Source organism: Microcoleus sp. Pol12B4 (assembly GCF_036701385.1).
In the GTDB taxonomy this organism is placed as follows: Bacteria; Cyanobacteriota; Cyanobacteriia; order Cyanobacteriales; family Microcoleaceae; genus Microcoleus.
In genome coordinates, this window is record NZ_JAUBQR010000027.1 from 1 (window position 1) to 43240 (window position 43240).

24 protein-coding genes, 1 tRNA gene and 2 pseudogenes are annotated in these 43240 nt (G+C 45.0%); 11 read left to right on the top strand and 16 right to left on the bottom strand.

The window, feature by feature from the left end:
- From QUA38_RS06090 to QUA38_RS06110, 5 genes and pseudogenes are all read right to left on the bottom strand, one after another.
- Positions 1-545: pseudogene (locus QUA38_RS06090) on the bottom strand (alpha/beta hydrolase); the annotation flags it as partial.
- 623 nt (positions 546-1168) lie between these two features.
- Positions 1169-2785, bottom strand: coding sequence for a serine hydrolase (locus QUA38_RS06095; RefSeq protein ID WP_333160107.1), 1617 nt, complete (start codon positions 2783-2785; stop codon positions 1169-1171).
- A 3-nt stretch (positions 2786-2788) separates the two neighbouring features.
- Positions 2789-2971: a hypothetical protein gene (locus QUA38_RS06100; protein WP_333160109.1), complete on the bottom strand. Its 183-nt coding sequence runs from the start codon at positions 2969-2971 to the stop codon at positions 2789-2791.
- A gap of 71 nt (positions 2972-3042) precedes the next feature.
- Positions 3043-3777, bottom strand: a complete 735-nt coding sequence (locus tag QUA38_RS06105) for a calcium-binding protein (RefSeq protein ID WP_333160110.1) — start codon at positions 3775-3777, stop codon at positions 3043-3045.
- Positions 3778-4124: 347 nt separating this feature from the next.
- On the bottom strand, positions 4125-7937 hold the full coding sequence (locus QUA38_RS06110) for a Calx-beta domain-containing protein (RefSeq protein WP_333160112.1): 3813 nt from the start codon (positions 7935-7937) through the stop codon (positions 4125-4127).
- A gap of 288 nt (positions 7938-8225) precedes the next feature.
- On the opposite strand from QUA38_RS06110, the gene QUA38_RS06115 reads away from it, so the two are divergent.
- Entirely contained in the window at positions 8226-9578 is a 1353-nt protein-coding gene (locus tag QUA38_RS06115) for an AAA-like domain-containing protein (RefSeq protein ID WP_333160114.1), read from the top strand.
- On the opposite strand, the gene QUA38_RS06120 is transcribed toward QUA38_RS06115, so the two are convergent.
- A complete protein-coding gene (locus tag QUA38_RS06120; RefSeq protein ID WP_333160116.1) occupies positions 9575-10432 on the bottom strand; it encodes a calcium-binding protein in 858 nt (285 codons plus the stop codon). The genes QUA38_RS06115 and QUA38_RS06120 overlap by 4 nt on opposite strands.
- 79 nt (positions 10433-10511) lie before the next feature.
- On the bottom strand, positions 10512-11399 hold the full coding sequence (locus tag QUA38_RS06125) for a calcium-binding protein (RefSeq protein WP_333160118.1): 888 nt from the start codon (positions 11397-11399) through the stop codon (positions 10512-10514).
- A gap of 298 nt (positions 11400-11697) precedes the next feature.
- Here QUA38_RS06125 and QUA38_RS06130 point away from each other — a divergent pair, with 298 nt between their 5' ends.
- Complete coding sequence (locus QUA38_RS06130; protein WP_333160119.1) at positions 11698-15450, top strand: WD40 domain-containing protein; 3753 nt, start codon at positions 11698-11700, stop codon at positions 15448-15450.
- A 329-nt stretch (positions 15451-15779) separates the two neighbouring features.
- Here the strand turns inward: QUA38_RS06130 and QUA38_RS06135 are convergent, their stop codons facing one another.
- Positions 15780-16391 (bottom strand): 2OG-Fe(II) oxygenase, encoded by a 612-nt coding sequence (locus QUA38_RS06135; protein ID WP_333160121.1) that lies wholly within the window; start codon positions 16389-16391, stop codon positions 15780-15782.
- Between the two features lie 636 nt (positions 16392-17027).
- Between QUA38_RS06135 and QUA38_RS06140 the strand changes: the two genes are divergently transcribed.
- The 4 genes from QUA38_RS06140 (at position 17028) to QUA38_RS06155 (ending at position 26795) form a co-directional block, all read left to right on the top strand.
- On the top strand, positions 17028-17387 hold the full coding sequence (locus QUA38_RS06140; protein ID WP_333160123.1) for a group 1 truncated hemoglobin: 360 nt from the start codon (positions 17028-17030) through the stop codon (positions 17385-17387).
- Positions 17388-17828: 441 nt separating this feature from the next.
- Positions 17829-20165, top strand: a complete 2337-nt coding sequence (locus QUA38_RS06145) for a glycoside hydrolase family 31 protein (protein ID WP_333160125.1) — start codon at positions 17829-17831, stop codon at positions 20163-20165.
- 468 nt (positions 20166-20633) lie between these two features.
- The gene (locus tag QUA38_RS06150; RefSeq protein ID WP_333160127.1) at positions 20634-24854 is read left to right on the top strand and encodes a WD40 domain-containing protein; all 4221 of its coding nucleotides are present in this window, start codon (positions 20634-20636) and stop codon (positions 24852-24854) included.
- A gap of 75 nt (positions 24855-24929) precedes the next feature.
- Positions 24930-26795 (top strand): ABC transporter ATP-binding protein, encoded by a 1866-nt coding sequence (locus QUA38_RS06155; RefSeq protein ID WP_333160129.1) that lies wholly within the window; start codon positions 24930-24932, stop codon positions 26793-26795.
- 32 nt (positions 26796-26827) lie between these two features.
- On the opposite strand, the gene QUA38_RS06160 is transcribed toward QUA38_RS06155, so the two are convergent.
- Positions 26828-27247 (bottom strand): hypothetical protein, encoded by a 420-nt coding sequence (locus QUA38_RS06160; protein WP_172187549.1) that lies wholly within the window; start codon positions 27245-27247, stop codon positions 26828-26830.
- Positions 27248-27537: 290 nt separating this feature from the next.
- Here QUA38_RS06160 and gnd point away from each other — a divergent pair, with 290 nt between their 5' ends.
- Complete coding sequence (gene gnd, locus QUA38_RS06165) at positions 27538-28992, top strand: decarboxylating NADP(+)-dependent phosphogluconate dehydrogenase (protein ID WP_333160132.1); 1455 nt, start codon at positions 27538-27540, stop codon at positions 28990-28992.
- A 60-nt stretch (positions 28993-29052) separates the two neighbouring features.
- On the opposite strand, the gene QUA38_RS06170 is transcribed toward gnd, so the two are convergent.
- Entirely contained in the window at positions 29053-30537 is a 1485-nt protein-coding gene (locus tag QUA38_RS06170; protein WP_333160134.1) for an alpha-amylase, read from the bottom strand.
- Between the two features lie 1114 nt (positions 30538-31651).
- On the opposite strand from QUA38_RS06170, the gene arfB reads away from it, so the two are divergent.
- Positions 31652-32065 (top strand): alternative ribosome rescue aminoacyl-tRNA hydrolase ArfB, encoded by a 414-nt coding sequence (gene arfB, locus QUA38_RS06175; RefSeq protein ID WP_333038823.1) that lies wholly within the window; start codon positions 31652-31654, stop codon positions 32063-32065.
- Between the two features lie 316 nt (positions 32066-32381).
- Positions 32382-33047, top strand: a pseudogene (locus QUA38_RS06180) (sulfotransferase family protein).
- Between the two features lie 140 nt (positions 33048-33187).
- Here the strand turns inward: QUA38_RS06180 and QUA38_RS06185 are convergent.
- Entirely contained in the window at positions 33188-33454 is a 267-nt protein-coding gene (locus tag QUA38_RS06185; protein ID WP_333160137.1) for a helix-turn-helix transcriptional regulator, read from the bottom strand.
- Positions 33455-33822: 368 nt separating this feature from the next.
- Here QUA38_RS06185 and QUA38_RS06190 point away from each other — a divergent pair, with 368 nt between their 5' ends.
- Both QUA38_RS06190 and QUA38_RS06195 read left to right on the top strand, forming a co-directional pair.
- A complete protein-coding gene (locus tag QUA38_RS06190; protein ID WP_333160139.1) occupies positions 33823-34821 on the top strand; it encodes a hypothetical protein in 999 nt (332 codons plus the stop codon).
- Between the two features lie 31 nt (positions 34822-34852).
- Positions 34853-34990, top strand: coding sequence for a hypothetical protein (locus QUA38_RS06195; RefSeq protein ID WP_333160141.1), 138 nt, complete (start codon positions 34853-34855; stop codon positions 34988-34990).
- 696 nt (positions 34991-35686) lie between these two features.
- Here QUA38_RS06195 and QUA38_RS06200 read toward each other — a convergent pair.
- The 5 genes from QUA38_RS06200 to QUA38_RS06220 form a co-directional block, all read right to left on the bottom strand.
- Positions 35687-37678 (bottom strand): ATP-binding protein, encoded by a 1992-nt coding sequence (locus QUA38_RS06200; protein ID WP_333160143.1) that lies wholly within the window; start codon positions 37676-37678, stop codon positions 35687-35689.
- Between the two features lie 620 nt (positions 37679-38298).
- A complete protein-coding gene (locus QUA38_RS06205) occupies positions 38299-41847 on the bottom strand; it encodes a PAS domain S-box protein (protein ID WP_333160145.1) in 3549 nt (1182 codons plus the stop codon).
- A 532-nt stretch (positions 41848-42379) separates the two neighbouring features.
- Positions 42380-42679 (bottom strand): Uma2 family endonuclease, encoded by a 300-nt coding sequence (locus tag QUA38_RS06210; protein ID WP_333160148.1) that lies wholly within the window; start codon positions 42677-42679, stop codon positions 42380-42382.
- 15 nt (positions 42680-42694) lie between these two features.
- On the bottom strand, positions 42695-42958 hold the full coding sequence (locus QUA38_RS06215) for a hypothetical protein (protein ID WP_333099595.1): 264 nt from the start codon (positions 42956-42958) through the stop codon (positions 42695-42697).
- 206 nt (positions 42959-43164) lie between these two features.
- Positions 43165-43238 (bottom strand) — tRNA-Val (locus QUA38_RS06220).
- Between the last annotated feature and the right edge of the window lie 2 nt (positions 43239-43240).

Consider the following 43240-nt stretch of genomic DNA (forward strand, 5'->3'; position numbering starts at 1 on the left):
GGATATTTGCCAATTTGCATCGGCCGATAAAGGTTTAGTTGCAGTGAAACTCCGTCAGGGTTGGCAAATCCAATAGCACGATCGATCCTAACCTTTCTGAGGGGAATTCCTCGGAACGCATCTGTGAGGATAAACGGTTGAGGGCGTAGCTGCGCGCGTAAAGCTTGAGGAACCGCTGCTAAATAGTTTTCCCCTAAAACTGCTTGCATTTGGGTAGCTACCGCTGCATTGGCTGCTGGGAACTGCATCAGGGGTAGCAGGCCCAGGATGAGGGCGAACAGGTTACAAATTGACAAAATAATGTAGACTTTGCCTTGATGCCGTCTGAGCAGGTTCAGCAGAAGGGCGATCGTATTGATACCGACCAACCAAGGACTGATTTCTGGTGCTCCCACCGCCAAAGGGTACAGGAACATCGTGGGTGCTGGTACGATGACCCAGAGACTGAGAAATAGGGCGATCGCACTCAGAAACCAAGAAATAAATGGCCAGACTAAGAACGTTGCCAATAAAGGTAACTTTTTGCGGTTCTTCTTGTGGATCATCGGATTTTCGCAGCCTAATTTTTAATAAGTTTAAACTAATATCATTGTCCTAAAATAGGCTAGAATGATAGCGAGAATTTAACCAATATTGCCTCAAAGTAGATTACCAAAAAGCATTAATTTAAAACCTAAGCCGTTTAAATTCATTTAATCGCCTTGCGGCACAAACAGGATAAATCTTTCGGAAACGAGTTCTTACATCACTATGGCATAAATTTTGAGAATTGGAAGTACATTTTAGATTCAAGCATTAGCTATAGCCATTCTAAATCATTTATGAATTTTTTACTCCCTCCCCTTGGCAAGGGGAGGGTTGGGGTGGGGCAAAAATTTACGACTCCTGCAAGGATTGCTACATGACTGATGGCTATCGGGTTTGAACCTTTTCTTGAATTGCATTTTTTTGAAACTGGTAAGCTAAGGCACATCTAAATTTTATAGTCAAGTGTGATGAAATTATTGTGCGTATCTTGCCCCCCCTAAAAAACAAGTTAGATGCCCGACAGCTTATCAACAGCGCTAATTCAGTTGAATTAGGTGGAGCAACTTATAATCTGCGTCAAGAGCTTTTTTAGCGGGTAAAATGAATAGTATACATTGCCTAAACTACACCGCTATAACTTTTATTTTTTAACCGCACGAGGTGCAACGAGATTCCAATTTACCTGAGAAACACCGTACAAAATAAAATTATTCAACATTCCGTAAGCATCCCCGCAATTATAGCTTTTAGCCTCAACACATTTGCGATCGGCATTCTGATTGACAGCCACAAAAATATCAACTCCATCCGGCAACACACCCGCATACATCTTCAAATTAGCAAAATCATCAAGGATGCGACCGTTATCATCCACCGGCGGCAATTTCCACTCTTTCGGATTATTATTGCCCCCTAACTGGATTGCCCAAGCATGAGTACCGTCTAGCGCTCCGTTGTGGGCAGTATATCGATTCCAAACCTTATTTCGCTTTTCTCCGATGCGCGGGTTATTCTCATAACCGCCCACCCAATATTCTGACATGAATTTGAGAAAAATTTCAGCTTCCGCAGCAAGCGAACCAGTACCGGGACTCAAATCAGTGTTTCTGCTGCTAAACGGAACTTGGCTTAAATTCCAAGACCAATTTATTCTCCCCGGCTTCGGATTTAGCCAAGTCGAAAAATCGCAGAAACTACCCTTCCAGATGCAGTGCGGTCGCTTCAAATCCCATCCTTGACCATAGTAAGTTTTCCCGTTCCAATGGCGTTTTTTCGGCTCGCGATCGCCAATATTTTCTACTTCTTGGCTCATGAAAATTCCCCGGTCAGCCGCAGTAGGAATTCCTAACTCGGTTTTGAAGAAAACCTCCAAAGCCGAACCTTGATGAGTTGCTGGTTTACCCATTTTAGCAGCATAGCTGCCGGAAGCCACCAACTGCTGCAAAATAATCGTAGGAAATGCGGGACTGGTATTAGAATAGTGATATTGACCGAGAGGATACTGAAGGCATCGCCCTGCCAAAACCTGCATAGTTTCTGTTAAAGTAGGACTCGGCAAAAAATAGCCTGCGCTAGGAGAAATGCCGAGTTGATTTTTTGCTGAACTGACAGATTTGCTGCCCCATTCGTTGAGAAGTAGCTGTTCTTGTGCTTGGAAATCGGCTGCTGTTTTCAGATTGCGAAGCACTGACAAATTTGCAGTTATATCTTGACCGTATCGGGGCGCGCTCCGCTGAAGTCCAGATCTGTGCGACAAAAAATGTCCGAGGGTAACGTTTTGCCACTGTTTGTCGGCTAATTCCGAGTTAAGATTGGCGCAATTACTGTCTTTAACTGCAACGGGAAATTTTACTTTCCCCGAAAATACGGCGTGCAAGTTTTCAGGGATAATCGCTACTGGATATTGCTTGTTCAGACCGGGAATTAGCGGCGGATAATGCTGGGGGTCGAACAATTTCATCCCTTCAATTTTGTCGTCACTCAGTTCTAAACCGGCTCGATCGCGCGCTGCCTTTTTCAGCGCCCAGCGCACCATTGCAAAGGTAACAGGCTTGCTGATACTGCCCATACGCATGGGGGTATCTGCGGCGACTGGGGGAGCCAGAGGAGCCTGCATATCGTCGCCGCAAGCCGGATTCCAGTTATTAGTAGGTCTGCCTTTCATGCGGCCGAGACCCCACACACCGACGGGTTTACCTTTAACAGAAACACCGAGTACGGCCGCACCGACGCAGCGGTGGCGCATGAATTCTGTCAACGATTACAAAATCGGCTGGAGTTGCGCGTCACCGCTACCGCTAACGGGGATATTTTCTTGCGCTAAAGCTGTGTTGTTGTTGGCCTCTGAAAGCTTTCCCAAGCCTGCTATGAGGATAGCTGAAATCAAGGTCAAAGTTGTGCAGACAAGTTTGTTGAATTTTCGGCAATGATTCGCAATTTTCATGATAAAAAGCTCCCGATTGAAAAAAGTAGGGCGGTGCTCTGCTGCCCGCCCTTTGACAGCGATAATTAAGGCTATTGAGGGATAGGAGGCGCGGATAAGAATACTTGATTTGGGTTGACATTAGTTAAGTTTGTGCTTTGTACAACGCCAATCAAGTTATCCTTGTAGAAGATACCAGTATCTTGAACATTGTTGCCGTTCCAATCGCCGGTTTTGAGGGAATATCCGTCCGCTAAATTACCTTTAATTTGGATTTTATCTTGACCTAAACTAAAATCCGTAATTGTCGCATGGCCAGTTCCGAGGTAGTAAACGTTATTAACGTTGCCGAGTACAAAGGTGTCTGTTCCCGCCCCGCCGGCGAGAGAATCGGATTCGCTACCTGCGCCGATACCCTTACCAGCGCCCGAAAAATTAGCACCGTCAAGGTAATCGCTGCCGTCGCCGCCGATGAGATAATCTTTGCCGCTTCCTCCGAATAGATAATCGTTGTGCAACCCTCCCGATAGGGTATCTTTACCGCTGCCTCCGTATAGGAAATCTTCGCCAGCTTCGCCGTATAATTTATCGTTGCCGGCGTCGCCATTTAAGTTGTCGCTGCCGAAGCCGCCGTAGAGGAGGTCATCTCCGCCGCGGCCGAACAATTTATCGTTGCCTTGATAGCCGTAGATTGTATCATTTGCAATCTGAATTTGACCTTGATCGTCGATCTTCCAATCGTCTCCAACTAAGGATTTGTGGAATTGACCGTTGCCGTTGACAGTGTTGTTGTCGTCGAATTGAGTACCGTTGATAACTGATGACATTTTTGTTGCTCCTTTTTGTTGTGGACTTGGTGCAATAGCAATTGCGACCCAAGCAATTTGTTCTATGTAAACCAGTTTCTTCTCAAATCGAGTTAGCGACAATGGGAATAAAATCAGGTAATTTAAAAGCCTAAAAAAGGGTGTTTGGCAACGATATATCCGAAAAAATCAGGTACTCAAAATATTAAAGTTGGAAAAAGTCAGGTTGGCGATCGTAATTTTTAGGTCAGGACTTACGCACTCTGACCAAAGAAACCTGGTTTTTTACCGAATCTGCGGGTCACAACCTGCGTATTTTGGTAAAAAAACCTGGTTTCTGAACCCCCAAGCGCAACTACAAACAAATTTTAATATCCTAGTTGTGTAAGTCCTGATACGTTATTGAGAGTAGCTAAAATTTGACCGGTTGCTGTCAAGCGGATTAAGGTGTCGCTGTTGGCTTGAGTAATTGACAGTTGAGAGGAAGTCAAACCTCTACTAAGGGCGATCGCATCTTTTCCGGGTTCAAAATCTAGAATGGTATCCGTCCCTGAATCTGCCCAAAGCAGAAGACGATCGTTTCCACTTCCTCCAATTAAAAAATCATCTCCCAAATCGCCACTTAAAAAGTCGTCTCCCGCTCCCCCAAATATGGTATCATTGTCTTTTCCTCCCCAAATCGTATCATTTGCTTTACAGCCATCAAGTAGGTCGTTATTTTCATCACCCTGCAAGTAATCGTTGCCACCGCCACCACAGGCAGTATCGTCACCTACATTTCCCAACAGATTATCGTTGCCTTCACTGCCTAAAATTAAATCTCTATCCTTACCTCCCCATAAGAAATCGTTTCCTTTGCCCCCATCTAAAAAATCCGAGTCTTCGTTGCCGTGAATGAAGTCGCTATCTTCTCCGCCATTGAGTGAATCTTCTCCTCGATTTCCAAATAATCTATCTCTTCCTTCATTACCAAGAATAATGTCTTGATTGTTGCCACCAAAAAGCAAGTCGTCTTCGGTTCCACCAGAGATAAAGTCGTTGCCTTCGTTACCGTTTAAAAAGTCATTTCCTTCGCCGCCAAACAGGTTATCGTTACCTTCTTTTGCCTGGAAATAATCCTCGCTGCTGCTGTCGTCGAATGTCTCATTGCTAGCAGTACCTGTGAGGGGTAGATCGATCGTACTATTCACAACTACCTTTTCTACAGGATTGGGTTGGTTGAGATTTGGGAGGGATAGAGAGTTACAAAGGCAATCTTCTGTCGGAATTTCTGTCGGTGTCGGAGTTGGTGTTTCTGTCGGAATCGGTGTCGGAGTTGGCGTTGGTGTTTCTGTCGGAATCGGAATCGGTGTCGGAGTTGGCGTTGGCGTTTCTGTCGGAATCAGAATCGGTGTCGGAGTTGGTGTTTCTGTCGGAATCGGTGTCGGAGTTGGCGTTGGCGTTTCTGTCGGAATTGGTGTCGGAGTTGGCGTTGGTGTTTCTGTCGGAATCGGTGTCGGAGTTAGTGTTGGCGTTGGCGTTGGTGTTTCTGTCGGAAGTGGTGTGGGAGTTGGTGTTGGCGTTCCTGTCGGAATCGGTGTGGGAGTTGGCGTTGGTGTTGGCGTTTCTGTCGGAGTTGGTGTGGGAGTTGGCGTTGGTGTTGGAGTGGGATTAGAGTCATCACTATCATCATTGAGAATGATGCCCCTACTTTGGTTGGGGGCGGGATCGATGGTGGCGTTGGTGGCGTTGTTGAGGGTAACGCTGAAAGTTTCATTCGCCTCGAATTTGTTGTCGCCGTTAACAATTACAGCGATCGTTTTTGTTAGCGCTTCTGGCGAATTAAAGATGAGATTACCGTCATTATCTTCGTAGTCGAGATCGCCCGTAGTAGCAATACCGTCATCTGTCTTGTAGTTAACAGTAATGGGCAAACCAGAAGCATTGGAGAGGCTAACGGTGTAGTTGTAGGCAGTTGTGCCTGTATTGCCTTCAGCTTGGTTAATTGTGGCGGGGGCGATGCTGACAGTTGGAGGGTTATCGTTATCTGCAATTGTCAAAACTGCATTGTTGTATAGATCGCCAACTGTAGCATTTCCCGTGGGATTAGTTAGAGATAAATTAACCGTTTCGTCAGCTTCGTCGATCGCGTCATCGGCGATCGGAATAGTAACAATTTTTGGTGTCGTATCGCCCGCGGCAAAGTTAATCGCGATCGGCGTATTGGTGTAGTCAGCAGCAACAGCAGTGCCATCCGTCAGCGTCAGCGTTGCCCCAACTGCACCTTTGTTACCACCGATGCGATTGACGGTAATTGCAGTACCTACAACTGTACCGTTTTCATTCACCGTGTAAGCGGGGTTGCTAAATTGCAGTAAGCCGGGGGAAGGTTGAGAAAATTCCGAAGTATCGTTAGTTGCTAAGTTAGTAGCAGTAGTGACGATCGCCCCTGTTGCAGTTAAAGGCGGCGATGTAAAATTAGCATTGCCCGCAGCATCAGTCGTGACATTAACAAAGTTGAGATAAGTTTGTCCTTCGCCGTTACCGCCGGGATCTAAGGCAGTATTGTCAAAAAATTCGACGCGGAAAGTCGTACTGGGAATGCTGTTGAGAGTGCCACTAATAGTAATCTTGTCGCCGCTAGCAGTTGCCGAGGTTAACACCGGGAAATTTTGCAAGCCGTTTCCGCCTGTATCACCGTCTCCCAAGTCGTTTGGGGTAACGCCGTCGCTATTTGAGGGATCGGCATCGTTATCGAGATCGATGCCTAAACCATTATTAGAAAAGATAGAATTGCCTAAAATTGCCAAACCGTTGCCACCAGTCACTTGAATGCTGCTCCTACCGTTAAAGCCGCTGCTACCGCTAAATGCGATCGTGTTGCCTTCCCCTGCTGCGGTACCGCCGATGCGGTTATTCACACCTGTACGTATAGCTAGGACGTTGTCCAAGGTATTAGGTAAAGGAGTGCTGCCGTCAGCTTGCGTGCCGATATAATTGCCGATAACGCGGTTGCCAGTTGTCTCGTTGCCAGTGACATAGAAGCCGGATCGATTGCCGGAAATGACATTGCCTTCTTGCGGTGTCGTGCCGCCGATGATGTTGCTTTCGCCATTAGCGATAGTGATGCCGATCGTATTTCCCAAAGCGGCAGTACCGCTGATATTTGTGCCGATATAGTTGCCGAGAACGCGGTTTGTCGCAGCTACAGCGCTTAAACTAGGCCCTGTGCGAAAAATAATACCCGCACTCAGACTGCCAGAAATGATATTGCGTTCTTGAGGCGTCGTTCCGCCGATAATATTGTTAGAAGCGCTGCCAATAAAGATGCCATAGGCACTTCTTCCTAGCGCTACATTACCCGTGATATCAGTGCCGATGAGGTTGCCGACAACTCGATTTTGACTGGCAGTTAGGCCGCTAATCTCAATTTCGCTACCAAGGCCCGCATGGCCAGAAATCAGGTTGTCCTGAATCAGGTTTTCAGGCGCATTCGAGATGATGATGCCATTGGTGTTGAGCGCATAGGTGATCGCAACAGTACCAGTAACATCAGTGCCAATGCGGTTGTCGATTACTTGGTTGTTGCGCGCAGCGATGCCGGAAATCTCGATGCCAAGCGCGCTATCTAAATAGTTCTTGCCAGAGATTAAGTTGTTCTCGATTCGATTATCTGGAACGCCATCAATCCAGATCCCCCTGTGATTGCCCCGATTGACCGTACCCGCAAGATCCGTGCCGATGTGGTTGCTGAGGAGCTCGTTGCCGCCATTGGTTTGCAAGCGGATGCCTGTAAAGATAAATCTGTTGATCGCTAAACCTCGCACGGTACTGTTCCCAGCAGTGATATCAAGTCCCACCATCTCAACTCCGGGGAGGTTGCCGCTGAGTTCCACCAGTGGCAAACCGTTATAGCCCGCGCCGCCTTGACTCCAACCATCGATGATCACTGGATCGGAGATCGGCGGCAGTGCGGATAGAGGCTGAATTAATTGCTGAGAACCGATCGCCCCGATATTAAACGCGATCGTATCGCGATCGGCCGCAGTACCGACAGTACCGTTAATCTGTGCTTGTTCTGCCACTGTCAAAGCAGGAACATTCAGAGTGCCATTCGCAATCAGAATTGCCTCTCTAAGGGTGAGGACGGCATTCCTGATATCCGAGTCATCTGTGCTATTAACGGTAATGGTAGCAGCCATAATTTTTCTCCTTATACCCTGGTGTTGGCGAGGTTCGGCTATTGTTGGTGAGGCGATCGATAATTGCGATCGGGCTCGGCAATCAACTTGCTTCTAAACCAGTTTATTTTCTAAGAACAAAAGCGACCAGGGGAGTAAAATCAGGCGTTTCTACAAGGACTGACAGTAAAAACTCAGGTTAAATCAGTTAAAATAGGGAAAAGTCAGGGTAACTTTCCAGTGCAGGAACAACTGCTCTCTTGCAAGCATCTGCATACTTACGTATATGGGTACTTACCCGTCAATCCCATGAACTCAGAATTAGAATTCTCTTGGAGCAAAACCAAAGAATCTGCCGATCGTATTTTTGCTCAAAACACCGGCAAACATCTCAGCGACATCGAAATGAAAGTCCTTCAAGGTTCCTGGGAAGGAAAAAGTTACGATGAAATCGCCAAAACTTACGGCTACAGTGCTGAATACCTCAACAAAGATGTCGGCAATAAATTGTGGCACAAGCTTTCAGAAGCCTTAGCAGAAAAAATTACGAAGAAAAATTTTAAAGAAGCTCTGAGGAGATTTGCATCGCAAGAGTCCACTCAATATATTAACACCAACCTGCTCTTACAACCACTGACTGTGGCAAATTTGCAGTTTCCCGAAGGCTCGGTATCATTAGATTCTCCTTTTTATGTGGAGCGTTGCAACATTGAATCTTTGTGCTGCGAGACAGTTGTGAAACCCGGTTCGCTGATTCGGATTAAAGCACCGGAGATGATGGGCAAAACTTCACTGATGAACCGAATTTTAGCGGGCGCTGTTCGGGAAAACTATCACGCAGTTTATCTTGATTTGAGCGCTGCCGACCGAGGAATATTAACAAATCTTGATAAGTTTCTGCGCTGGTTGTGCTTGATGGTAAGCCGACAGTTAAAGTTAGAAAACAAGTTAAACGAGTATTGGGATACCGATATTTTGGGCAGCAACGATAACTGTACGGTTTACTTTGAAGAGTATTTGCTGGCAGAAACAGAAACGCCTCTGGTTTTGGGCTTGGATGAAGTCGATCGCATATTTCCCTACACCGAAGTAGTTGAAGATTTTCTGGGGATGCTGCGAAGCTGGCACGAAAAAGCCAAGATTTCGGATATCTGGAAAAAACTGCGGTTGGTAATGGCGCATTCTACCGAAGTTTATATTCCTTTAGATATGAATCAATCTCCGTTTAATGCGGGGGTTCCCGTTGAGTTGCTGGAGTTTGACAGCCAGCAAATTCACGATTTAGCTCGGCTGCACGGCTTGGATTGGGATGAGGGGCAGTTGCGAGAGTTAATAAGTGCGATCGGCGGACATCCTTATTTAGTAAGATTGGCAATGTATGAGATTAGTTGTGGCAAAATCTCATTAGCTCAGTTATTAGAAAATGCGGCATCAGAATCTGGAATTTACAGCAGTCATTTGCGAAAGCATCTGGAAATACTGCAACACAATCCAGAATTAGCTTTAGCTTTGAAAAAAGTTGTCAATTCTGCCGAACCAGTTGAATTAGATTCCATGCAAATTTACAAATTGCACAGCATGGGAATTGTGCGGCGGCAAAACAATTATGTCATGCCGCGTTGCAATTTGTACCGCGAATATTTCTGCCGCGTTTTAGGTTAAAAAGCGGAGATGAACACCTGATTGGGGTTGACATTGGTAATATTTTGGTCTTGCACAACACCAATTAAATCACCCTTGTAGAAGACTCCAGTGTCTTGGACATTGCTACCTTCCCAGTTGCCAAGTCCAAGCGAATAACCGTCTGTTAGAATGCCTTGAATTTGGATTTTATCGCTTTGAGTTAAGCTAAAGTCCCTAATTGTGGCGTAGCCATTTCCGAGGTAGTAAACGCTATTTGCGTCACCCAACGCGAACCTGTCGTTTCCAATGCCACCTGTGAGGATGTCGAATTCATTTTCCCCAAAGCCGAAACCAGTAAGTTGATCGTTACCACTTCCGCCCAAGAGACTGTCATTGCCGATACCGCCAAGCAGAGCATCGTCTAAATTACCACCAATCAGCCGATCGTTACCAGGGCCGCCAACTAGATAGTCGTAGCCAACGCCGCCATATAAAATGTCATTACCAGCGCCACCATCGAGAACGTCGTTGTTAGATCCACCATCTAGATAGTCATTTCCACCAAGACCCAACAATATATCGCTTCCTGCATCACCATAGATTGTGTCAGATCCCAGCGTTAATACAGGGCCATTGGGGCCTTGCATCCATTCAGGATCTTTACCAACTAACTTGGGTCGGAATTGACCGTTATTGAAGGTATCGTCGTCATTGAAAGGGGTTCCATTAATAATTGCCATTTCAGTTGCTCCTTGTTCTTCAAAATTAGGGCGTAGAGATTGAGCGAAACCCACGTAGATGAATTTTTTTTGTGTAGGCAAGGGTGCAAGTTCGATGACGGGCGTCGCCACATTCGACTTGCACCCAGACGAGCGGTTTCCAACCGCAGGCAAGCGGGGTTTTTTCCCTTAAGTTGACACGCCCAGAATGGGCGGAGCGAAGTGGAGTGTGTGCAGCGCCCTACAGATAGAATTACACAAAAGAGAGGGTTAAATCCGCAGTCATTGTGTCCGAAACTACGGCAATCATGTCACCTTGATAAAATATTTTTGTGTCTTTCAGAGAGTCATTGCCGTAATTGTAGTATCCCGATACAAATTCGTAGTCTTGCTTTTTACCGACCATCAAAATTGCATCTCCATCTGCTTTCTTAAAGTCCCGAATAATTGCATAAGCGTGCTCGCCTAAGCCATCTAAGTAAGGAACTTCAAACTCTGGGGCGTCGATAACTAGCGAGAATGTATCGGCTCCCGAACCGCCAATTAAGGTATCGACTTCATAATAATCGTATCCATCGCCATTGGCGTGACCCACAAGAAAATCGTTGCCGCTATTGCCTTCTAGCCAATCGGAATCGCCACCGCCATAGACTTTATCATTGCCAGTACCGCCAAATAGGAAGTCGTCACCGTCAAGGCCTTTGAGTGTATCTGCACCGCCACCGCCAAAGATGTCATCGTCCGTGTAATGCTTTCCTACTAAGTAGTCATTTCCTGGCGTTCCCTGTATGTTGTCATTGGGTAAGCCACTGATTTTATCAATGCGGCCGAATAAGCTGTTAGTAGAGTTGCTATCTGTGGCGATGACTTCACGTATTTCTACCATTGGATTACCATCGTCTTCTGTCCGGGGAACATCGGTGAAGTCTTCAATAAAAGGGGATTTATTGGGATTCGGATCGCCATCGGTGTCTGTCCGGGGAACATCGGTAAAGTCTTCAATCAAACCGAATTTATTAGGCTTAGGATTCGGATTATCTGAATCAGGGTCTTCCTTCCGGGGAACGTCGGTCAAGTCTTCAATTAAACCGAATCTCAGGGTAGAAATGTTAGCGTCGGCGATCGTTCTAAGTTCTGTCATGGTAGTAATCCTATTTATGAGTGTATTCTGAGTTTGTCAAAGCGCTAAGTGTTTGTATTTGTTTGCTGCACCTTTCGCTTTCTGTTATCAGTGTCTTCGTAAAAATCTTGAACTGCAATGGTGATAAAATCAGGTATTATAGGAACTGATAAAGAGCTTCGCACTCGGAATTTATCGGAAAAAATCAGGTGCAGCCTGACAAAGCATCATCAAAATCAGCAAAAATCAGGTTTTTTAATAAATCTCTACATAGTCAGGTTTGCGATCGTACAATCAAATCTAGATTTTGGTGCAGGCAATGATGAAAGAATCTCTAGTTAGTTATGAATATCAGATTGGCGGGAGTCTCCCCGCAGATGCGTCGAGTTACGTGACGCGACAAGCAGACTGGGACTTTTACGAAAGTTTGAAAGCCGGTGAGTTTTGTTACGTTTTGAATTCGCGGCAAATGGGCAAATCTAGTTTGAGGGTGCGGGCGATGCAAAAATTGCAAGCTGAAGGTACTGTTTGTGCTTTTATCGATTTAACTGGGATTGGTAAGGAAGATGTAACTCCCGAAAAGTGGTATGCAGGCATTGTCAATTCTTTGGTCAGTAGCTGTCAGCTAGGTAATAAAATTAATTGGCGGAATTGGTGGCGCGATCGCCGGGATTTGTTATCGCCCCTCCAACGGTTTAGTTTGTTTATTGAAGAAGTTGTTCTAGTTGAAATTGAAGCAAGTATTGTTATTTTTATTGACGAGATAGATCGAGTATTGAGCATGAATTTTTCGGCTGATGAGTTTTTTGCTCTGATTCGCTGGTTTTACAATCAAAGAGTTGACAATCCTCTGTACCGGCGTTTGACTTTTGCGCTGTTGGGGGTGGCGACGCCTTCGGATTTGATTGCTGATAAAACTCAAACTCCTTTTAATATTGGTAAGGCGATAAATTTACGCGGTTTTCAGATTGATGAAGTGCAGCCTTTAATTGATGGTTGGAAGGGCAAAGTTGCAAATCCTGAAAGTGCGATCGCAGATATTTTGGATTGGACGGGGGGACAACCTTTTTTGACCCAAAAGCTGTGCAAGTTGGTGCTGGCTCAGGTGTTTGAGAGGATTAACCGCAGAGGCACAGAAGGCGCTGAGAAAGACAGGCAGGATGCCGGTTCCACCACCACAGAGGAAGAGGAGGAGGGAGTTGAGGGGTTGGTGAAGTTGCGGATTGTGGAGAATTGGGAGTCTCAGGATGAGCCTGAACATTTGAAAACTATTCGCGATCGCCTGTTGAGAAATCAGCAAAAAGCGGGGCAGTTATTGGGGCTGTACCAGCAGGTTTTGCAATCCGCGAACCCCCCCCAGCCCCCCCTTGCTAAGGGGGGGCTAAATGCTGCTATTTCACCCCTGGGAAAGCAAGAAATAGCCACTCTTGCTCCCCCCCTTAGCAAGGGGGGGCTGGGGGGGGTTCTTGCTGATGGCAGTCCCGAACAAACGGAATTGCGACTGTCAGGTTTAGTGGTGCAACAGCACGGAAAATTAAAAGTTTATAACCGAATTTATGCCGAAATTTTCAATCTTGAATGGGTGGAAAAACAGTTAGGAAAGCTGCGGCCTTATTCAGAAAATTTTAATGCTTGGAATGCTGCCAATTTTGAGGATAATTCGCGGCTGTTGCGGGGTCAGGCACTGCAAGAAGCTTTGGAATGGGCAAAATATCAAAGTTTAAGCCATCTGGATTACCGCTTTTTAGCGGCGGCTCAAGATTTGGAAAAGCGAGAAGTTGAATTGGCTTTTGCACTGCAAGCTGAGGAAAGTCAAATATTGGCACAAGCTAATGAAACTTTAAGTTTGGCTCAGCATCAAGCTAAAACAGAGTTAACTTTAGCAAAAAAACAAGCTAGAAAGATAATTGCGATCGGCTCGACAATTTTAGGGATATCTTTAGCAGCAGCTATCGGCGTACAATTGCAAGTAATTAAAGCAGATCGAGAACTCGCAGAAACTAAAATAGTGCTCGAAAGTTTGTCTTCAAAGACAACTTTAGCCTCAAACCCTTTTCCAGCACTGATCGAAGCACTGCAAGCAGCACATAAACTTAAAAAATTAGAGGCATTCAGTCCGGCAAAATCCGAAACTAAGATGCAAGTATCGATCGCCCTCCAACAAGCAATTTACAGCATCCGAGAGCGCGATCGGCTCCTCGGCCACCAAGCTGTCGTCAGAAACGTCGTTTTCTCGCCCGATGGCAAAATCCTCGCATCCGCTAGCGAAGACGATACTGTCAAACTCTGGAACCGAGACGGCATCTTACTCAGAACCCTCACCGGACACCGCGACAACATTTGGACTGTAAGTTTCTCACCTGACGGCAATACGATCGCATCTGCTAGTGACGATGCTACTATCAAACTCTGGAACGTCGAAAACGGCACAGAAATTAGAACCCTTACAGGGCATAGGGGCTGGGTGAGAGGAGTCAGTTTTTCTCCCGACGGATTGGCGATCGCATCTTCGGGTTCCGACGGCACTGTCAAACTCTGGAATCCAGCAGACGGCACATTACTTCAAACCTTTACGGGGCATAGGGGGTGGGCAACCAGCGTCACTTTTTCGCCCGACGGGTTGGCGATCGCATCTTCGGGTAGCGATCGCACTGTCAAACTCTGGAATCCAGCAGACGGAACGGAAATCGCCACGCTGAGGGGCCATACCAATGCTGTCAGAAGTGTCAGTTTCTCCGACGACGGCAAAACCCTGGCATCCGCTGGTGAAGACGGTTTAGTCAAGCTGTGGGATGTCCAAAAACTGACTCTCCTCAAAACCCTGCAAGCCGACAGCCAACAAGTCTGGAACGTCAAATTCAGTCCCAGAGGCAGCCGCAACCCAACTCTGGCTACCGCTAGCGAAGACGGCACCGTCAAATTGTGGAATTTATCGCAGTTAGGAGACATTGAGCCTCAAATGCTCAAAGGACACAGCGGCAGGGTTGCCAGCCTCAGTTTCAGTCCCGACGGCCGCACTTTGGCAACGGCAGGGACTGATCGCACGGTACGACTCTGGAACCTCACCGGCATCGAACCGAAAGTTCTCGAAAGCCACCGCCGTCAGGTTTTCAGTGGGAGTTTTTCGCCCGACGGCAAAACTGTTGCCTCCGGTAGCAACGATCGCACTGTTAAATTGTGGAATGCACAAAACGGCAGAGAAATTAAAACTTTTTTAGGACATCGAGGTGCTGTCACCAGCGTCAGTTTCGCCCCTGACGGCAAAATTTTAGCATCCGCAGGAAGCGATCGAACTATTAAATTGTGGAACCTAGAAACCGGAACCGAAATCAAAACTCTTTCAGGACATCAAAGGGGAATTGACAGCGTTGTTTTCAGTCCCGACGGTAAAATTTTAGCATCAGCAGGAGTCGATAAAACTGTTAAATTGTGGCATCTAGAAAGCGGTGCCCAAATCAAAACTTTTACAGGACACCTCGAAAGAGTTAGAAGTGTCACATTCAGTCCCGATGGCAAAACTTTAGCATCCGCAGGGAACGATCGCGCCATCTATTTCTGGGATTTAAATAATTTAGAATCTACCCCACGAAGGATTTTGAGAGCGCATAACAGCCGAATTACCAGCCTGCGTTTCAGTCGCGACGGCAAAATCTTAGCATCCGCCTGCGATGACAGTACAATTAAATTGTGGAATCGAGAAACTCGCACCGAAATCAAAACAATCCAAGGACACGGAACTTGGGTAAAAAGCATTAGTTTTAGTCCCGACGGCAAAACGATCGCATCTGCAAGTTTCGATCGCACAATTAAACTGTGGAATGTAGCAGACGGCCCCACCGGATCGGCGGCGCTGCCCCTACAAACTTTTGAGGGACACAGCGATCGAGTTAATGACGTTAACATCAGTCCCGACGGGAAAACTCTTGTTTCTGCCAGCGATGATTCTACTTTAAGAATCTGGAATTTGGAACTTGATGTAGATAATTTAATGAAACTAAGTTGCCAATGGCTGAGCAATTATATTGCTAATCATCCCGAAGAAAAAGCGATCGCAGAAATCTGCAATCCTTAAAAAACAGGACTTACACAACTGGCAGATTAAACAAAGGTATGTTGTTGCACTTCAGCGCTATTTGATATCCTAAGAGCGAGTCGAGCGCCATAACATACCTAAAAGTCTTGTGACTGTTGCGTAAGTCCTGAGATTAAAGAATTGGCAACGACTAACGAAGTAAGGGTTGGGTTCACGGCCCTACAGTTGGATTCTTTTGTTACTGGTATAAACAAGCGCCCAAGATAGAGCTGGCTATTTAAGTTTGTTTGGTAGGTAGCTTGACAAAAATTTATTCTTTGAGAGATATTTAAATTGTCAAAAATGCTATTTTTTTGACATAATAAACATTACTTGCTTTTGGCTTTCACGGCCCTAGACTCCACTGTGAATCCGGGAATATCTTGCAGTTCAGTTTCGCTCAAACTGTACTGTTCGCAAACCAAACTCAAACGAGTTCCGGTACTTTTAACGGCGTTGACAGAGTGAGTCAAATCTCCTTGAAAATAAATCAGCGAGTTGGCTTGCGGCTTAATCTGCCCGACTTGCTGTTTGTTGCGCCGCAGTATCAACTCTCCCCCTTGCAAGTTCGGCGGCACTTGTACGTACAAAACGCTGACGGCTGCGGGAGGTTCAACAGTTTTGCAGTACGATCGCAAAGATCGATCGATATGCGGATCGACGCGGGAACCTTCACCCAGCAACAAAGGGTTGAGGTAAAAAGCATTGCATTCAGGCTGTAATGCTTGGTCTAGATAGGGTTTGAACAAAGGGAACCGCCGTTCAACTTCGGCGATTTCCGAACGTTGAAACACCACGGAAAACCCTTTTGTGCCAATGAAATCGCGATTGAGGTTGTTGATTGCTAGATAAGGGGAGGCTAGAATTGCTCCTCGTAAGTCGTTGAGGTAGTCGAGCGAGAAAGCGTTAGGATGTTGGCTATAGTATTTCAAGGCACTCAAAAATCATCAAAGTTTAAGGAAACAGCAGATAGAAATGCAGCAATCACTCTGACTTGGGATTGCTTCGTTCCTCGCGGAGGACATAATAATCTTAATTTCAGTCCGCGTACTTAAGTCAAAGGTTTTTCTTAACTGCGGGCGATCGCCCGGAAGTGTCGCAACCGACTAGCAACGGTAGAATATCAGTATACAGGCGATCGTTGTGGTGATTCGATTATATTTCCAATTCAATTATACATAATGCCGCTTAGCAGCCGCTCGCCCATTTATTTTAACTTGTCCAATTGCAGGGGCGAGCCTAATTTCCGCGATCGCATCCAGCCTCTGTTTTATCACCGATTTCTTGAGTTTGCTAGCTTTAAAACCGATGGGTGTTGGCGCTTTGTAGGAAACATCTTGCTAAAAAAAGCAATCCGTGCATTAGGTCAAAATGCTGGGAGGGCGATCGGCAAAATTTAAGTGGCGATAGAACGTTAATAAAGTTTACAAATAGAGGGTGGTCTAAAAAATACGAGCAGTCGCAACAGTTACTAAGTAATTATTTTAGATTAAATTAATATTTAACCGAGTGGAAAAAAGCAAAGCTGCCAGCTATAATTAAAGAGTAAGTGAAAAAAAATAACTCGCTGAAACGATATGGCAACAACATTGTACGAAAAAATGGGTGGAGAGCCAGCGATTAAAGAGATGGTGGATGATTTTTACCGCGATGTTTTGGCTGACGAGATAGTGAGCCATTTCTTCGATCATACAGACATGGAAAAGCAGCGCCGCCATCAAACTGCTTTTATCTCTTATGCCCTCGGTGGACCCAAGCAATACTCAGGCCGTTCTATGGAGAAAGCCCACGCAGGTTTGAATTTACAGCCTGAACACTTTGATGCAATTGTGAAGCATTTGACAGATGCAATAGTTGCCCACGGCGCGTCCCAAGAGGATCTCGATGAAGCGCTAGGTAAGATCGCGACTTTGAAAGAGGCTGTTTTGTACAAGTAAGATCCAGTGAAGAAAAGAGGGTTTTTGCAGCCACTAGAACACTGATAAAAGTGGAGATTTCGTAATTGTGCAGCGAAAGCTCCACTTCGTTTTTGGCCGCATATAATGAACCGCGAAGATGCGAAGGAAGAGAAGAGTTCACAATTGAGGCGAAGATGGCTAGAGTTATTTAACTGATATCCCGTATGAGTTATGGGAATCAATCGTGAGCGATATTATAGCCCGTTTAAGTTATTTTCGGCTGGGTTTATGGATACCTGTTTCATTTTTTATAGTAGCTTATTCGGCTAGCCACGGTATGGCTAAAGTATATTTTACGGGATTTGTTCATTTACTTGAAATGCTGACAAGTTGTATTCCTCCTTTAGCTAGATGACGGCAGTTAAGTGCGGATTGCACGATCGGTTTACTAATTGCCAATTACCAATTACCAAATCGTATATGCCGCAATACTTCGGAAAACTTCAAAAAACCGAACAGCCTTGGTCAACAATCGGTTCGGTAGAATCCATAAATAAAACCGATCGCACCTTTCACTTTAATTGCGGCGAAACTTCCCTAAACCTCAGCATCCTCGCGCCGAATTTAATCAGAGTGCGAATGTCCCCGACAGGTGAATTCAAAAGCCGAGCGCACTCAATAACTGTCCCTGACGAAGAGTGGGAAATCACACCATTTGAAGTGCGAGAAACACACGAAAAAATAGAAATTGAAACAGCACAAATAACGATTTCTGTAAAGCGATCTGGCTCTGCAATCGAATGCTTTGACAAATCGGGAAAACCCTTTGCTAGCGACTGCGATCCTAGTATGGGATGGCGCACCGGCGCAACCGCAGGCTGGAAGCGCATCGAAGCAGACGAACACTTCTACGGTTTCGGGGAACGCACCGGCTTTCTCGACAAACTCTCCGAAGTCAAGACAAACTGGACAATAGACGCGCTTGACTACAATTCCCTCAGCGATGAAATGTACCAGGCGATCCCATTTTATATCGCCCTGAATCCCGATCGCGCTTACGGCATCTTTTTCAACACGACATTTTGGAGTCAATTCGACATCGGCGCCCAACAACCGGGAGTTTTGCGGATGGAAACCAGAGGCCCGGAACTCGACTACTACATCATTTACGGCCCGGAACCCGCCCAAATTCTCGCCACCTACACCCAGTTAACCGGCCGGATGTCGCTTCCGCCAAAATGGGCGCTGGGATACCACCAATGCCGCTGGAGCTACGACTCCGAGGACGTTGTGCGGGAGTTGGCGAAGCAATTTCGCGATCGGGCCATTCCCTGCGATGTCATCCACCTGGATATCGACTATATGAACGGCTACCGCATTTTTACCTGGAGCCCGAAGCGTTTCCCCGATCCCGCGAAACTGATCGCAGACTTAAAAGCAGCCGGTTTTAAGGTTGTCACCATTGTCGATCCCGGTGTCAAGTACGAACCGGAAGGGGATTATGAAGTATTCGATCGGGGTGTGGAAAATGACTATTTCGTCCGCACCGCAGAGGGAAGGCTATTCCACGGTTACGTTTGGCCCGAAAAAGCGGTGTTTCCCGACTTCTTGCGGCCAGAGGTGCGCGAGTGGTGGGGCGAATTGCACAAAAACCTTACAGATATGGGCGTTGCGGGGATTTGGAACGACATGAACGAACCTTCGATCGCCGAACGGCCTTTTGGCGATGGCCACGAACACATCTGGTTTCCGCTGGATGCACCGCAAGGCCCGGAATCCGAGGGCGCAACCCACGCGGAAACGCACAATTTGTATGGGTTGATGATGGCGAAAGCTTGTTCGGAAGGGTTGCAAAAAGTGCGATCGAACGAGCGATCTTTTGTGCTGACGCGATCGGGTTTTGCGGGCATTCAGCGTTACTCCTCGGTATGGATGGGCGACAATCAATCGCAGTGGGAATACTTAGAAATGTCGATGCCGATGCTTTGCAATATGGGGCTTTCCGGCGTGGCGTTTGTCGGTTGCGACATCGGCGGTTTTGCGGAGAATGCAACCGCCGAAATGTTCGCGCGGTGGATGCAGGTGGGAATGCTGTATCCCTTGATGCGCGCTCATTCGGCGATTAGTACGGCGCAGCACGAACCGTGGGTTTTTGGCGATCGCACTGAGAAGATTTGCCGCGAATACATGAATTTGCGCTATCAGTTGTTGCCTTACATTTACACGTTGTTTTGGGAAGCAGCGACGGCGGGAACGCCGATTTTGCGACCGTTACTGTATCATTTTCCGCGCGATCGGGCAACTTATCACCTTTACGATCAAGTATTACTCGGCCCGTCGCTGATGGCTGCACCTGTTTACCGCCCGGGAGTTGAGCATCGCGCCGTGTATTTCCCGGAGGGGACTTGGTACGATTGGTGGACGGGTGAATGCTATCAGGGCCCGATGCACATTTTAGCCTATGCACCTTTGGAGAGAATGCCACTTTACGTGCGGGGTGGGGGCATAATTGCGATCGCACCTGTGAGGCAATTTGTCAGCGAAGAACCGCTTGAGTCATTGAAAATGCGAATTTGGCCCGGAAGCGGTGAATGGACGCTTTATGAGGACGACGGACACAGTTTTGAACATGAAAAAGGTGTCTCGGCAACGACTAATTACAAGGTGTATTTGGAAGGGGAAAAAATCATCGTTGAAATTGCCGCGCGCGAGGGTCAATTTTCGATATCAGAACGGGAAGTTATTGTGGAAGTTGTTGGCGTTGGCGAACAGCGATTTACAGATGATGGTACTGTGCGGCGTTTGACATTTGGATAACTTTGGCATAAAGCGGTTTATGCTATGGTGGGATTGATTCAGGGCGATCGCTCGATCTGGTAGAGTTTGAGATGGAAAGGGCGATCGTATCATGGAAAATAGGTGAGTCTGTGATTCCGGTGTGGTGCGATCTAATTCATCAGCAATGGGCGGGTAGGTTGAATGGGTAGGTGCGAGCTCCAAGAGTGTGCTTCCTGCAGGGTGCACCTAGATACAGAGATTAATATCATCAGCTTTTTCAGCTTGATGGTGAAAAATGTTCGTTATGTTACAAATTTGGCGGTGGTGGGTTACGGCAGGGCAAATTAATTATTTGTTTTGACGCTATCCGTTATTGCCCGTGCCTAACCACCCCAGTTAGATGAGATTTTATGAGCACCACATTTACGGGAGAACCCTATCACCTAGCTAATTTGTTGCTTGTCGCTGCCAAAAAATCAGAAAGTGAATGATTGGGAGAGAAATAGAATGTCTACAACAATTGAACAAGTTAAGAAGCAGTTATCTAGTCCAAGTGAGCAAGAAAGACTTGCTGCTTTATCAGAGACTCTCAATTATGGTCAACAAGGTTTAGAACTATTGATTGAACAGTCTATCAAAGATCCATCAGACCGAGTTAAACAATTTGCCTACAGAGTTTTTCGTGGTGATAATTCTTGGTTGATGGAAAATACACCAGAAAACTTAATTAATTGCCCAACAGATATTATTACTTGTCTAGCAATAAGTCCAGATAATACTATTTTAGTAGGAGGGAGTTGGAAAAAGATTTGGGTATGGGATTTGCAAACGGGGGGAATAATTCGTAGTATTGAAGGACATTTGCACTGGGTTTTGTCTGTGGCTATTAGTCCTGATGGAAATACATTAGTTAGCGGAAGTGCAGATAAAAATATTAAGGTATGGAATTTAAAAACAGGGCAAGTTATTCGCACGCTCAACGATCATTCTAGTTGGATTACTGCTGTTGCTATCCCTGCTGACGGAAAAAAAATTGTTAGCGGTAGCACAGATAAAACCATCAAAATATGGGAGCTAAATACAGGTAAGCTAAGTAAAACCATAAAAAATGAAAAGGAACTATCTTCTGTTTTGAGCTTATGTATTAGCCAGGATGGAAAAGTTATCGCTTGTGGAAGCACTAATAATAAAATTACATTATGGAATTTAGATAGCGGTCAACTCATAGGCAGTATTGAAGGGCATTCGCCTTGGATCCAATCTTTAAGTATTACTTCAAGCAACACAACCTTAATTAGTGGAAGTCGTGATGGGGTTATCAAATTTTGGCAATCCAAAACTGAAGAAGTGTCTTCAAATCAATCAGCTTCTGTTTTGGGGAAAGGTTTAGTAGATGTAGCAGCTACTGTAGCGGGATTTTCATTAGGAGGGCCTATAGCTGTCGGGGCTTGGGTTTTAGGTAGAGTTATTGTTGGCGCATTAGATAATAAAGATTTGTCTACGTTACCTCTTCAAAATTTAGAATGCACCAAGACTTACCCAAATAATCAATCAATTAATTCTTTAGATTGTAGTGTCGCTCAAAATATACTTGTAGTAGGTTTTTCCAAAGAGATTAAAATCTTTGATTTAAAAGATTATAGAATAATTTACACTCTACCAGAACAACCGGGTTTTATTAGCTCTGTAGTTGTTAGTCCTAATGGAAAAATTCTTGTCATTGCGGGTAAAGATTGGGTAACATTGTTAGAAGCAAAAACCGGAAAGGCACTCCATGCTATTAAGGGTTGTTCTTACCCAAAATTAAGCAAGATTGTTATTATTGTAGAACCTCCCCTACAACTTCTCTATGGTCAATCTAAACGTTTTACAGTTAAAGGTTATGACCAGAATAATATAGAGATGAACCTTAACAATAAAGATGTTAAATGGAAAAGTGCCGGTGGTGAAATAGAACAGGGTTTATTTACCGCAGGTCAAAGAGAAGGAAGATTTGAAGTTAAAGCAAAGATAGGCATTTTTGAGGCTTCTGTCCCAATTACTATTATTTCTCCTCCTACAATTACAGAGATTTGTGTTACTCCTTCTAGCATTACTTTAGCATTTAATAATCGTCAACAATTTACAGCACAAGTTTTAGATCAACGACGAAATCAGATGCAGGAAACTGTATTATGGGAAGTAAGCGGAGGGGGGAAAATTGACCAAAATGGCAATTTTATAGCTGGAAGCAAGCCAGGTAAATTTGAAATCATAGCTTCAGTCAGTTCAATTCGTCGAGTTATTTCAATTACGATTATTGAACCTCCGAAGCTAAAAGAACTAATTATTACATCCTCAATAGATCAATTAGAGTTTGGGCAGAATTTTCAGTTTGAAGTGAAAGGCTTAGATCAGTATGGTAACAACATACAAACTGGAAAAGTTACTTGGTCAGCAATTCGTGGAAACATTGACAATCGGGGCAAATTTTATGCTGGAGAACGAGAAGACACTGTTATGATTGAAGCACGTGTAGGGACAATTAACACTTGCACCGAAATTAAAGTTTACGAACCTTCTCGGTTAACATTCCTAGAGATTTTCCCTTCATCTGCTATTTTAGAGCCAGGAGAAAGCCAAAAATTTAATGTGGTTGCTTTAAATCAACGACGAGAAGACATATCTGTCAGCGATATAGAATGGAATGCAACAGGTGGCTTAATTGATCACACTGGAAATTTTTGTAGTGGAGAACAGCAAAAAGGTAATTGTCAAGTAACCGTCAAAGTAGGACATTTAAGCGCTAACGCAGAAGTTACTGTTATTCCTGTTCTGAGAGGGCTAAAAATATCTCCTGAACAGGTAGAAATTAAACCCGAAGAAAAATTTACTTTTACTGTAACTGGATTAGATCAGGTAGGCGATTCTTTAGAAATAACGAATGTTAGATGGACAACTACGGCGGGTGGATCAATTACCGATAAAGGAGCTTTTAAAGGTGATTATAAAAAACGCGAAGTTACTGTTACCGCAAAATTAGGAAAACTTAGCGATACAGCTAAAGTTATCCTCCTGCCTGTTTTAAGAGGTTTAGAAGTTCAACCTGGTTTTGTTTATCTTAAATCAAGCGAACATCAAACATTTGTTGTTAAAGGATTCGATCAATTCGGCTCTCCTATCGCACCAGGTGAGGTGTATTGGGAAACAACAGGAGGTAAAATTGCTCAAGATGGTACATTAACTTTTACTCAGAATGAGCAGGGTTATTTTCAAGTAACTGCAACCTCTCAATTAGCTCCCAAGTATACACAAGAGATAAGAAAACTCTTTTTATATACTGGAATTTCTAGCAGAATAATATCTTACTTGATTTCTTATCAACCGCTGCTCCAAGAGATGTTTGCTTTAGATTCAGGTTCAACCGAGCCCGAAGAACATTTAGATGATTCAAGATTAGATTCAGTTTCAACAGATACCGATGAACACTTGGATGATTCAATAGTGGATGAGACACAATTAGAGATAAGTACACAGGCAACCCAAGAGACGGATACTATACTAGAAGCTGACGAACAACTAGATATAGAGGTTGCTATACCAACAGATATTGATACAATTGTAGATACAAATGTATTAGATTTTGATACCGCTTTAAAAGGGTGGTTTTTGAAAAAGCTGCGAAAGCTAGTAGCTAGGATATTCTTCTCTATCAGTCGTTTCTGTTTAAGTGAAGCGAGTGCAAACTTACGTGCTTCTGCTGATGTCTTTGTTTTGGCTGTTGAATATAATCCCTATCAATATTTTAAATGTCTTAATATCCTCAATGGTCATTCGGGATTTGTTCGTTCTTTGGCCATTACACCAGATGGACAAAAACTCATTAGTGGTAGTTGGTACCATCCTATAAAAATCTGGGATTTACAGACAGGATACCTACTTAATACGCTAGAACCCCATACAAGCGATGTTGAATGTTTTGCTATTACTCCAAACGGGCAAACGCTTGTTAGTGCAGATTGGGATAACACCATTAAAATTTTGGATTTAAAGACCAACGAGTTACGACACTCTCTACCTTGTTCAAATCAAGTTTATTTCGTGGCAATTACACCCGATGGGCGAAAGTTAATTAGTGTAGAAGAATCCAACATTATTCAAATATGGGATTTAAACAACCAAGATTTTTTAAAAAATCTGGGAACTAATTCATTACACTCTCGGCACCTTTATGGGTGGAATCGTAACTCTATTGTTATTTCTCCCGACCAACAAAGAATAATTGTGGGAAGGGAAATTATCAAATCCTATGATTTAATAACCGGAAAATTGGTAACTATCATAGGAAGGAAGTTAGGATATATTTATGCTTTGGCTATTACACCAGATGGTAAAACACTCATTAGCAGCCATGACAAAAAAATAAAAATTTGGGATTTAACGGCGAAGAAATATCCAGATGTTCGGCTGACTTTAAAGAGTTCTGCTGAAGGAGTCTATGCTCTTACACTTACACCAGATGCTCAAAGAATTGTATCGGCGGGTCGTAGAAAAATAAATGACGATTATGAGTCGTTTATTGAGATATGGGACTTAAATACTGGAGAAAAACTTCACTCTATAAAAGAGTATTCTACAACCGAGAGTTACGTTTGTTGCCTTGCAATTACGCCAGATGGAAAACAAATTATCAGTGGTCATCGTGATGGAACTATTCGTATATGGGGAATACCAGAGTTGAGTCTGTAAAAATAGATCCTGAAAAGCACCTTTGTTATAATATACCGTCCGGGGATGACTAGACCCGACACCTACCCACAAACTATGCAACCCATCCAAATTACCACCTTCCAAGCTTTGTGGCGCAGCTTTGGCCTGATAATCAAAGCCGCACCAATAGAACTCCGCCATTTAATCATACTCAACATCATCGCCGGTGCTGCCCCATCTGCCGTGCTATTTTTAGATAAATTAATCATTGATGAAGTATCTCGGTTGCTGTCGCAAACCCAAACAGCACAGCCCCTTGCTTTGATGCTTTCCCGACCAATATTGCTGTGGAGTATTGCCGGAGTCTTAAGTCTTAGGTTAGTCGGCGATGCCCTAGACACAATGAGCTCTTTTGCAGCGACATCTTTGCGCGATCGCGTTCAAGGCTTTGTCGAAGGAAAAGTCCTGGAAAAAGTCGCTAATTTCGACGATATTGCCCTGTTTGAAAACCCGGAACTATTAAATATAGTAGAACTAGCAAAAACCGGAGTATTCAAAATACAGCAACTAGCATTTACCATCAGCATGACCATCACGGGAATTTTTATATTTATTCCATCGATAGGCCTTGCTGCAGCGATAGCTTGGTGGGTGCCAGTGGTGATGTTGATTTCATCCTGTCCCTCAATTTACATCCAAAGAAAATATAGCAAAATCATCTGGAGAGTTCAAAGAAAGCAAGCTAAAATCAGCCGCGAGATGAACTTATCCGCTAGAGTCTTGACGGGCGAAGAATATGCTAAAGAATTGCGTTTGTTTGGGTTGCAAGAACTTTGGCTCAAACGCTGGCAGGATCAGTTTTTGCAATTTTTTAGCGAGATGCAGCAAATCCGAAAAAAAGGAGCAATTGTTTTACTTTTGTGGTCAGTGTTTAGTAGAATCGGAGTAGCTTTGCCCTTTGTTTATGTGGTAATGGGAGCTTTGGGTGGTCGCTATACTTTGGGAGATTTGGCGCTGTATTCTGGTTTGATTGTTCAGGTGGAGCAAAGTTTGCAATTACTTATAGGCAATTATGCTAATTTGTACGATATTTCCCTCGGCGTTAGTCCGATTTTTCAACTTTTGGAACTCAAACCAGAATTGCAGTCTCCGCTTGGGGATGTAGCATCTCGCCTGCCTAGTTTACCAGAAGACGGGCTAGATTCCCGCCCCACAAAAGATAAAATTGGCATCGAGATTAAGCATCTATCTTTCTGCTATCCCGGTAGCACTAAAAGCACGGTTGAAGATATCAACTTAACGATTAATCCGGGTGAAATGCTAGTGCTTGTTGGTGAAAATGGCGCGGGTAAAACAACTCTTGGCAAACTCCTCGGTCGCCTGTACGATCCGACAAGTGGTACGATCGCCTGGAACGGCAAAGATTTGCGATCGTACTCTCTAGCATACGTGCGATCGCGCATCGCCGTCGTCATGCAAGATTACGCCCGTTTCCCCTCCACAGTTCGCGAAAACGTCGGTTTCGGCGACTTGCTTTCACTGTCGGATGACAGCGCAATTAACGAAGCTATTTCCGAAGCAGGCATTAGCGCAAAAGTCAATAGTTTAGAGCAAGGTTTAGAAACACCGTTGGGGAAACAATTAGAAGACGGCATAGACTTATCGGGGGGACAGTGGCAAAGAATTGCGATCGCCCGCGCCTTAATGCGGCTTGACACAGCCGAAGTGCTAATTTTTGACGAACCAACCGCCGCCCTCGACCCCAAGACAGAACACGAAATTTACAGCATCTTCCGCCAAATAGCCGCCGGGAAAACAACCATAGTCATCAGTCACAGATTGGGATTAGCAAAAATAGCCGATCGCATCGCCGTCATGGAAAACGGTAAAATAGCAGAAATAGGAACTCACGACGAATTGATAGAATTAGGCGAAATTTACTATTCAATGTTTACCCGTCAAGCTAGCAGCTATCTTTAGTCAACAGTCAACAGTCAACAGTCAACTGTTGACTATCTCCCCGTCAGCGTATCCGCATAAGGATCGGGCAAAGCTTGCTGCACTTCAAGCGACAAAGAATCTCCAGTCAACGGTTGGCTAATCAAATTTTTTTTTACCCCATCCCCCCGGCGATCGCGCTCTTGCAACTTCAGCAATTCCTCTTGATAAAGAGCAACAATTCGCCCTAAACTCACCACCAGATCATCCCAATTATCATCTCCTACCAACTTCTCAGAAATTCCTTCAAATAACTCTCCCGCTTGCCTTTTTTGAACATAAGCTTTCAACAGCTTTCCCGACTTTTGCAAAACTGCCTGATAAATCTCCCCATCAGACCACCACAGCCCCTGTTGACTCAGCAGCCAAGTCAAAATATACTCGCGAGCGTGTTGCTCCTTCACCCAGGCCGCGAGATACTGCAAATCTTCCATAGTTACAGTCTCCTAAATCTTGCTCAAAATGTCCGCTTGTTTGTATCTACCGTTACTGCGATCGACATAATACCTGCCTTATCATCACCTGCCCGCGTCATTAATATCCCTTAAATCTTAAAAAAACCCTACTGATTTACCAAACAGCAATTCTGGGAATATAAAAATAAACTTAAACCTCCTAGGTCTATTGTCCAATACTTTTAGTCCACCGGAAAGCGCTACACCCCGCCTCGCTTTCCTCTCTCGCAAACCTATCATCAAGCGGGAACAACCAGCGGGTTATTAGCATGACAAAGCAAAATTTTGGTTTAATCGGTCTAGCCGTGATGGGCGAGAACCTAGCACTCAACGTCGAAAGCAGAGGCTTCTCCGTGGCTGTGTACAACCGCACAGCAGCCAAAACCGACGACTTCATGGCCCTGCGCGCCCCCGGCAAGAACATTGTAGGCACCAAGACTCTGACAGAATTCGTCGATGCCCTAGAAACCCCGCGCCGAATCTTAGTCATGGTGCAAGCTGGGAAACCCGTAGATGCGGTCATCGACCAGCTCAAACCCATGCTGTCACCGGGCGACATGATTATTGACGGCGGCAACTCGCTATACGACGACACCGAACGCCGCACCAAAGATTTAGAATCGATGGGACTGGGATTTGTCGGCATGGGCATCAGCGGCGGCGAAGAAGGCGCGCTGAACGGTGCTAGTTTGATGCCCGGTGGCACCCGCACTGCTTACGGCCTACTAGAGCCAATTCTCACCAAAATTGCGGCTCAAGTAGATGACGGCCCCTGCGTCACATTCATCGGCCCTGGTGGCGCTGGCCACTACGTGAAAATGGTTCACAACGGCATTGAGTACGGGGATATGCAGCTCATTGCTGAAGCCTACGATTTGCTAAAAAATGTTGGTGGATTGAACGGCCAGCAGTTGCAGGAAGTTTTTGCCGAATGGAATACCACAGACGAACTCAACTCGTTTTTGATTGAAATTACGGCTAATATTTTCAAGTACAACGACCCGGAAACTAAGCAACCCTTAGTTGAGGTAATTATGGACGCAGCCGGTCAAAAAGGCACCGGCCGCTGGACTGTTATGAGTGCTTTGGAATTGGGCGTGAGCATTCCCACAATTATTGCTGCTGTAAATGCAAGAATCATGTCTTCTTACAAAGACGAGCGCGTTAAAGCTTCCCAAGAACTGACCGGGCCTAGTGGCAAGTACCAAGGCGATACTAAAGAGTTTGTGAACAAAGTCCGGGATGCGCTTTACTGCTCGAAGATTTGCTCCTACGCGCAAGGCATGGCACTTTTGAGCGCGGCATCGAAGTCGTACAACTATGACTTAAGTTTGAGCGAAATTTCCCGAATTTGGAAGGGTGGCTGTATAATTCGGGCTGGATTTTTGGACAAGATTAAAACAGCTTTCAAGGACGATCCCACGTTGCCGAATTTGCTGTTAGCGCCGGAGTTCAAACAGAGCATTCTCGATCGCCAATCGGCTTGGCGGGACGTGTTAGCGACTGCTTGCCAACTGGGGATTGCAGTGCCAGCATTTAGCGCCTCGTTGGACTATTTCGATAGCTACCGGCGCGAAAGATTGCCGCAAAACCTCACGCAAGCTCAGCGGGATTATTTTGGGGCTCACACCTACGAACGTACTGATAAACCGCGTGGCGAATTCTTCCACTCTGAGTGGACGCAGACTGCTAAAGAGTCGCTGCAAACCGGTACTACCGATTAATTAATTTTTGTAGGGTGCGTTTCGGCGCACCTTACAGATACACAATGAGATTACTGGCAACTAATTTTTTTCCTGAACCCACACGGATACTGAACCGCCTTGACAGCGAAACTCGCCCCAACCCCACTCGTTAGTAGAAACAGGTTCCTGAATATGCCCTGTTAAGTCCACAAACTTAGCATGAGGTTTACCAACTTCCATCCACTTGAAACCCTCCGGGCCGTCACTCATAATTACTGCCATTGCCTGTGGATGTTTCCCATTGCCCAATCTCGTCCAGCCAATGGTATTCCAATGATCGAAATAGTCATATTGATGGCCGTAGGCGAAGTGTTTGCGAGCATGGAGCAACTTGTCAATTAGCGATCGATGAGAGGGCATAACAATCTTATATCGATTGCCATCACGCCCCCAATCTTCATATTCTGCACCGTAATAATCGCCGTAGAAAACGCAGGGATAACCTTCTCTTCGCAATAGAATAATCGCATAAGCAAGAGGTTTAAACCAGGGTTCTACAACAGATTCAAGTGCTTGCAGCGGTTGGGAATCGTGGTTTTCGACAAACGTTACTGCATGAGTCGGTTGCTGCTGCATCATTGTACCGTCTAAGATGCGCCGCATATCGTAGTTACCACCCTGTTGGCTGGCGTAATGAAAGTTGTAATGCAGTGGCACATCAAAAACTGACATTTTGCCCTTAACTGAACCGACATACCAGTGCAGGATATCGATATTTGGTGCCCAATACTCACCGACAACAAACAAATCTTTGCCGATATATCCCTCCAATTCATCCAACCATTCTGGAAAAAACCAAGACGATATGTGCTTGATGGCATCTAAACGGAAACCGTCGGCACCTGTTGTGTCGAGATACCACTTACCCCAGCGTGTAATTTCATCTCGTACCGATTGATCCTGGAAATCCAGATCGCACCCCATTAAATATGCAAAATTGCCATTTTCTAGGGAAACATAGTCATCAAAAAATTTCCCTTCTACCAAATAGACTGTACTGCGATCGTCTGGAGTGTATTCGTTGTAGTCTACTGCGTCAAAATGCCACCAGTGCCATTCAAATTGGGAATATTTACCTTTGCGTCCGGGAAAGTTAAAATTGGTGTAGCTTTTGATTTCTTGCAATCCACCTTTGGGATTTAGCCGATTGTGGTAAGGATAAGGAGTTGCCTTAAATATTTCTGCTGCATCTGCACCCATTTTGTGGTTGATAACTACATCGGCATAGACTTGGATCTGAGATTTGTGCAGGGTGGCGATCGCATCCAGATATTGCTGCTTAGTACCATATTTGGTGCGAATTGAACCTTTTTGGTTGAATTCTCCCAAATCAAATAAGTCGTAAACCCCATATCCAACGTCGCTTTGCCCACCCATTCCTTTGTAAGCAGGGGGCAGCCACAGTGCCGTAAAACCCGCATCTGCTAATTCTTGTGCTTGATTTTTCACCTCATCCCACAGGGTTCCTCGATCGGGAATGTACCAGTGGAAATATTGCATCATCGTGCCGTTGATATCTGCCATTTTGCACCCTTGCCTTGAGAGGATACTGACAATTTCAACCGATCTTAGGCTACAGCCTTGCCCATTGTCACTGTATCCGCATTAATTTTTTCTAAAACTCCGGTTTGGGTGTGATTAAAGTTTTGTTACATTCCTCAACTATAAAATCTTTTGACGTTTGTTTTCGAGATATCTTTTAATATATTCGTCGTTAAAGATCGATCGCCTGACTGTTGGAATAATACTTGAACTTGAGTACACACAAAAAGCCCAAGTCCAAGTTATTCAAGTTCAAAGCAAAGATTACCGGGAATCAAAACAATTCAACCTGCACTCGATCCCCACGTTTCCACGGTTTGTTGCAACCCTTCTCGGTAGCTGGGATAGCGTGGAGTCCACCCAAACTGCTTGCGGAATGAGTCGCCCCCAACGGTAGTAGAAAGCTTTAACAAATCCACTTGGGTTTCAGCAGTTAAGGGTTGTCATCTGGCAAAAGGCTGAACTAAGTAAATCAACGTAATTAAAAGTAAAACTATCTCCATCTCCATATGTTATAACCCCGAATTCTTTAAGAATTCGGGGTTCTGGCTATTCTGTTTGCTTGAGGTGGCTTACTTAGAGGCTATTCAGTTTTAGGATTGGACAGGACGCGTTGGGGAAGAGCAAGAACCAGGCTAGTATTAACTTTACGAACTTTAATTTCATAGCTTTTTTCCTCCTTCTTTGTTTTCGTTAGTGGGAGACTGGGTTTTCCTTTTCCGTAGCTCACTAGCTACATCAACAAACGCTATAACAAAATGCGCCCCGCTCTCAGCCTTCCTCCATGCATCCCTCCCTTCCGGGAAGCTTTTGGATCTCAGAAACAAAAAAATTTGTTTGTAGGGATCCTCCTCATAGATTCAACGAACCTATACACTTATTGTAGAGTGCTTTTCATGGATTGAGTAGCGGCGGATAACCGAACATGGCTAGCGCCAAATAAAAGGAAGAATCTAGGCCGTTTTACGGTGGGGAGTTGTCAAATACTAAACTAAGTGCATCATTCGGCGAGTGAAATCGCTGTATAGAGTCAAACTTTCGTCCGCCTCCGCAGACAAGCGAGATCGACCTGTATCATTAATCTCACTGTTGAATCATGCTACAAATTTCTAACACAGTGTTCATAGACGATCGCGAAATCGAGATTAGTGCGATTCGCTCTCAAGGCGCGGGGGGGCAAAATGTAAATAAGGTGGCGAGTGCGATTCACTTGCGCTTTGATATCCCAGCTTCCTCATTGCCCGATCGCTACAAGGAGCGTTTGTTGCAAATCAACGACCAGCGCATCACCTCCGAAGGTGTGATTGTCATCAAAGCTCAGGAACACCGCAGCCAGGAACAAAACCGGGAGGAGGCCTTGAGACGGCTGCAAGAACTGATTAAAAGTGCGATCGTCATACCGAAAAGGCGCAAACCCAGCAAAGCGACTCGTAGTTCCCAGCGCAAGCGTCTCGACAGCAAAACCAAGCGAGGGCAGATTAAAGCTCTGAGAGGGAAAGTCACGGATTGAGGGATGAAAGGGCCTTGTCAGGCTCTAGACATCGATCAGTTGCAGTTAATTTCGGTCGAAATGGATGATTGCAGGCTCGGTTGCAGTTAGTCCTGGGTTTGTGTTGCACTTAATTCTGGCTGAACTGTAATTTCAGTTGCAATTAATCCATCCTCAAAAATCGCAGCATTGCAGGGACAGAGCGTTTAGTGTTGCAGGTCGCTACACATAGGGGAGAAAATCTATAGCCTAGTACCAGAACTGTTGCGCGATCGCCTGATCTACAATTAAGACAGTGGGCTTCGACTTTTAATCGAAGCAGAATCTTGAGGAATTTATGGCAATTAAGGTGATTGGTGCAGGTTTTGGACGAACGGGAACGCTATCTCTCAAAGCTGCTTTAGAAGAACTCGGTTTTAGTAAATGCTACCACATGGCAGAACTTCTAACACACCCTTCTGATGTAAAGTTCTGGGAGGATGCCACTCAAGGAAAACCTGTCAATTGGGATGCTTTGTTTGATGGCTACCAAGCAATAGTAGATTACCCAGGTTATCGTTACTATAGTCAACTTATGCAGCACTATCCTGATGCTAAAGTTCTGTTGAGTATTCGAGATGCAGATAGTTGGTATGAGAGTACCTTGAAAACCATCTACCGAGCAGGGCCAAAAGGTTAGGAGAAGCTAAAGATGGCTTTATCGCTCCCGTTTTCTCCCAAGCTGCGGAGTCTAGTTCGCATCTTCCGCATGGCAGATAAAGATGTTTGGGTGAAGGATTTTCAAGGGAAATTTGAGGATAAGCCCTACGCGATCGGAATTTTCAATCAACACATTGAAGAAGTCAAACGTTTGGTTCCACCAGAGCGGCTGTTAGTTTACCAAGTGAAGGAGGGTTGGGAACCCTTGTGTCACTTCCTTGGCGTATCTGTTCCTCCTGACAAGCCTTTTCCACATCTCAACGATCGCGCCACATTTCAACAGGCATCAAAAGAGCTTTACTAGCATTGAAGTTCCTGCCTAATTAAAAATTACTTATTATCACGATGTACCTTTCCCCCCCTTCCAGCGGTAGGTTCGATCCTGGTCGGGTTAAGGGCGATCAAACTTACAGCCTGACTCAAAATTGTATCAGCAGTAATTTTTTAACTGTTGGTTTGGTTGGATTGCTTCTTCGGGCCAAAACTCTCTGGAAGTTCATCTATTTTTTGTATTTGTAGTTCTCGGCAAATTGCTTTCAACTGTTCGAGAGAAAATTTGGGTTCTGTTGCTCCAGATATCCATCTGTGATAGGTGGCGCGGGGAATGCCACATTTAAAAGCGAACTCATCTTGTGATAAGTCGGTTTTGTGGATTCTTAGGGCTTCCAATGGTGAATTGCCCTCCTGTCTTCGTTCTTTTCTTGATGACATTGGATCGTAAAATCTCATATTGAGATGTCATGCTTGACAAAATTAAATTGACATCTCATAATGAGACAAAGGTGACATGACAAAGGGCGGCTCAGCGAGCCTCGTTTCGTCAAAATGCAGGTTTGAATAACCGCTTTATTTTTCGTGTCTATCAATTGTGCTTGCATAGCCAAGCGTATTGTCGGGGGCAAGGGCGCATACCTCAAGCCTCTTTTCCTCAACGCCGAGGAGGTGATGCCATGTAAAAGGTCGATCGACCTCACAGGACAACACAACTCAAAATTGTATCAAAGATCCAGACCAAAACTTCTCCTTTGCGATCGCACAACTTCCGTGCTATGGTGCCCTTTCTCGAACCATTCCAGATCATGTCCACATCAATTGACAACTTCTACCTAGGCGATGTCGCCTCCAACTTTCACTTTGCAGGCCCGCTGCTAGACTTTGAAGAAGAAATCCAGAATCAATCTCCCTTTCACGATTTAGACTACCTGACAGGCGAAATTAAAAGGGGATTTCTAGACTACGTGCGGCAAGGAATCATGCTGGACGCGATCCGAAAACTGCGATTGTACAAAGACAAGTTCAAAACTTTTAAAAGTTACTGCGAACAAGCTTTAGGCAGGCAGTATTTTTACTGCACGCAAATTATCAAAGCTGCTGGCATTTGCCTGCGCTTAATTAAAGCCGGATTTGAGATTTTGCCTAGCTGCGTCGCTCAAGTTGTCCCTTTGTTCAAACACGCAATTACCGACCAATATGGCGACTGTCGTTTACAGGAAAAGTGGCAAGAAGTTGTCGATGTCATACCAAAAGAAAGGATTACCGCAGTAACTATTGCCGAAACCGTTGACAACAATCCCAACCTCCGGCTCAAACAAATTCGCATTAAAACCGACACCTACGCCCTTTTAACGAAAAAAGCAGCCGCAGCCGGACTGTCAATTTCGGAATTTTTGGCAAGGTTGGTTGGCGAATACAATCCCAGAAATTTAGACCAGCCAGCGGAACATACTCCCGAACAAGAGGAGATTTTAGACCAATTAGACGCGGAGTTTAAGAAGCCGGCCACGGAACCGACTTCAACTTCTGCCCCAGGAAAAGTTAAGTCTAAAGGTTTTGGAGTCAAAGTTGAGCCTAAAGGTGGTAAAAAGGAAGTTAAGGCGAAAACTTCGGAAAGGGAAGTTAAGGCGAAAACTTCGGAAGGTGAAGTTAAGTTCAAAAATCGGCAAAGTGAAATCAAAGCCGAGAAACAGTCGAATTCATTTAATGAGAAAAATCATGAAGTCATCTGCCCAAAATCCAATCATGCGTCAACTGAAATTAATGGAGGTTCAACTGAACGAAATTCAGTGCCACCTTATTAAAGCCACTGTGTTGAATTGGTGGCAAATAGTTTTGCCTGATGGACAAAAAATTGCGATCGAGCACGCGGGCGGCGGACACTGGATTTTTCGGGCTAACGGGCTTGAGAAATCTCATCCAGAAGTGCGACTAGCGGTGTTAAGGGCGATCGCCGAAGGCTGTCGCCGATAAGTTACGCCTAAGGACACGGCGCGGTGCCGTGTCCTGAGATGGACTGGCGGACTGGTGGGCTGGGGGCGATCGGCATTGCTTAAGGTTGCGATCGGAATTTCCCAACTCTTGGGCAAAGTTTAAGGTGCCGGCGTTGTGGGTAGACGGGTGGTGTCAGTATAAAGTTTTTCTACACATGGTCTATTCTCACAAACATGGTTTTATGGCTAAGACGATCGCCGACGCAACTAAAGTAGTATAGATTTTTATATGGAGTAGCTATGCCTTGAAATGAAACTAGCTGACTACATCACTGCTTATAAATACCCCATTAAAAGTAAGGTAGAACTGGTCGCTGAGTTTAAGCCTCACAGAAGAAGGGCGTGCCGAGACGAAGATGCTGTCATTGGTTACGCAGAAGTCAATGGACCCCGCTGATCAGAGAATTATTGGCATGGGACAGCCTGTAGCACCGTTGATTTTTCGCGCTCTTGAACAAAAACCCGATAGTTGGTTTTGGGCGTTGAGGGCAATTACTGCTTATAATCTCGTAAAACCTGAAAAGCGTAGTCGAAGGCCGCAAAGGGCTCAAGCGTGGATACAATGGGAAAAAAAACACGGTTATGAGCGGTAGGTTGGATTACCATAAAATTTTGAGATTTCCTATTGGGGAGATGGTGAAATATCAGAATGTTTTGGATTGCTAACAAAGCCGATTTAAGCTGATTTTGGTGTGCCATATGCTTGAGCTTCGTGAGTAGGTTTGTCTGGATATCGCAACTCCAGTTTACCTGCCTTTACCATCTTGCTAAGAAATCTAGAACGCAGATAGTTAGGAGTGTTATCTAGCAATTCTCCAAGTTCTCTAGTGGTTAAAAACCTGTCCTCACAAAGCTGTAGAATTGTTTGCTCCATGACCTCGTTGGACACTTTTCCCTTCTCTCTAACAGGAGCAGCAATTACTTTGAGCGACTCGAAAGGATCGGAGCTAACCTGCAAACGATCGGAGCTAGCCGGCAAATGATCGGAGCTAGCCGGCAAATGATCGGAGCTAGCAGGCAAATGATCGGAGCTAGCCGGCAAATGATCGGAGCTAGCCGGCAAATAATCGGAGCTAGCTTGCTCTGAATCAAACCCTGACAATACATCTTCCTGAACTTTTTTCTTAGTTAACCCATAAGCTTGACTAACAATGTCAGACTCTATATCAGGAGGTTCACCTGGAAAAAAGTAAAAGGTTCCGCGACTAGCGCCGTCTGACTCCAAGAAGCCATCTTTTACAAGTGCACATAATGCTTTTGTTAAATCGTGTGGATGAGTTGTAGTCATACACTTGAGCCTAGTGTGCGTCACTTTCCCCTCAATGGCTACTGTAGCTAAGGCCAGTCGTTGCTCATTTGATAACTCTCGAAATGATGATCCAAAACGCTCATCTAGTTCTCTTAGAGTTTCCTCTGGTAGGAGGTTGACCATAAGCATTGCCAATAAGGTTTGCTCTGGTTCCACTGTATCTAGTAACTGAGGCAATCGCCAGTGTTGCTGTTTCCAGTTGCGGTAAATTTTTGGAATACCAGAACCCGCCTGTTCACCAAGACCAACAAGCTGAAACATTTTTTGCAAGTTGCGATTACGACAGTCACTGGTACCACCACGCAAGGCATCTTCCAATGGCAATCGCATTGTGCCAGGGTTGCGAAATAAGAACATATCGGGACGCTTAACGATCAAAATCGGTACTCGCCCAGTATAATCTGCGTGGATTAGTGTATTAACTAATGCTTCGCGTAAGGCTTCATGTACTGGTGTTTCGTCTACTCGTTCTGCACCTTTGAGTTTGAATGGTACTTTCAGATCGGAAAATAGCTTTTGAATTACTTTTCGGTAAAAGTCATAAAGGTTGCCTGACCATGTTCCATCAGTAGTAACACGATCTACCCATCTGGCTTCAGTTCTAGGTTCTGGGCGCTCTTGATAATCCACTACATAGTTAGGTACAGCCTCAAGAATTGACGGGAGTTTGCCAAACATCAACAAGCCAGCTAGTGTCAGTCCTTCATCTCCAGTTTGGCGATCGCGCCTCCAACCACCTAGAGAGCGCAGAAATTCTTGATCGTCTAAATCGAGCCAAGGATGAGTAGGCTTGGTCGCCTTAAGCTGATTTCGATAAACTTTTAGAGTATTTTCATCTAAGTCATCGAAACCATATTTTTCTAATAATCGGCTATCTCTTACGTCCTCAACCTGCTCTGCCATCATTCTTTTGACTGTTTCTTCATCGCACAGGTAGTCTCCCTCGTAGTTTCGCCGATAAGTACCTTTTAAAGGATTCTGCCCTCTGTATACTGGGCGTTGCGCTCGGGATGCTCTTGGTACTTGTATGCGAATAACTTGCTTACTTTGTACTTCAATAACATCCACCATCCGATCATTGAGCAAATTAACACTGATCTGCTGGGGATTGTTCAATCCATCCCAGAGTGATTTGAGAACGTGAGGCGGATCGCCAATACCTGTAGCAACAAATTTACCTTTCGGCTTCTCATCAATTCCCAAAAATATTACACCGCCGTAAGTGTTAGCCATAGCAGCGTAAGATTCAAAGAAGCTTTTGGGCAGTTCGCCCTGTCCATCACGACCTGCTGCCTTCTTTGCTTCAATATCACAGCCTTCGGCTAGATCTTCAATGTCCAATATAGATAGGCTAGTCACTGTCGCTCCTCTGCACAACTATCAACATTAACCCCCTCTTATAAAAAATACTATACTATCGAATCCCTCGCGATATTTGATAATCTCCCACTTGGGATTGAGCGACCTAAGCTTGGTGTTAACCCTCTGTTTTCGAGTTTTCCACTCAGATTCTTCCTTCATTTCTGCTGGCTGCAATCAAGCTATAATTTAAGACCGTTCTCACAAAGGCTTATAGCAATCTTGCTCTACCCTGCTAACCTGTTTGCCACACCCTGATCTATCCGATCGCACCAAACCAAAATCACAGGCTAACCAGACATTAAGGATGTGATCGCCCTTGACCTATCAAACTCTAGCCGATCGAGCGATCGCCCTTTAAAATCCCACCATACCATAAACCGCTTCGACGAAACCGGACTCGTAAACTCTGGTTCCTTTTGATTTACACAACTTGACTCGAACAAGTGACCCTACTATGTCAACGTAGTGCTCTAACCAACTGAACTATGCGTCTGTTAATCACTTCAATTCGTGACATTTTCCCAGACTATACTCAAAAGACATCTCCAATAATCAACTTGAAATTCTTGTACCGAGGTAGCTGAATCTTAATTTCCACAGATGTCTAATACTCTGCCTTACTCTATTGGATGAAGCAATTTCTCAATTGTCTCCACTAACGTTTCAGGCTCAACAGGCTTGGGAAGATGTCTGTGAAATCCGGCTGCTAGTGCTTGCTGTTGATTTGCCTCACCTGCATACGCGGTGAGGGCGATCGCGGGAATCTCTCCTCCCTCTTGTGTCGATAGTTGTCTGATTTGACCAATCAACTGATAGCCATCGATTTGTGGCATCCCAATATCAGCAATCAAAACATCTGGCTTAAATTTAGTGAGTTGTTGTAGCGCATCTTTTGCTGAAGATACAGAGATCACTGTGGCTCCCGCTTGCTCCAAAATACATTGAACTAACTCTAAATTGTCTACTTCGTCATCGACGGCCAGGATACATAATCTAGCCAAGGGTGAAGTCTGAGCTTTGAGTGATAGATTATCGTTGCGATCGCTGTTTGCATCATTGCTTCTGGCTAATAAGGGAAGTGTGACAGTAAATGTTGCTCCCTGTCCTTCTCCAAAACTTTCGGCTTTGACAGTTCCACCATGTAGCTCAACGACGTGACGCACGATCGCTAATCCCAGCCCTAACCCACCAAAGGTTCTCGTAATACTGCTATCGGCTTGTCGAAATGTGTCAAATACATAGGGAATAAATTCTGGCTTAATCCCTTTCCCTGTATCCCGGACTTGAATTTGAGCATAGGAATCAATCGTTTTTAGCTCAACTTCAACTCGACCTCCAGTTGGGGTGAACTTAATGGCATTGGTGAGCAAATTCCAGACCACCTGTTGCAATCGGGTAGCATCTCCTAACACATCGCCCACATTTGGTTCTAGCTGAGTTTGAATTTGAATGTTTTTGGCTTCGGCGGCTAAACTAACTGTTTCGATCGCAGCTTTAAGAGTTGTTTTCAAATTAATAGGAGTAGAGTCCAAACTCAGCTTGCCTTGCAGAATGCGAGAAATATCCAGCAAGTCCTCAATCAGTTGAACTTGCAACTGGGTATTGCGTTCGATCGTTTCGAGAGCTACCGCCGTCTTGCTAGAATCCAGGTTTCCCCTTCGCAGCAGTCGAGTCCAACCCAGAATCGGATTCAACGGAGTTCGCAATTCGTGCGACAAGACAGCTAAGAACTCATCTTTAATTCGGTTAGCTGCTTCTGCTTGTGTCCGTGCTTGCAATTCTGACTCATAGAGCCGTGCTCGGTCGATCGACTGCGCCGATTGCTGTGCCAATGCCAAAACGAAAGCCTGATCGCTCTCACAAAGCTGGGGAACTGTGGAAAAACTGAGCGATAGTCCACCAACGGCTTGTCCTTCAATCAACAATGGCACTGAAATCCAGGCTTCTGAACCAACCTTGGCATAAGCTTGTGCTAAATCAGGATAACGGGCAATTCGGTTTTCGATAGTTTCTAGCCAAACAGGTTGCCCAGTTCGCACGGCTTCTGCGAGAGGATAGGGTGCATGAATCGAAAAACTGCGCTGAAATTCTCCTACGTGTTCAAAGCCAATCGATTGAATAATCTCCAGTTCGCTTGCATCTTCGTTTAATACGGCAACCAAACCAGAACTCGCTCCCAGTGCCGACATTCCCTGTTCAATAATGACCTGAGCCACTTGAGCCGAGGTTAGTGATTCAGACACAGCCGTCATCACCGCCAGCAGTCGAGCCGTGCGGTTAGCAGCGAGTTCGGCGGCTAATTTCGCTTGTTGTGTTTCATTATAAAGACGAGCGTTATCAATGGCGATCGCTGCTCGCTGAGCCAAATCTTCAGCCAGGGCAATGTCTTCCAAGCGATACCGGCGATCGGATTCAGTAAACACAAAGGTAATGCTACCCAACACGCGCCCGCGTGCCTGTAGCGGTGCAATGATGCAGGACTTTAATCCAATTCCACGTAAGATTTCCAGGTATTCACCATTCGGCACTGTGGCAACTAACTGTTCATCTGTAATCTCAATCCCAATTTCAACCTTTCCTGTTTGCATGACTTTAGCAATGCCATACCCATCATCGAGATGTCTGGGAAAGCGTTGAGCCAACTCCCAGCCAAACTTCACTTTTTCGGGATCTGAATGAGCAACTGCAACCCGACCAAGTGTGCGATCGTCATTCAGCAGATCGACACTACACCAATCTGCAAAATAAGGAACTGCCAGCTTTGCAACGCTTTGGAGAGTTTGTTCATACTCTAGGGAAGAGGAAAGGACAGCACTCACTTGGGCTAAAAATGCTGATTTTTCCTGAGAAACCTCTGCTAAAGCACGGGCTGCCTGTTCTTGAACAAGCTGTACTCGTTCGTCTTCGGTTTGCTTGCGTTCAGTAATGTCGCTAAAAGCAGCAATGATATTGATAATTTGTCCCTCTGCATCAAACAAAGGGGAAGCATTGATCGAGAGAATCCTGCGAGTTCCATCGGCATGGCTAATGCCATGTTCAATACCATAAACAGGCTCACCTGTTTGCATAACCCTCGCAAACGGCAGTTCATCTTCTGGGAAAGGATGACCTTCCACGGTTGTAATGAACCAGGATGGATCGTTATAGCCTCGCTCCACAATGTCGCTGCTAGTTAATCTTAAAATCCTCTCTGCTGCCCTATTTGCGGCAATAATCTGTCCGGTAGAATCTAAAATAGTGATGCCATCAGGAATAGTTTGGAAGATGCTGGATAATTGCGCTTCACCCTCACGCAGAGCAGTTTCTGCCTGCTTGCGTTGTGTAATGTCGTGCATCACGACAACAGCACCCTGTTTTTCGCCGTTGGCGGCAATAATTGCCTGTCCAGTTGCTAACAGCATTCGCGCAGTTCCCTGCTGCGGAACAATCATCATTTCCACATCACGAACGTTTTGCCCTTGCAATGCCTGGAACAGGGGAATATCCTCTGTATTCATGGGTGTTTTGCCGTCAGGCAAATACAAGTCATAATATTGGGCCCACTGCTCGGGTGGTACTGGCTGTTGAGGTAATCCATGAAAATGTTTAGCTGCTTGGTTAAATACCGTCAATATGCCATCGGCATCGCAAGCCACAATTCCAGCTTGAACGTTGTTTAAAATTGCCGTTAAAAAGTCTTGTTCTTTCTGAAGAGTAGCTTCCACTTCCTGGCACTTGGCGATTTCGGCTTTCAATTGTCGAGCAAGTTGAGATGTTTCAGTCGTGTCTTGGAAGTAAATAAGTAAGCCCTCTTCACTCTTGATGAGGCGAATTATCAAACACTTGTTGAGTGAGGGGTAGTGTTCTTCAAACTCTATTGCAGTTTGCGTTGCGATCGCTCGATGACAATAATTATATAGCTCAGAGGTAAGATCGACCGAAAATATAATCCATATATTTTTGCCTATCAGGTGTTGCCTGTTCCTGTTTAAAAGCTGCTCTGCTTTATGGTTGACATAGGTGCAGTGCCACTCTGAATTAATAGAAATAAAAGCCTCAGCCATGTGATCGACTATCACCGCAAATCGTCGTGCTTCGAGTGCTTGGCAGTCCGTACATAGCTCTTGAGGAAAATTTACAGTAAGCTTTTCTCGATCGTTCAAGGAGTGTGTACGTTCTACATTCATTGCGGTTAGTCCTGCCTATTTACCTATTATGCCAGTTATTGTTAGGGAATCAAGATATAATATGCCCAAAACCTAAGTCATTCAGTGTTTAAGCACACGGGCGATCGCCACTCATGGGACAGCACCGCTAAAAATTCGTCTTGAATCCGGTTAGCGGCTTGTGCTTGAGGCCGTGCAAGACGATCGCATTCTAACTGTTGTTCTCTTTCTTTTTCTGCTTGCTTGCGCTTTGTTCACGGATGGGGATAGTGCCGACGAGAATCGGGCTATCGTTTCTTTAACACCGAACTCATGCAAACTACGCAACTGCCCAGCAACAGCCTCGACGAAACGTGGCGACTGTACTAAATCTCTGGCCTAGACATATTCTGTCATTCCTAATTAATAATGCCAAATCCACCAGTTTGGTTGTAGAAACAACAAAACCCGCTTTGTGGGCGGGTTTTAGGTGACAAAACTGGACTCTAAAAAGTGACCCCTACAATGGCATTGTAGTGCTCTAACCAACTTAGCTATGCGATCGCCTCCGCACTTATCCACCGTTAAAAATTTGCTTAGCGGTCAAATTTAACTCGGGAAACACCGCTGATTCAATCCTTTCCTCTGACCGAAACAGCTTAATTTGATACTCACCATCTACTAACTGATAAACCGATAAAGTAGGCTGTTTAGGATAACCAATATAACGGCTACACCCTAAACCCAAATAATCTACAATCCAATATTTAGGAATGCTTAATGCTTCACACTCAATCATTTTATGTGCACAATCATCCCGCCAATTTGTGCTGACAATTTCAATAATTAATTTAATCGAATTTTCCTGAGTAATAACTGATTCTCTTTCCTATCTAGACTCATTGGCTTCTACGGCTTGTTTATCTAATACAATCACATCTGGATCGTAGCCAGAGTTATCGTTAAATTTAATTGTAGATTCCTTCGGAATAAAGTAAGGAATTTGGTTGTAATCGCCTGATTTACAAACCCAATTCGGTCGCCTGAAAACCCGCACTCGCTGAATGTTTACCAGTTGGATTGGGCATTTCAACCATAAATCCGTTATGTAATTAATAGCGTCCGTTTTCTGGTTTCCATTCCAGGAATTCATCAAAAGTCATTAACTTAGATATTGCTTGAGTCATGGTAAAGTCTCCAATGCTCTAATATCATTAATATCATTTGATTCTGATTCAGTAGGGTGCGTCAGATTTTTAAGTTCATTATCTAACTAATAGGTTAATTGTCTAGGGAAAGAAAAAACTCTCGGTAGGAGGGCAAACCTAAAACCCTTGATTTATAAATGATGGAAATTTATGGACACAACTGGACTCGAACCAGTGACCCCTACGATGTCAACGTAGTGCTCTAACCAACTGAGCTATGCGTCCTC

Coding starts and splice junctions, on each gene's coding strand:
- QUA38_RS06100 (WP_333160109.1), bottom strand. CDS start 2,971: ATGAAAATTGCGAATCATTGCCGAAAATTCAACAAACTTGTCTGCACA.
- QUA38_RS06105 (WP_333160110.1), bottom strand. CDS start 3,777: ATGTCATCAGTTATCAACGGTACTCAATTCGACGACAACAACACTGTC.
- QUA38_RS06110 (WP_333160112.1), bottom strand. CDS start 7,937: ATGGCTGCTACCATTACCGTTAATAGCACAGATGACTCGGATATCAGG.
- QUA38_RS06115 (WP_333160114.1), top strand. CDS start 8,226: ATGAACTCAGAATTAGAATTCTCTTGGAGCAAAACCAAAGAATCTGCC.
- QUA38_RS06125 (WP_333160118.1), bottom strand. CDS start 11,399: ATGACAGAACTTAGAACGATCGCCGACGCTAACATTTCTACCCTGAGA.
- QUA38_RS06130 (WP_333160119.1), top strand. CDS start 11,698: ATGATGAAAGAATCTCTAGTTAGTTATGAATATCAGATTGGCGGGAGT.
- QUA38_RS06140 (WP_333160123.1), top strand. CDS start 17,028: ATGGCAACAACATTGTACGAAAAAATGGGTGGAGAGCCAGCGATTAAA.
- QUA38_RS06145 (WP_333160125.1), top strand. CDS start 17,829: ATGCCGCAATACTTCGGAAAACTTCAAAAAACCGAACAGCCTTGGTCA.
- QUA38_RS06150 (WP_333160127.1), top strand. CDS start 20,634: ATGTCTACAACAATTGAACAAGTTAAGAAGCAGTTATCTAGTCCAAGT.
- QUA38_RS06155 (WP_333160129.1), top strand. CDS start 24,930: ATGCAACCCATCCAAATTACCACCTTCCAAGCTTTGTGGCGCAGCTTT.
- QUA38_RS06160 (WP_172187549.1), bottom strand. CDS start 27,247: ATGGAAGATTTGCAGTATCTCGCGGCCTGGGTGAAGGAGCAACACGCT.
- gnd (WP_333160132.1), top strand. CDS start 27,538: ATGACAAAGCAAAATTTTGGTTTAATCGGTCTAGCCGTGATGGGCGAG.
- QUA38_RS06170 (WP_333160134.1), bottom strand. CDS start 30,537: ATGGCAGATATCAACGGCACGATGATGCAATATTTCCACTGGTACATT.
- arfB (WP_333038823.1), top strand. CDS start 31,652: ATGCTACAAATTTCTAACACAGTGTTCATAGACGATCGCGAAATCGAG.
- QUA38_RS06185 (WP_333160137.1), bottom strand. CDS start 33,454: ATGTCATCAAGAAAAGAACGAAGACAGGAGGGCAATTCACCATTGGAA.
- QUA38_RS06190 (WP_333160139.1), top strand. CDS start 33,823: ATGTCCACATCAATTGACAACTTCTACCTAGGCGATGTCGCCTCCAAC.
- QUA38_RS06205 (WP_333160145.1), bottom strand. CDS start 41,847: ATGAATGTAGAACGTACACACTCCTTGAACGATCGAGAAAAGCTTACT.
- QUA38_RS06215 (WP_333099595.1), bottom strand. CDS start 42,958: ATGAATTCCTGGAATGGAAACCAGAAAACGGACGCTATTAATTACATA.